General features: G+C 46.1%; 51 protein-coding genes (1 of these 51 only partly in view). 3 read left to right on the top strand and 48 right to left on the bottom strand.

Annotated elements, in window-relative coordinates:
- The 15 genes from Ga0451573_RS14285 to Ga0451573_RS14215 all read right to left on the bottom strand — a co-directional run.
- Positions 1-918 (bottom strand): delta-lactam-biosynthetic de-N-acetylase (locus Ga0451573_RS14285; RefSeq protein ID WP_231684808.1); only part of this gene is annotated, 918 nt, incomplete at its 3' end.
- Positions 919-1,019: 101 nt separating this feature from the next.
- On the bottom strand, positions 1,020-1,202 hold the full coding sequence (locus Ga0451573_RS14280; protein ID WP_231684807.1) for a hypothetical protein: 183 nt from the start codon (positions 1,200-1,202) through the stop codon (positions 1,020-1,022).
- A gap of 41 nt (positions 1,203-1,243) precedes the next feature.
- Positions 1,244-3,745: an RCC1 domain-containing protein gene (locus tag Ga0451573_RS14275; protein ID WP_231684806.1), complete on the bottom strand. Its 2,502-nt coding sequence runs from the start codon at positions 3,743-3,745 to the stop codon at positions 1,244-1,246.
- A gap of 146 nt (positions 3,746-3,891) precedes the next feature.
- Positions 3,892-6,081 (bottom strand): MASE3 domain-containing protein, encoded by a 2,190-nt coding sequence (locus Ga0451573_RS14270; RefSeq protein ID WP_231684805.1) that lies wholly within the window; start codon positions 6,079-6,081, stop codon positions 3,892-3,894.
- Positions 6,082-6,382: 301 nt separating this feature from the next.
- Positions 6,383-7,204, bottom strand: coding sequence for an S-adenosylmethionine decarboxylase (locus Ga0451573_RS14265; RefSeq protein WP_231684804.1), 822 nt, complete (start codon positions 7,202-7,204; stop codon positions 6,383-6,385).
- A 75-nt stretch (positions 7,205-7,279) separates the two neighbouring features.
- Complete coding sequence (sigK, locus tag Ga0451573_RS14260; protein WP_231684803.1) at positions 7,280-7,984, bottom strand: RNA polymerase sporulation sigma factor SigK; 705 nt, start codon at positions 7,982-7,984, stop codon at positions 7,280-7,282.
- Positions 7,985-8,095: 111 nt separating this feature from the next.
- Positions 8,096-8,374, bottom strand: a complete 279-nt coding sequence (locus tag Ga0451573_RS14255; RefSeq protein ID WP_231684802.1) for a hypothetical protein — start codon at positions 8,372-8,374, stop codon at positions 8,096-8,098.
- A 70-nt stretch (positions 8,375-8,444) separates the two neighbouring features.
- On the bottom strand, positions 8,445-8,678 hold the full coding sequence (locus Ga0451573_RS14250; RefSeq protein ID WP_231684801.1) for a hypothetical protein: 234 nt from the start codon (positions 8,676-8,678) through the stop codon (positions 8,445-8,447).
- A gap of 47 nt (positions 8,679-8,725) precedes the next feature.
- Positions 8,726-9,127 carry an ArsR/SmtB family transcription factor gene (locus Ga0451573_RS14245; RefSeq protein WP_231684800.1) on the bottom strand — a complete coding sequence of 134 codons (402 nt, stop codon included), beginning with the start codon at positions 9,125-9,127 and terminating at the stop codon, positions 8,726-8,728.
- A gap of 167 nt (positions 9,128-9,294) precedes the next feature.
- Entirely contained in the window at positions 9,295-9,462 is a 168-nt protein-coding gene (locus Ga0451573_RS14240) for a hypothetical protein (protein WP_231684799.1), read from the bottom strand.
- 104 nt (positions 9,463-9,566) lie between these two features.
- Positions 9,567-10,616: a uroporphyrinogen decarboxylase family protein gene (locus Ga0451573_RS14235; RefSeq protein WP_231684798.1), complete on the bottom strand. Its 1,050-nt coding sequence runs from the start codon at positions 10,614-10,616 to the stop codon at positions 9,567-9,569.
- A 280-nt stretch (positions 10,617-10,896) separates the two neighbouring features.
- Positions 10,897-12,126, bottom strand: coding sequence for a thioredoxin-disulfide reductase (gene trxB / locus Ga0451573_RS14230; RefSeq protein WP_337661191.1), 1,230 nt, complete (start codon positions 12,124-12,126; stop codon positions 10,897-10,899).
- A gap of 31 nt (positions 12,127-12,157) precedes the next feature.
- The gene (locus Ga0451573_RS14225) at positions 12,158-12,829 is read right to left on the bottom strand and encodes a cobalamin B12-binding domain-containing protein (protein WP_231684796.1); all 672 of its coding nucleotides are present in this window, start codon (positions 12,827-12,829) and stop codon (positions 12,158-12,160) included.
- 347 nt (positions 12,830-13,176) lie between these two features.
- Positions 13,177-14,127: an SLAC1 anion channel family protein gene (locus Ga0451573_RS14220; protein ID WP_231684795.1), complete on the bottom strand. Its 951-nt coding sequence runs from the start codon at positions 14,125-14,127 to the stop codon at positions 13,177-13,179.
- A gap of 145 nt (positions 14,128-14,272) precedes the next feature.
- Complete coding sequence (locus Ga0451573_RS14215) at positions 14,273-15,166, bottom strand: DMT family transporter (protein WP_231684794.1); 894 nt, start codon at positions 15,164-15,166, stop codon at positions 14,273-14,275.
- A gap of 252 nt (positions 15,167-15,418) precedes the next feature.
- Here Ga0451573_RS14215 and Ga0451573_RS19865 point away from each other — a divergent pair, with 252 nt between their 5' ends.
- Complete coding sequence (locus tag Ga0451573_RS19865) at positions 15,419-15,553, top strand: hypothetical protein (protein ID WP_269438293.1); 135 nt, start codon at positions 15,419-15,421, stop codon at positions 15,551-15,553.
- Here the strand turns inward: Ga0451573_RS19865 and Ga0451573_RS14210 are convergent.
- Positions 15,550-15,933, bottom strand: coding sequence for a hypothetical protein (locus Ga0451573_RS14210; protein ID WP_231684793.1), 384 nt, complete (start codon positions 15,931-15,933; stop codon positions 15,550-15,552). The genes Ga0451573_RS19865 and Ga0451573_RS14210 overlap by 4 nt on opposite strands.
- 145 nt (positions 15,934-16,078) lie before the next feature.
- On the opposite strand from Ga0451573_RS14210, the gene Ga0451573_RS14205 reads away from it, so the two are divergent.
- Positions 16,079-17,221 (top strand): S1C family serine protease, encoded by a 1,143-nt coding sequence (locus tag Ga0451573_RS14205; RefSeq protein WP_231684792.1) that lies wholly within the window; start codon positions 16,079-16,081, stop codon positions 17,219-17,221.
- An 8-nt stretch (positions 17,222-17,229) separates the two neighbouring features.
- Here the strand turns inward: Ga0451573_RS14205 and Ga0451573_RS14200 are convergent, their stop codons facing one another.
- The 12 genes from Ga0451573_RS14200 to Ga0451573_RS14145 form a co-directional block, all read right to left on the bottom strand.
- A complete protein-coding gene (locus tag Ga0451573_RS14200) occupies positions 17,230-18,108 on the bottom strand; it encodes a helix-turn-helix domain-containing protein (protein WP_231684791.1) in 879 nt (292 codons plus the stop codon).
- Positions 18,109-18,189: 81 nt separating this feature from the next.
- Complete coding sequence (locus Ga0451573_RS14195; RefSeq protein WP_231684790.1) at positions 18,190-19,833, bottom strand: peptidoglycan D,D-transpeptidase FtsI family protein; 1,644 nt, start codon at positions 19,831-19,833, stop codon at positions 18,190-18,192.
- A 161-nt stretch (positions 19,834-19,994) separates the two neighbouring features.
- Positions 19,995-20,201, bottom strand: a complete 207-nt coding sequence (locus Ga0451573_RS14190) for a DUF4911 domain-containing protein (RefSeq protein ID WP_231684789.1) — start codon at positions 20,199-20,201, stop codon at positions 19,995-19,997.
- Positions 20,202-20,232: 31 nt separating this feature from the next.
- Positions 20,233-21,465: a peptidase U32 family protein gene (locus Ga0451573_RS14185; protein ID WP_231684788.1), complete on the bottom strand. Its 1,233-nt coding sequence runs from the start codon at positions 21,463-21,465 to the stop codon at positions 20,233-20,235.
- A 12-nt stretch (positions 21,466-21,477) separates the two neighbouring features.
- The gene (locus Ga0451573_RS14180) at positions 21,478-22,128 is read right to left on the bottom strand and encodes an O-methyltransferase (RefSeq protein ID WP_231684787.1); all 651 of its coding nucleotides are present in this window, start codon (positions 22,126-22,128) and stop codon (positions 21,478-21,480) included.
- Positions 22,128-23,189 carry an endolytic transglycosylase MltG gene (gene mltG, locus Ga0451573_RS14175; RefSeq protein ID WP_231684786.1) on the bottom strand — a complete coding sequence of 354 codons (1,062 nt, stop codon included), beginning with the start codon at positions 23,187-23,189 and terminating at the stop codon, positions 22,128-22,130. Before mltG ends, Ga0451573_RS14180 begins: the two co-directional genes overlap by 1 nt.
- An 85-nt stretch (positions 23,190-23,274) precedes the next feature.
- Entirely contained in the window at positions 23,275-24,018 is a 744-nt protein-coding gene (locus tag Ga0451573_RS14170) for a hypothetical protein (RefSeq protein WP_231684785.1), read from the bottom strand.
- 140 nt (positions 24,019-24,158) lie between these two features.
- A complete protein-coding gene (locus tag Ga0451573_RS14165) occupies positions 24,159-25,748 on the bottom strand; it encodes a VanW family protein (protein ID WP_231684784.1) in 1,590 nt (529 codons plus the stop codon).
- A 118-nt stretch (positions 25,749-25,866) separates the two neighbouring features.
- The gene (locus Ga0451573_RS14160; RefSeq protein WP_231684783.1) at positions 25,867-26,139 is read right to left on the bottom strand and encodes a DUF1292 domain-containing protein; all 273 of its coding nucleotides are present in this window, start codon (positions 26,137-26,139) and stop codon (positions 25,867-25,869) included.
- A gap of 82 nt (positions 26,140-26,221) precedes the next feature.
- The gene (gene ruvX / locus Ga0451573_RS14155; RefSeq protein ID WP_231684782.1) at positions 26,222-26,656 is read right to left on the bottom strand and encodes a Holliday junction resolvase RuvX; all 435 of its coding nucleotides are present in this window, start codon (positions 26,654-26,656) and stop codon (positions 26,222-26,224) included.
- 68 nt (positions 26,657-26,724) lie between these two features.
- Entirely contained in the window at positions 26,725-27,672 is a 948-nt protein-coding gene (locus tag Ga0451573_RS14150) for an aldo/keto reductase (RefSeq protein ID WP_231684781.1), read from the bottom strand.
- A 70-nt stretch (positions 27,673-27,742) separates the two neighbouring features.
- Positions 27,743-27,997 carry an IreB family regulatory phosphoprotein gene (locus tag Ga0451573_RS14145; RefSeq protein ID WP_269438291.1) on the bottom strand — a complete coding sequence of 85 codons (255 nt, stop codon included), beginning with the start codon at positions 27,995-27,997 and terminating at the stop codon, positions 27,743-27,745.
- A 332-nt stretch (positions 27,998-28,329) separates the two neighbouring features.
- Between Ga0451573_RS14145 and Ga0451573_RS14140 the strand changes: the two genes are divergently transcribed.
- Positions 28,330-28,719, top strand: coding sequence for a hypothetical protein (locus Ga0451573_RS14140; RefSeq protein ID WP_231684780.1), 390 nt, complete (start codon positions 28,330-28,332; stop codon positions 28,717-28,719).
- Between the two features lie 65 nt (positions 28,720-28,784).
- On the opposite strand, the gene alaS is transcribed toward Ga0451573_RS14140, so the two are convergent.
- The 20 genes from alaS to nifS all read right to left on the bottom strand — a co-directional run.
- The gene (gene alaS / locus Ga0451573_RS14135; protein WP_231684779.1) at positions 28,785-31,433 is read right to left on the bottom strand and encodes an alanine--tRNA ligase; all 2,649 of its coding nucleotides are present in this window, start codon (positions 31,431-31,433) and stop codon (positions 28,785-28,787) included.
- A 156-nt stretch (positions 31,434-31,589) separates the two neighbouring features.
- Positions 31,590-32,639 (bottom strand): AI-2E family transporter, encoded by a 1,050-nt coding sequence (locus Ga0451573_RS14130; RefSeq protein WP_231684778.1) that lies wholly within the window; start codon positions 32,637-32,639, stop codon positions 31,590-31,592.
- 3 nt (positions 32,640-32,642) lie between these two features.
- On the bottom strand, positions 32,643-32,828 hold the full coding sequence (locus tag Ga0451573_RS14125) for a hypothetical protein (protein ID WP_231684777.1): 186 nt from the start codon (positions 32,826-32,828) through the stop codon (positions 32,643-32,645).
- A gap of 23 nt (positions 32,829-32,851) precedes the next feature.
- On the bottom strand, positions 32,852-33,019 hold the full coding sequence (locus Ga0451573_RS14120; protein ID WP_492207356.1) for a YrzR-like zinc ribbon domain: 168 nt from the start codon (positions 33,017-33,019) through the stop codon (positions 32,852-32,854).
- 15 nt (positions 33,020-33,034) lie between these two features.
- Entirely contained in the window at positions 33,035-33,526 is a 492-nt protein-coding gene (locus Ga0451573_RS14115; RefSeq protein ID WP_231684776.1) for a PRC-barrel domain-containing protein, read from the bottom strand.
- A gap of 192 nt (positions 33,527-33,718) precedes the next feature.
- The gene (locus Ga0451573_RS14110) at positions 33,719-34,720 is read right to left on the bottom strand and encodes a putative manganese transporter (protein WP_231684775.1); all 1,002 of its coding nucleotides are present in this window, start codon (positions 34,718-34,720) and stop codon (positions 33,719-33,721) included.
- A 67-nt stretch (positions 34,721-34,787) separates the two neighbouring features.
- Entirely contained in the window at positions 34,788-35,210 is a 423-nt protein-coding gene (locus Ga0451573_RS14105; protein WP_231684774.1) for a Fur family transcriptional regulator, read from the bottom strand.
- Positions 35,211-35,368: 158 nt separating this feature from the next.
- Positions 35,369-37,003, bottom strand: a complete 1,635-nt coding sequence (locus Ga0451573_RS14100; RefSeq protein WP_231684773.1) for a methylamine methyltransferase corrinoid protein reductive activase — start codon at positions 37,001-37,003, stop codon at positions 35,369-35,371.
- A gap of 47 nt (positions 37,004-37,050) precedes the next feature.
- Positions 37,051-37,968, bottom strand: a complete 918-nt coding sequence (locus tag Ga0451573_RS14095) for a CobW family GTP-binding protein (RefSeq protein ID WP_231684772.1) — start codon at positions 37,966-37,968, stop codon at positions 37,051-37,053.
- 145 nt (positions 37,969-38,113) lie between these two features.
- Positions 38,114-38,863 (bottom strand): cobalamin B12-binding domain-containing protein, encoded by a 750-nt coding sequence (locus Ga0451573_RS14090; protein WP_231684771.1) that lies wholly within the window; start codon positions 38,861-38,863, stop codon positions 38,114-38,116.
- A 40-nt stretch (positions 38,864-38,903) separates the two neighbouring features.
- Complete coding sequence (locus Ga0451573_RS14085; protein ID WP_231684770.1) at positions 38,904-40,277, bottom strand: methyltransferase MtaB domain-containing protein; 1,374 nt, start codon at positions 40,275-40,277, stop codon at positions 38,904-38,906.
- Between the two features lie 438 nt (positions 40,278-40,715).
- Entirely contained in the window at positions 40,716-41,468 is a 753-nt protein-coding gene (locus Ga0451573_RS14080) for a cobalamin-dependent protein (RefSeq protein ID WP_231684769.1), read from the bottom strand.
- Between the two features lie 30 nt (positions 41,469-41,498).
- Positions 41,499-43,475, bottom strand: a complete 1,977-nt coding sequence (locus Ga0451573_RS14075; protein ID WP_231684768.1) for a sigma-54-dependent Fis family transcriptional regulator — start codon at positions 43,473-43,475, stop codon at positions 41,499-41,501.
- A 180-nt stretch (positions 43,476-43,655) separates the two neighbouring features.
- Complete coding sequence (locus Ga0451573_RS14070; RefSeq protein ID WP_231684767.1) at positions 43,656-44,336, bottom strand: corrinoid protein; 681 nt, start codon at positions 44,334-44,336, stop codon at positions 43,656-43,658.
- A 45-nt stretch (positions 44,337-44,381) separates the two neighbouring features.
- Positions 44,382-45,044: a corrinoid protein gene (locus Ga0451573_RS14065; protein ID WP_231684766.1), complete on the bottom strand. Its 663-nt coding sequence runs from the start codon at positions 45,042-45,044 to the stop codon at positions 44,382-44,384.
- A gap of 22 nt (positions 45,045-45,066) precedes the next feature.
- On the bottom strand, positions 45,067-46,086 hold the full coding sequence (locus tag Ga0451573_RS14060; protein ID WP_231684765.1) for an MtaA/CmuA family methyltransferase: 1,020 nt from the start codon (positions 46,084-46,086) through the stop codon (positions 45,067-45,069).
- A gap of 503 nt (positions 46,087-46,589) precedes the next feature.
- Complete coding sequence (locus Ga0451573_RS14055) at positions 46,590-47,546, bottom strand: zinc ribbon domain-containing protein (protein ID WP_231684764.1); 957 nt, start codon at positions 47,544-47,546, stop codon at positions 46,590-46,592.
- Between the two features lie 96 nt (positions 47,547-47,642).
- Positions 47,643-48,737 carry a tRNA 2-thiouridine(34) synthase MnmA gene (gene mnmA / locus Ga0451573_RS14050; protein WP_231684763.1) on the bottom strand — a complete coding sequence of 365 codons (1,095 nt, stop codon included), beginning with the start codon at positions 48,735-48,737 and terminating at the stop codon, positions 47,643-47,645.
- 92 nt (positions 48,738-48,829) lie between these two features.
- On the bottom strand, positions 48,830-49,207 hold the full coding sequence (gene nifU / locus Ga0451573_RS14045; RefSeq protein ID WP_231684762.1) for a Fe-S cluster assembly scaffold protein NifU: 378 nt from the start codon (positions 49,205-49,207) through the stop codon (positions 48,830-48,832).
- Positions 49,197-49,931 carry the 3' portion of a cysteine desulfurase NifS gene (gene nifS / locus Ga0451573_RS14040; protein WP_331459427.1) on the bottom strand. It continues 474 nt past the right edge of the window, so 735 of the gene's 1,209 nt are visible here — the last part of the coding sequence; the start codon falls outside the window, past its right edge; the stop codon is at positions 49,197-49,199. The genes nifU and nifS overlap by 11 nt, the downstream gene beginning before the upstream one ends.

Genomic DNA, 49,931 nt, shown 5'->3' with positions numbered 1-49,931 from the left:
GTCAAGTGCATCCCTATTGGACTCCGATACTGCGTGCAGCAAGATTAGGGCCCCATTATGCACATTGTCCATCACACTTTGATATGAGATTTCTTTTCCTGGTTGATTATTCACATCCCAGTCCCTGAAAGCCACACTCCAAAATATTGTTTGGTAACCTAACTGCCTGCTGACCCTCAAAGTCCGGGAATTGAACTCTCCTTTGGGAGGCCTGAGGTAAGACATGGATTTTCCGGTAAGTGCCCTGAACTTATTACTTACTGTTTCAATTTCCTGCTTGATTTCTGTATTGGAAATTGCCGGCATACTTGGATGGTTTTCGGTATGATTCCCAACTATATGTCCCTCAGCAACCATTCTCTTTACCAGTTCAGGCTCCTTGTCAATATATTTTCCTGTTACAAAAAACGCTGCCTGTACATCGTTTTCCTTTAAAATATCCAGGATGTCAGCAGTATACCCATTTTCATAGCCTTCATCAAAGGTAAGATATACCCTCTTTTGGGATACGTTTCCGACATAATAACCCCTGTTTTCAAGTTCCCTGATAAAATAGGGGTCAGTCTCCGGCTGCCGGTGGTCCATGTTCTTTTTATACCACCAGCTATAAGTCTTGCCAAGGGGTTCGTCATCAATTATCCCGCCAGGGGGGTCCCCGGGTTCCTCCGGTTCCGTCGGCTTCTGGTCATTCCGGTCGTCACCACCGGATTCCTTTGGAGTTCCTTCGCTTTCACTGCCTGAAGGCTTGTCCTTTGGGGCGCTGTCCTTTTGAGCAGTGTCCTCTGGAGCAGTGTCCTCTTGTGCAAATCCAAGTCCTTTGATAATACCCGAAGCCCGAAAATCACCATAAAAAACAAAGGAAATAACAAGAACAGCCATCAATAATGTAGTGATGATGCCAAATACCTTTTTCTGCAACTGCTTCATCTCCCTTTAGACAACCATAAATATATACTCACACCATTCACTTACATTTTTGATGTTTTCCCTACTTCTCCTCTTGTTAATTTCCGGCAGGCTTACTTGAAATTGTTGATCATCATAATTCCCATTATCACCCCAATAATAACTATCGTCCCCAATGAAAGAAAGGTAATCATCCGAACTGTTTCCACCCGGTTGTCCCCCTGTTTTTCGCCGTAAATGAGTATTCCCGCAAAACCCGCAATAAACAGAGCCATCAACAAAATTGCACCTATCATGACAAACCTCCTTCTTATTACTACTCGCCAAACTCAGCTGCTCACTGGAATCTTACATATACCATGGTCCGTATCAGCATAGCCGCCGCTTCGGCACGGGTTGCATGGAAATCAGGATTAAACTCCCCGCTCAGACTGCCTTTGATTATCTGCGCCTGGGCAGCTGCGGAAACAGCAGACCGTGCCCAACTGCTTACAGAGTCCCGGTCAGTAAAAGATAGGATTTCATCATCTGAATCACCGGATACCGCAGGATAGCCGGCAAATTGAATGGCCCGGGAAACCATTACGGCCATTTCCTCTCGGGTTATTTCCTGATACGGCCGGAATGTCCCGTCCTGATAACCTTGTATCAAACCTGCGGCAGCAGCGCTGTTTACCGCTCCGGTAAACCACTGACCGGAAACATCGCTGAATTCCCCTTCTCGGGCAATTTCTGAAACTCCCAGAGCGCGAACCAGAAGTGCGGCAAATTCGGCACGGGTAACCTTGCCTCCGGGATCAAAGTTCCGACTGTCTTTTCCGGTTACAATGAGCCGGGAAGCCAGTCTTTCAATGTCTCCCCTGGCCCAGTGACCCCTAATGTCGGTATAGGTTCTTTGACCTGTGACCACAGTATACCAACCATTGGCCCGGTGTTTGATAACCACACCCGGGTTATCCCCATCGGCCCCAAAAACCGCCGGAACGGGGTAAAATACTTTAGCTGCGGTATTATAGCAGACGGCCCCGGAAATGCTTGGATTAACACTGTATCCCATCTTCAGAAAATGTTCGATATAGCTGTCAAAAATGTTGAGCTCCAGTCTCTGCCCATTGTCAGCCACCACCCCTGTCCGGAATTCCACAGGAACAGCTGTCATCGCAAACCCCTGCCGGGTTATCTCCGCCCTTATTTGTGCTGCTATTGCTTCCCCGGCGGCGCTGATAGTTACAGCAATTCGGAAAGCTTCCGGAGGCGCCCCCAGCTTGTCTGATAAGTCACCAACATTCACCACTGACACAGGCAGGTCATAAGAACCGGCCGGAACAACTACCCGCAAAACGGCCGCAGGTTTACTTTGGCGCAAAGCGGCGATAACATCTGCGGGAATTTCCGTGGTAATACTCTGGCTGGTACTGTGCACCTGAATTACATAAACATTTACTGCCGGGTCCGTAAGGGATAAAAACTCATTGAGAGTGGCGCTGTCAACCTTAATCAGTCCTGACCCTCCTGAGGAATCAACAAAACTGATAGCAGCTGCCCTCTCCGCCTGTTCCGGGACAGGGATTACAGTGCTGCCGCCCTCATATTGGGGGCTGTCATCAATCTCTTCAGGGAATTCATCAATTTCAGTACCGGTATCATTTTGTCCGGTATCCTCCACAACTCCCCCAGCTGAAATTGAAGTCATTTTTTGGGGTGAACTTACTACTGCTGACCCATCATTTTGCCGGCCTGGCTGTGTCAGTCCCCACTGCCAAAAGCTGCCGTCGCTCTGAAGGGCTATAGTATGGTTCTGTCCACCGGCAACCGATATTATCCCTGATAAGCCGGGTATTTTAACAGGAACAGAGCTGCTGCCTGTGGTACTGTTCCCCAATTGTCCCTGGGTGTTGGCTCCCCAGCACCAGACATCGCCTTCCCCCGTTAGGGCCATAGAATAGGCGTACCCGGCATTTATTTCCGATACCCCGCTTAAACCGGAAACCCTGACCGGCAAAGCGCTGTTTGCCATTGTTCCATCACCAAGCTGACCGGTACTGTTAGCCCCCCAGGACCAGACTGTACCGTCACTCTTTAGGGCAACTGCATGATGTTCGCCTGATGCCAGTGAAGTTACCCCTGACAGCCCGCTAACCATCACCGGGACCGGACTGTCTGCCGTCGTGCCGTCTCCGAGCTGTCCCATCCGGTTGCTGCCCCAGGTCCAGACAGTGCCATCCGACTTTAAGGCAGCCGTATGATAAGCCCCTCCGGCAACATCCACGATTCCTGCAAGGCCCTCAACCATTACCGGTACCAGACTGTTAGTAGTTGTCCCGTCCCCTAGCTGACCGCATTCGTTACTGCCCCAGGCCCAAACAGTACCGTCGTTTTTCAGGGCAATTGTATGACTTCCGCCCCGCGAAATGACTCTTACACCGGTCAGGTTCATCACCTTTACAGGTACCGGGCTGTTGTTTGTCGTTCCGTTTCCCAACTGGCCGTACATGTTGCTGCCCCAGGCCCAGACTGTGCCGTCATTCTTAATAGCTGCCGCGTGATAATAACCTGCAGTCAGTGCAGTTGCCCCGCTTAGGCCCTTAACCATGACAGGTTCCGCACTGTCGGTTGTCGTTCCGTTTCCCAGCTGGCCGTACATGTTGCTGCCCCAGGCCCAGACTGTGCCGTCATTTTTCAGGACAACGGTATGGTTATAACCGGCAGCAATCCGCGCAATTCCTGAGTTTGCCACAGAATATGGAATACCCGGAGAAAAACAGGAAAGCAGCAGCAGCATGATTGTAAGTACTGCAGCAAAACCGCGTCTGACTCTGGATGACTCATTTTTTCCCATATAGGCGCCTCTCCCTTTTCCTGATAAGTATAAGCTGAGATGCTCATACCCGGTTTATCCATAATTCGACAAACTGCCGGTGTTCCCTTCTTATTTTTATCAAAAGGTGACCGCTATTTGGCGTTTAAAATAAAAAAAAAGCAGGGTCAAGCCTGCCTTTTGTCAACACCGTCAATACAGGGCAAAATGATACTGAATGTTGCCCCCCTGCCTTTTTCAGCCTCAATGTCAATTCTCCCGCCATGCTGTTTGATAATTTGCAAACATACGCTTAAACCCAACCCCGTTCCGGCATCTTTTGTTGTATAAAAGGGCGTGCCTACCCGGGAAATTTCATTTGGAGCCATTCCCTTACCATTATCACTAAGTATAATTACCATCTCACCTTTTAATTGATCGTATCTGGTGCTCAACAACACCACAGGTTCAGCGGTATCTGCAGTTGCATCAATAGCGTTTTTAACCATATTTAAGATAACCTGTTTCAATTGGTCCTCATCAGCCAGGACCGGCATGTCTGACTGGCAAATGTCCTTTTTAAATGCAATGTTTTTAATAAACAACTGGCTTTCGATGATGAGACACAATGAAGCAATTATACTATTAACAGACGCCGCTTTCAGCACCGGCGGACGTGGTTTGGCAAAAGTGAGAAAATCGCTGACCACCTGATTGACGCCATTGGCCTCAGTCTCAATTATGTTCACATAGCTTTTTAACCGTTCATCCATTGTCTGGGCTTTAATGATTTGACTGAAACCCTTAATTGCAGTCAGGGGATTCTTGATTTCGTGGACTATGCCTGCAGCCATCTGCCCAAGCACAGCCAGTTTCTCCTGATGCTGCAGTCTCTGCTGCTCAGCCTTTATCTTGGTTACATCAACCCCCATACATACATACCCGATTAATTCTGTTTCAACATTATATACAGGTGAAAAATCAAAGACAATTTCCTTCTTTTGGCCCAAAGAGGTGACCAAGGTGATCTCAAATGCTTTCCCCAGCCTGTCTTCCAGCGAATCTTCAGACGGCGTGTTTCTCCAACTGCATCCCACTAAGGCGGCGGCTTCCGTTAGTGTCATTCCCAGAATATCTTCTTCCGACACTTGGCTTATTCCCAAGAATGCTTTATTACAGCGGATAATCTTTTTGTTTTTGTCAATCAGCAAAACCAAATTGGTCACTGAGTCCAAAACCGTCTGGGTTTGCAGCTGTATACTTTCCAGTTCCTGTTCCTTCTTGATATCGGTTACCAACAGCATATAACTTTCATCTCCCAGAGCCAACTGGGAGACTCTTAAGTTAATCTCCGCTCCCTGCCTGTTTTTTGTCTTAACCATTCTGCTTTTTGCTTTATCCCGCTGTTCCGGGTTTCCATCCCGGACCGGCATTAATAAAGGGTTATCAGCAGAAAACCCATTGACAAATGACTCCTTTAACTCTTCCGACTGTTTAACTTCATCAGAATGGTATCCAAATAGTTCCCGGGCCTTGATATTAGCAAAGGTAATGCAGTCGTCCGAGTCAAAGGTCAACAATCCCAGTGGAAGGCCGTTGAGGATTTTTGACATGTAAGTATTGGCTGTTTCCATTTTTTTGTAGGGATAAGTTACCGCACTTACCACTATACCCTTAAATAAATAATAAAAATAGAAGGTTTTAGTAACATGCCCAAACACACGGAGAAATCCCAGCTTATCACTACAGAAAGCCAGTGACAGGTCTGACAGAATGACAATAATCAAGGCCAGACAAATATACTTATATGTCAGAACATCTTTTACAGAGGGTCTTTTCTTCAGTAATACCAAGGTCAGCAGTGAAACAGTAATCAATGCCAGGTTAAAACAGAACTTTGTAAAAGTAGCGCCCTGCCCATTAACATATAGTACCGGCATTATTGATGGCAAATGCCGTGTCACAGACGACAATAAAAATGATGCCATCAATGCCAACCCCAGGCCAAGCCACTTGTTAAACCTGATTTTGCAGGGCACCAATATAACCGCAAAGATGATAACAGCCTGAACTGCCCTTGAAACAAGCCAGTACCTTGTCCCCAGGTCTGCATAATTTTTTGGCTGCATCCCCAGTTCCGGGGTATAGATAAGATGCATTATTTCCAAAACAGTGACCACCAGAAAACCTAAGCCCATTATATTGAGGGTTGCTGAGTTTCTCTCATAGGTATACCACATAGCGCAAAATAAGGCTGATGAGACTAGCACACATGATATTTCCACAGTAGCATGGCAAATTGCGCGATTAGCCTGCCAAAACCCTGACCAAAGCACAATAGTAAGTATTAGTGAAACGCCCACTGTAATTCCACTCATAAGCAAGATTCTCTTAACTTCGGGCTCACAATTGTCTTTTAGCGGCACTGACTTTATAAACACTATGTAGTAACCCTGCCTTTTTATCCAGAAAACTAATTAGATTACATTATATCATTCGTATTATTGTAAATCGTCAATTTTTTGTCGATTATAAGCCTCATTCCGTGTTGAATCTTGTCACATTGGTAAACATGAGTTAGACTGCGCCCATGCTTGGGCGCACCAAAAAGAGTGACTCTGATTTTTATCAAATGTCACTCCGTATTGCGCGAATGCCTTCAGTTGGCTTTTCAAATTATTATTGGGCCGATTGGCGCCGGTAAACATTTCTCACCCAGGACCCCGCATCCCAAGCCTGAGGAGCAGCAACCTTCTTGAACTGATGATACTTACTGCCTCGTGAAATAAGTGTTTCATTAACAACATTACTATGAAAAACCTGCTTTAGCTTTCCAATTACTTCTTCATAATCAAAGAACCGGCAGGAAAAAAGATCCAGATATGCCCTTCCCGTCTTCTCAAAATAATGAAGACTGATATGGCTCTCTGCAATCATAGTCATTATTGAGGTAACAGGTTCGCCCTCCACAAAATTCCGGGTCACATATGGGCGCATGATTGGAGTCATCCCAATTTCGAAGGGAAGGGTATCAAAGACACTAAACAACTGATCCATGGTTTTGGGCCCATTATAGTCCTCGAAATCAAGAAAAAGATGTGGTCCGAAATCCAATTCCTCGTTAACTTCAATAGTCTCAGGGTAACTCTCAGTTCTCTCCCTCTCCAGCAGATAAGAAGACGTTCTCTCAGCAGGAAAGGTTTCCCTGATTATCCGTTCCAGTTTCTCAGCATCAAATGGTTCAACAGAAACCATATCCACATAATAGGCTTCACGGAAGGAAAATGTGTGGATAGTAAAGTGACCCCCTGCCAGAAAAACAAAAGCGCTGATCCCGCAGTCTTCCGGAATAACACCATTATAGTAAGGCAGGATGAAGGGAGGCATAGCGGTTTTCAATCCCAGTTTTACGGGCATTTCCTCCAGGAACTCATGAACCAGGGTAATGTCATCAAGCCGGGAACGATATCCGTTAAAAGCATCCATCACAAAATGGTTCATTTCTCATCACCTTACCTTCATCTTCTAGTGAACCATATCATATTATATTACGTTGTTTCGTTTTGTCAACCTTTTCTAATACCCTTCAGCCTTAAATTCTTTTGTCAGCTTGTTCAAAGCCCTTTTCTCTATTCTGCTTACATAAGACCTGGAAATACCCAGTTTCCGGGCGATTTCCTTCTGCGTCTTCTTGATGCCGTTAAACAGTCCGAACCGCAGCTGCAGTACATTTTTTTCTCTCTTGTTCAGCCGCAATACCTTTTCAATCAATCTCTGCTGTTCAAAGTTACTTTCAACAAGGTCTGTCACAACTTCCGCGTCAGTGCCCAGTACATCAATCAGACTAATTTCATTGCCTTCCTTGTCAACTCCTATGGAATCATAGAGTGAGACCTCAACGCGGTTTTTCTTAATGGCTCTCAAATGCATTAGGATTTCATTTTCAATACACCGCGCAGCATAAGTTGCCAGACGGGTTCCCTTGCCCTTGTCGTAGGTGTTTATGGCCTTAATCAGGCCTATGGTACCGATGGATATCAGGTCATCATTGTCCTCCCCTGTGCTGTCAAACTTTTTGACGATATGTGCCACCAGACGCAGGTTACGCTCTGTCAGGACATTCCGCGCATGCTCATCACCCTCTGCCAACAGGTCAAGATACTTTGACTCCTCTTCCTCACTTAAGGGCTGTGGAAAAGTGTTGTTGGTGATGTAGGAGACCAGTAACAACAACCCTTTAATAAACGAAAAAGCGGCTAGCACCGCAAGTTCCGGTACCATTTAATAACCCCACCCCCGATTCATTTTTTAAGTCATCACTTTAAATTATATGCTGGAAAAGGTGAGGTGGTGCCAGTACCCGGAAAACAATATCTGGTAATACAAACTGCCTTAACTTGTTTCTTTTTGCTCAATTCGATTCATAAAGAAGACTGCACTTTCTTCACTGATTCCCAATTTTTTGGCAATCGCACCCGAATCAAGTTTATTATCCTTTTTGATTAAAGATAGTATTTCCTTTTCAACTTCCTGTGCCCAGTCTTCAAATAGCGCCCTAACCTCGGGAGTAGCATTGCTGCCAATTTCTGCAGCTTTAGCTGCGGGAGATGCCATCTGTTGGAACCCCATCCCAAAGTTCTGCCGGCGCATTTCCCCCATCATTCTCATCATCTTACTACCCTCCTTTGCACAGAATGTCATTGAATACTTTTCTGTTTTTCCAAAACAGTCTCAATTAGCCTCAGCCACCACTGCTTTTCCCATTTGATTCAGCATTACTTTCAACTTTTGAAGCTTCCGCAAACATTTTCCGGCATACTTCCATTGGGTCTGAACCTGCGCTCATCATTTCCTGCATCATCGCCATTCCCTGTTCCCTCATTGCCATTCCCTTTTTCATCATTGCCGGACCGCCGCCCATAGGTCCACACATTGGTCCCATCTTCCCCATCATTTCTGACATTTTACCCATCATATCAAATCCCTCCTTAATTATTTTTATGATAACTTGATTTCGCTTTGTCAAGATTTTTTATTAAACCACAGGGGAAATGGCCAGACAAAACCAGGTTCTATTTCACCTGTGTTTTTATAAACGTATTCCCCACAAGCAGAAAGAAGGTCTATTAATTCAGGGTTCCCCAGACTGTAATAGATAAAAGCTCCAAGTCGCTTTGTCTCAACAATGTCTGACTCACGCAAAATTTTCAAATGAAAAGACACCAGTGTTTGTGAAAGGTCTGTTTCGTTGATAATCTCCGATACTGAACGTTCTTCTTTCCCTATCACCCAAATTATTTTTAATCTGTTGGCATCACCAATTGTCTTCATGAATTTGGCAAGCATCTTTAGCATGTCACTTTCTGCCTGTATCATAAGAATCACCTCAAGTATCAGCGAATTGAAATATTTATGTGCTTTCATATGAATATCCACCCATATGTGTGTTTACTGATATATTATATCTTTTGTATCGTTTTGTCAATATGTACCACCTAAATATATTTATATATTTAGGCAACAGCCTTTTAACCCAAAAGCCCGGACCGTTTGACCCAACAGTCCGAGCTTTTGTTAAACAGTAAAAGTTATTACTCTTTTAGATAGAGATTGTTATAACCGGTTAATTTTTTGATGTTATTCATCAGGGTTTCTTCATCAATCTGGCTTTTATCAAACTTAACAACTGTTTGTTGATTTGCCAGAGTGGTTTCATAACTCTTAACTCCGGCGGACCCCTCCAGGGCCGCATCGACCATGGCCGCTCAAGACGTTCAGGTCATACTGGGAATCTTTATAACGACTTTTTTAATCTCATTGTCCATACCTGCACCCCTTTTCTTAAATTATCTGATGCCCTATTCTAAGTTAATGGGTGCTGCCCGTATTTTCTGGCAGCATTCATCATGGCAGTAATATTTTCCGGAGGTGTTCCCACCGGAACCTCACAGCCGGATGCCAATACAAAGCCGCATGGGTTTTTACCAGCCTTGTCCATAACTTCTTTAACCTCGGCGTCTACACTTTCAGGGGTACCCATGAACAGTGTTTTACCAGGAGTAACATTTCCCATAACTCCTACTCTGTCACCCACACGCTGTGATACTTCACCAATATCTACCCTGTCAACACTTAGAACTGTCGGTTCGGTTCGCATCCAGGATTCCAGGATAGGCATACAGTCACCACAGATATGGTCTAACACGGGTAAACCTTTAGATTTAATGAATTCATGAATTTCTTTAAAGTAGGGTTCAATATATTCAGTAAACATTTTCAGACTAAGGATGCTGCCTGTACCCACCGGTTCACAAAGGACCGGAACACCACCCCGTTTTATTACCTCCTCCAAAAACACGATGGTGACATCAGTAGACCATCTTACAAGTTGGTGCACCAAATCCTTGTTTTTGTAACAGTCCCTAACAAGAGTCTCAGTACCTCTCAAGCAAGCTGCAGTTGTGAAAGGTCCGGCAAATAAAGTGCCTACAAATACTTCGCTGCCAACTTCAGAAACACAATATTCCGTTGCTACCAGGTAATTATTAAGCCTTCCATCCTTTGTCGGGTCTAATGGCCGCAGTTTTTTCACATCATCTACAGACTTTATTAAAGGGTCTTCAACATAAGCCGGAGCGTTGTCGGGGTAACACAATTTTGTTCCGGCGGCTTCAGCGGTCGTTGCTGTAGCATCAAGAAGGCATATCATGTCATATCCGTACTTCCTGTAAGTGGCTACATTGGCCTTGCCAAACTTCTCACCATCGAGAGTCATTTCTTTAACCGTATACCCGGCTGCGGTACAGCAGCCATTCAAGATTACCGGAACGCAAGGCACACGGTCAATTGGTTTGCCCTGCAGTAATGAACCAATTCTTTCCTTAGGAGTCATTCTGTCTTCTGGAATTTTCATAATTACCCTCCTTTTTGGTTTATCCCCGTAATATTTAATCATTGTTGCTTTAATGTCGGCTTACGCCACCGGAAAACAATCTTTTCCCGCTCTAGTAACTATATCTACTAACTTTTCAACGGTTACCTTTTCCGGGTCATGCCAGATAGTAGCAAATTGCATGTCAACTTCTGCGTTATCAACACCTTCTGCCCCTAACAGGGCCAGCTTGATAATAGGTATTCAGTTGCCGGTATTGGCAATAATCTGGAGTTTGGTCATTTTTATCTCTGCAGCCATACTACTCCTCCTTTCTGTTTTCGGTTATGTACCTTTCAGCGGAAATGGCAGCGATTGCTCCGTCTCCAACTGCCGTGGATACCTGTCTGAGGGGCGTAACCCTTATATCTCCTGCAGCATAAATACCGGGAACCGAAGTTTGCATTTTATCATTAACTATCACGTGCCCATGCTCGTCCAAAGCAACAATATCCTTCAAAAAGGAGGTGTGAGGCCGAGAGCCTATTGCAATAAACAGACCATCCACCTCAAGTCGGGAGGTGTCTCCTGTTTCTAAATTCTGCACCTTAACCCCTTCAAGGAAGTTGCTGCCAACCAAGCCTTGGATAATGTGACTGAGTAAAAAGCTGATCTTTTCGTTTTGAAAGGCTGTCTCCTGGAGTATTTTAGCTGCGCGCAGCTCATTGCGCCTGTGGATTAAATAAACCTGAGAAGCAAACTTGGACAAATAAAGGGCTTCCTCAACTGCGGTATCCCCTCCGCCAACAACGGCAACTCTTTTACCAATAAAGTAATTGGCATCACAGACTGCACAGTAAGATACCCCTTGACCCCTGAGTTCCGTTTCCCTGGGAATACCCAGTTCAGCAGTCTTGAGTCCGGTGGCTAGAATTACAGCCTTGGCTGAATAGATTTCATCACCGGCACGAACTTCTTTGTCCGATCCGGTTAACTGTATTTGGTTAACCCTTTTGAATGTTTGTATTTCCAGCCCGAACCTTCTGGCCTGCCCTTCCATATTTTTAATTAGCTCCCCGCTGCCAGCACCCACAAATCCCGGATAATTTTCGATGTTGTCAGTGGTCATAACCTGTCCGCCAAGACCGGCCCCGTCTAACAATACGGTTTTGAGTCTGGCCCGGGCACAATAGATTCCCGCAGTTAATCCGGCAGGTCCGCCGCCGATAATAACCACATCATAGCCTGCATGCCTGACCACATCTTTTTTTATTTGTTTGGTTTCGCCAACGATTTCCTGAATGTACTTGGTGAACTTGTCCTGATCCAGCCATATACCCATAGCCACAAGTTGACCATTGACGAAAATATTTGAAGATGTCGTAACATTAAATGCTCTGCCCTCATCCGAATCAGTCAGATATTCTTCGAGGAAGATTAGTTCACCAAATTTCTCTTTGATTTTTTTGGCAGCTTCCAGCGCCATTTCACACGGTCTTCAGTTGGGATCTCCGCTGTGAACTACGGCAAGCCTAACTTCTGATGTTGACATTCTGTTCACCTCTGACCATACTTATTGTGCGTTAGCTTTTTTTCATATCTTTTAAAGAAGCCACCATTTGCAGCGCTTCTTTCAACGCGTTGTTGGCATCTTTAGCAAAACCGTCAGCTCCCCATTTATCGGCAAGGTCTTCGGAGACTGGAGCGCCACCTATCATAATCTTACAGTTAGGGTTTTTCTCCTTAATTCTGGCTATGACGTCTTTCATCCCTACCATAGTTGTAGTCATCATGGCAGAAAGACAAACCAGTTCGGAATCGGTCTCCAATTGTTCTGCAACAAATTTTTCCAGTGGAACATCCCGACCAAGGTCATGAACATCAAACCCGGCCACATCAAACATCATCTTAACAATGTTTTTGCCAATGTCATGAACATCGCCCTGCACAACCCCCATTACAACTGTACCTTTGAGACCCATATCCTTTTTCGCAATATGGGGTCTCAGAATCTCCAGTCCGGCGTACAAGGCATCGGCACACATTAATATCTCGGGCACAAAATACTCCTGCTCTTCGTACAGCCTCCCAACTTCGTTCATTCCTTCAACAAGACCTTCAAATACTGCTGTATAAGCATCAATGCCTTCATCAACTGCATTCCGGGCGGCTTCTCTTACCGCATCCTCGTCATAATCTATAACCCCCTGTTTCAAAACCGCAAACAACTCTTTTTCTCTTTCTGGAGATGCCATTAATAATTCCCCCTCTAAATAATTAATTTAGCAACCAAGGAATTGCATCTAAACTTATTAATCACCTCCGTTATTAATAAACTCCCTTATATAATAAGAGCGCTGCGAAAGATATTCATTGCTCTTTTAGCAATCCTCGAATTCTATCACAGCGCTTTCAAATTACTTTCCACGTCTTGCCATTAATTCATATAACTATTACCATTAGTCTATACATATAGTAGCATTTCAACTTGTCATTCTCAAAATAGTATTCTCTGAATGATCGTTTCAAGTGGTCTAACGGACTTCTGGAACCGTCAAGAATATAATTTGGCGGCGAACGGTTTCACGATGATTTGCTGTCTTTACATATCACGAACACAGACTTTATTTTGTTTAAATGCAGATAATGTTCTGAATAATACCGTAAAAACTACTATGGAAGTTAACGCCAATAAACCTGTAGCTACCCAGCCGAACATCTGCACTTTAAGCATTTTGTATGCCAGGGTACTGGCAATAGTAACTGCACACAAAGGAAATGTATAGGCCCACCAGGATACAAAGAAATTTATCTTTACGAAGTTTCTGGCCATCGATAAGAGCAAAATTACAAAAAACCAGGCAACATAAAGTAATACACGGGCAAAGCTGTCAATTTGACCTGTTAATTTGGTATAAGAAATAAAAGCTACCGCAGGTGGTGCAATTAAAATAAACAAAGTAGGCAGTATTTGTTGAGGCAGCTGCTCATTAAAAATGATTCTGTAGAAGATTACAGTAAATAAAATAATCCAAAAGAATAAACCAAGGCTGAAGAAGAACCAGCATATTTCGTGATGAGCGAAATTTACCCCCGCTATTGGAACTATCAGGTTACCCACCACCGGTATAAACCATGCAGGATTAGATTGAACTAATTCGTATTTATGGTTAATCCATCGGGAAATGATAACAATAGTAAATAATATATGTACTGTGGCCCCAACTAACCAAAGATAATGAGCTGCAGTTTGTTGATAATCCATCGTTCCGATGCTCAATAACAGGAGGCTTATCGAAAAGGCTGGGAAGAAGTTGGCTTTAACAGGGTGGTTAAATTCATTTACCACATCGGGAAAATATTTAACCAATTTCAAAAGGTAGGCACCTGTAACAACAATGAATACAACATAAGCTAACAACAGCAGAGGAAAACCTATGCCGAGCCTTAAATGAAAAACCTCTTCATAGCGTTGGTAAGCAATCGATAAGCCACAAAGTCCCATTACGCTGGCAAACAATCCAACTGGAAAATACCGCATTCCTTTTTCCACTATTTTACCTCCTTTGTTAATGCTTATATATGAGTTTATGTTTATATGAGTCTTTTTTTATATCATATATGGTTAAAGTTATTTTGTCAACAAAAAAGAAGGAGCATTAGCGCTCCCTCCCAAATATTTTGATGTTTCTCCCATCTCAGCCATCCCACTGAATCATAAGTACGGCTGCCAGGATCAGAACACCCCCGGCAAGCTGGATCGGCAGCAGGTTTTCACCAAAGATGACATAAGCTACCACTACTGTTACTACCGGCTCAAAGGTGCTGATAATAGAAGCTTTCGAAGGCCCGACCAGCTTCATCCCCTTAAAGAGAGTCAGAATTGCCACAACTGTTGAAACAAGGGACAGTCCTAAGATGGATATCCAGCCTCTTAAACCGATATCCAGTTCAACCTGACCTGTGGTCCAACCGATAATATTAAATACCAGCGCTGCTGCAGTTATAATATATACTGATACTATCAGGGGGTTATTTTGTGATAAAACACGGTTTCCCACAATCAGATAAACAGAATAGACAACCGCCGCTCCCAGTCCAAACAGGACACCGGCCATATTCAGGTTTTCCAGCGACAGTCCCACAACCAATACCAATCCGCTCAAGCTGACAAATAACGATACCATCTTCCTCCAGGTGAACTTCTCATCACCCAATCCGGCTGATATCAAAGTAACAATAACCGGGTACAGGTATAAAAGTATTCCTGCCATTGATGCCGAGGTAAGCCTGACCGCATTAAAGAAGAACGTTGACTGCAGCCCATAGGCAACAGCACCAATGCCGGCCAGATATAATACCTGTTTTCTGCCAATCCGGTAATTTTCTTTGCGCCACAGCACTATCAGCCACATAACCGCTGCGGCAGTGGCGAAGCGAAGGCTGAGGAGGGTTAATATATTTAAATTAACAGCATAAGCATACTTTACAAATATCGCCATCAAGCCAAAACTGGCGGCAGAAACAATAACGAGACCTGTCCCCAGCAGGCTTTGTTTTGATACGCCTTCTTCAATGTCATTGCTTTCCATTTATCACACTTCTCCTAATCAACCATTTAAAAGGGCAACTCCAAAAGCCCTCTAAAAAAAGCAACCCCTGCGGGCTGCTCAACATTGTACCTGTTTTTCCGCATAATCTCCAATAACCGGGAATTTATAGTACTTGAACGCAAACTCTTACCAGTATTTACTACTATATTATCATATACTTTATTAATTAGATATAACTATTTTCATTAAGTGGGCAGCATAATAGTATCAAGTTCAAAAGGGGGTGAACTAATGCGAAACATAGATGACAGATACGATATTGGAACCTGGGCCTTCCTCGGAACAGGTTGGTGGGTTTCACACCTCGCAGCGATGGTGGCAGTGGGATATGTAGGATACTACCTCAGAAAAATGGTCCGGGATTAATCCCCGGACCCTCCTGCCCTGCCTCCGGCAGTACCAAGTTTTTCGGTCAGCAATCCCCCCCGCCGGGGGTTAAAAACAAATCTTTTCCCATCTCGGGAGATAATTTCCCGGCCTTTAACCGTTATGGCGTCAATTTCAGACTTCTCGTGCCTGAAAAGGGTTTTCACGGTAATCTCCAAATCGTTAAGATACACAGCGGTGACCGTTCTCCGGACATACTTTATCAGGGCCAGTGATATAGCGGTTACGGGGATGAAAAGCGCTGCCCCAATCCAGTACCTGCTTTCAAGGACAGCCCTGGCAAGTAAATTGGCATGAAAAACTATGGTAAATACATAAACGGTAATCCGCAGATAAGGTTTGTGATGGTATATGCGCAATCTGGGACACCTTCCCTCTGATTTTTCAACATCTAAATATAATGTTCCCCCCGCAGTAAATAGAATTTCACAATTTGTTCACATTTTTGCCATTGATTAATCTAAATCCTCTTTTATAATTAACCTTAAAAGGAGAGTGATAGATTTGATTAAGTTAAGAGAACGTTTCTCACTACTAAGTGTGATCATCCTTGGCTTTCTTATGGGAGCTATGTTTATGGCCGGTGGATTTGCTGCCTACAAGTTCTATTTCCCCCCGGCGGTGGTGGCAGAGGATGGTAATAGAGCGGAACCTGTAAAAATCGGGCCGGCAGACATTTCACAAACCGTTAAAAATGCCAGCCCTGCAGTTGTGAATATCGAGTCATTTGCTGCCCAGTCATCACAAAGGAATCCATATATGAATGACCCGTTATTCAGGGAATTTTTCGGCAGGAATTTTGACTACGAACCATATCCGGACATATCAACGGGAATCGGAACCGGTTTTATCTTTGACAAGAGTGGCCTTATCATTACAAATGAACACGTAATCCATGGGGCTTCTAAAATTGAAGTTACCATCTCCGGATTTGAGAAGCCTTTAAGTGCAGAAGTGATCGGCTCTGACGAGGAACTGGACCTGGCTGTGCTCAAGGTATCTGTTAACAAGGAATTGCCTGTTTTGCAACTGGGTGATTCCAATAAAACCGAAGTCGGAAGCTGGGTAATCGCTATCGGGAACCCCTATGGTCTTGACCATACCGTTACTGTCGGAGTTATCAGCGCTAAAGGACGCCCGGTACAAATATCTGACCGCATGTTCAAAGACCTCTTGCAGACAGATGCCGCCATCAATCCCGGCAACAGCGGAGGTCCCCTTCTCAATACAGCCGGCCAGGTAATCGGAATTAATACCGCAGTTAACGCCTCTGCCCAAGGGATTGGATTTGCTATTCCAGTAGCTACAGTTAACGAAGTTCTTGATGAACTGGTAAATAAAGGTAAGGTTGTCAAGCCCTATATCGGTGTCTATCTCCAGCCTATGGATAAAGAACTGGCCGACTATTTCGGCTCCGCTGATACCGATGGAGCCATTGTCGCCTACGTGGTTCCCGACAGCCCTGCAGAAAAGGCCGGAATGCGCAAAGGAGACATCATCATTGAAATAGATAAGAAAAAGGTGAAAACACCTGATGATGTCACAAATAACTTAAAAAGCGCTAAAATCGGAGCTAATGTTGTTGTTCAGGTATTCAGGGAAGGACATACACAGTTTGTAACTATAAAAGTCGGAGAAAAGCCCTAATTATCAGTCTATATTCTCTTGCGGTATTGTGAAGGGGTCATTCCTGTTTTCCTTTTGAAAGCCGTAATAAAATGGCTCAGGCTGTTGAAACCGGTCATGTAGCAGACCTGGGTAATGGAATGGCCTCCCGCACTAAGCAATTGCGATGCCTTGTCAATTTTTATGTCCAGCAGATATTCAAAGGGGGTTTTTCCGGTTTCCGCCTTAAATACCCTTATAAAATGATAAGGACTGAGATTTGCCACCTTGGCCAGGTCACTTAACGACAGACCATCATCATAGGATTCCATCAAAAACTCCACAGCCCTTTTAATGTTTTTTTTCTCATAATAATTCTTTTCCCTCACAGGGAAAGAAACACTATTCTGGACCCTTCGGAGCAAATTAACGACAATCTGTACCGCCAGGCTGTCCAGGATTAATTCATAACCCTGCTGCTTATTATTGGCCTCAGAGAAAAACAGCCTAAATAATTCATTAAACCCGGTAACAGGCACTTTAGCCTTAGTGCTGAAAAAAACATCTTCTTTGCCGCTTATGGAACGAGACACTTTCCGAATTAAGGCGCGGTCTATCATCACAGCTGAAAAAAAACAGTTATTGATAGGTCTTGCAGGCCCATGGGCTTGATATGGATTAATTGAATACAAAAAATTCTTTTCAGGGATAAACTCCTGTTTTTCAAGTCTTATGTGTGACATCTCATAAGGCAGCAAAAATTCATAAGACTCATGAGTATGGCTCCCTTCGGGAAGGCTGATGCCGTTTTTAACCAGAGAAATTCCTATCCCATGGGCAACCATTAAATCAGTATCCTGAACCAGGCGCTCGGGTGGAAAATCCGGCGGACCCTCACCAAAGACGAGCCTTCTTGCGTAATCATCCATAATTTCCCCCAAATTTATTGTTATTTTTAAACAATTTGTTTACCTCTATTAATATTAACCCATATCGTACCAGATTAGCAACTATTTCTCCAACTGCAAAATTTCCTGCATTATCTCCCGGAAGAGCGGGGCCGCTGTCTGGCCGCCGCTTTCGCCATCTTTTACTAATACAGTAACCACAAAACGAGGGCTATTTAATGGAGCATAGCCGCTGAACCAGGCATCAATCCGCCCATTTCCCGATTGAGCGGAACCGGTTTTTCCCGCACTCCCCCAATTCTCAACCCATGCCTCTTTACCTGTGCCTTCCCGGGTTACCCTCTCCAGCATCTGCTGCAGTATCTTTGCGGTATTCTCCGATACCGCCCGGCGCTTTTCTCCCGGTTCTATAACACGTTCCACCAGTCCCCCGTCATTAACGACCATTTTAACCAGCCGCGGCGGATTATATATCCCGCCTCCGGCAACCACATTCATCATGCCGGCTATCTGGACAACGCTGGCTTCAATCGGCCACTGACCAAGGCTGGCGTTAACAAGATTAAACTCCTGCCCAATCAGGTTCAACCTATCTTTTGTGTCTTCAGTGTGATAGCCGCCTATATCTGCAGAATCCAGCCCAAACAGCTCAGAGTATGAAACCAGCTTTTCGGCTCCCAGTTTAAGTCCCAGTCTTGCAAAAACCGGATTACATGAGTATGCGGCAGCCTGGGAAAAAGTGATCAAGCCATGTCCTTCTTCGCGGTAGCACTTCACAATATCGTCTTTTTCTCCAACACAAAGGTATGTCTCCTCCGGTTTCACCAGCCCTTCTTCCAGGACGGCGGCAGCAACCACCACCTTAAATACAGACCCCGGCTGATAGCGCAAAAGCGCGTGATTGAGGTATGACTCCGAATATCCTTCTTCCGGATTTCCATCTCCAAGATAATAGTCGGGCCTGCTGGCAAGAGCCAGAATATCTCCCGTACCTGCTTCCATAACGACAACTGCGCCTTCTCTGACACCTGCCCTCTCCATTGCCTGCTCAACTGCTTCCTGGATTTGGCGGTCAATAGTCAGCACAACATCTTTACGTTCATTATCAATAGTCTTTTCTTCAAGCCGCAGCCCCAGACCGCTGATAATCTTTCCCTTGGCATCAAGGAATACCCTTGCTGCAGACCGGGGAACGGCTCCTTTAAGTTCACTGTTATAGAGGGCTTCTATACCCATTTTCCCCTCCCAGCTTACCCTGGTTTCACCAATACCCAGGAAACCAAGAGTATGAGCTGCCAGGACGGGTTTCCTCTCACGAATCTTAGCCTTAGCCACGATAATTCCGGGCAATGAAAGGCTTTTCAGTTCATCAGCCTGCACAGAAGTCAGGTCCTGTTGAATCATCCTGGCTTTAGAGGTGAAGTACTCCATTATTTGTGAAACATCCATACCCAAAACATCGGCCAGCAATCGTGCTTCTCTGTCCCTGTCTTTCAAATTCCAAGGAAATACAATTACCCGGTCTGCCTCATGGCAGCTGACCATTGGTATCAGGTTACGGTCAAGGATTTGTCCCCTTGGCGGTATTTCCAGTGAAATCAGCTGTGTCTGCTGGGCCAGGGCTTGTTGGCTTAACAAGGTGCCTTCATGAATTTGTATATAAGCCAGGTGTGCTGCCAGGCTGCAGAAAATAATAACAAATACCCAAAATAAGAGAATGGTCCGTTTCCTGTTTCTGTTATACACACATTTCCCCTCCGGAGTACAGTAATCCAGCATTAATGCCGCTCCCTCTAGGATGAACTCAGTGAGGAAATTTCATACAGTTTCTTAAGAAGTTCTTAAGAATTATATCAGGCTTATCGTAAGATTTAATTGATATGATTACCTTAAAGAATACTTAAATCCTAGACATGTATACTTACCGGCCTGGGGAGGTTCCGCAGGATATCCATTACATCTTCATAAGTATCCGGGGTCACGTGGACAATAACCTCCCCTGTCCCCGGGTTTCCGGTACTGACAATAGCCAGCCCATCATACGCCTCAATTATACTATCCAGAAAAAATATGTCTTTTGGTTCCATTCTAATCTTAATCTGCAGCTTATCCACGGATATTGAATCCCCCCTCTTCAGCTCTGATTCAGCTCTGATTTCCGGCCTTTTCCCGGCGCAGCATATCCAGCGGTTTTACCGGATTAGCTACAGGCATGATAACTATCTGCTGCGGGTGTGGCGCACTGTCAATAGTGTTGCCCTCAGCATCAGCCAGCTGTTTCACCTTTTGATAAAACACGCCTGTTTCCGGACCTGTTATTTCCAGCATATCTCCGGTCTCAAACCTGTTGCGCTGTTCGATCACGGCTATTCCTTTTTCCGCCATATATTCCCTGACGATACCAACAAAATCGTAGTCTCTGCGGTACTTGGAGGTATCCGTATTTTCACCGCGCAGATTCTCCCGGCCAAAGAAAAACCCCGTGGTATACTCCCTGTGGCTGACCTTCCGAATCTCCTCCAGCCACCGGGGATCAAAGGTATAGGCCCCGGGGTCGGCAAAATATGTATCAATGGCCTTCCGGTAAGCTCCGACAACAGTAGCCACATAGTGAACGCTTTTCATCCGGCCCTCAATCTTGAAGCTGTTGACTCCTGCCTCTATCAACTCAGGGATATGCTCTATCATGCACAGGTCCATGGAATTAAACACATAAGACCCCAGGCTGTCTTCTTCAACCGGGAAATACTGCCCAGGCCTTTTTTCCTCTACCAGCGCATATTTCCACCTGCAGGGCTGGGCACATTCACCAAGATTGGCCGAACGCCCAGTCATCAAGCTGCTCAGCAGGCATCTGCCCGAATAGGATATGCACATCGCGCCATGTACAAAGGTTTCAAGTTCAATATTGACTCTTTCCTTTATTTCCATTATCTCCACCAGGGATAATTCCCTGGCCAGGACTATACGCTCAGCCCCATGATCCGCCCAGAACTTCACAGCTGCCCAGTTGGTGGTATTAGCCTGAGTACTGATATGTACCGGAAGGTTGGGAACCGCCTCCCTGGCAGCAGCAAATACCCCCGGGTCAGAGACCAGCACTGCATCAGCGCCCAGTTCCGCCAGCTCTGCCAGGTATCCCGGCAGATGCTCAAGATGGCGGTTATGGGCAAAAATATTAACGGTAACATAGACCTTGGCACCTTGGTCATGGGCATATTTAATTCCCCTGCCCATTTCCTCGGGGCTGAAGTTGCCGGCGGCAGCCCTCAGGCCAAATTCCCTGCCTCCGATATAAACCGCATCCGCCCCGTACCGGATCGCCATTACCAGTTTTTCCAGATCACCGGCAGGCGCCAGAAGCTCAGGTTTCCTCAACTTATTCACTCCTTATTTCTTCAGACTGACCGCGAGACCGTCCCCAAAAGGGATAATGGTCGTCTCCAGCCCTGGATGAGATGTAATCATCCTCAGGTAATCCCTGAGCCGGCGCACAGCCGTTTTCTGGCGGTGCCGCAGTTCCTCCTCAGGAACCACCACAGCTCCTTCAGCCAGCACATTATCAGAAACCAGGAGGCCTCCCGGTTTTAATCTCGGATACAGTTCCTCAAAAAACCAGCCGTACTGCCCCTTCGCCGCATCTATAAAGATAAAGTCATACTCATCCTTTAAATGAGGCACAATATCTACCGCATGTCCTTTAAGGAGGGTAATCTTATCCTCCAATCCGGCCTGACGAATATTTTCGACCGCCGCCGCCGCCCGCCGCTCATTAATCTCAATAGTAGTAATATGCCCCCCACGCGGGGCTGCCGCCCAAGCCAGCCAGATGGTGGAATACGCAATAGCGGTGCCGATTTCGAGAACTTCCCGGGCCTGACTCAGGTGAATCAGAGTGGTAAGAAACTGGGCAACCTCAGGAGGAATGATAGAAACATAGTTTTCCTCAGCATACCTCTCCATTTCCAGCATGTAATCCGGTCTCTCAGGCGCCAGTCCCCTGATATATTCTTCAATTTGCGGGTTTATTATACTGACCATTACAGCCCTCCAATATAACGGGCCTTGTTCCGGTTGTGTTCATTTAAGGTCCTGCTGAAGACATGTTGGCCATCCTCAGAAACAACAAAAAACATAAAATCCACATCAGCCGGATTGACCGCCGCCTTAAGGGAAGCGCTTCCCGGAGAAGCCACCGGCCCCGGCGGAAGACCTGCGTTTCTGTATGTGTTATAGGGTGAGTCAATCTCCAGATCCTTATTCAACAACCGCGCCTTCTGTTCGCCAAGCGCATACTGCACAGTTGCACAGGATTCCAGTCTCCAGCCCTTTTTCAGCCTGTTCAGAAAGACGGCCGAAACTTTAGGCCTTTCCTCATCTTTTTGAGCCTCACGTTCAATAATTGATGCCAATATAACCGCCTCATGAACCGTCAGACCGATATCAGCAGCTCCCGCCTCAAACTCAGGAGTGATTTCCCTGGCAAAACGGCCCAACATCATGGCGATGATTTCTCTTTCCGTTGTTTCCCTGGTAATCTTATAAGTATCAGGGAAAAGATATCCCTCCAGCCTGTCCGGTCCTTTGGGAATTCCCTGCAGGAAGTCATGGTCAAAATCCTCTGTTGCCGCGAGCTCCAGGAACTTGTCCCGGTCAATGATTTTCATCTCAGCCAGCCTGTCCGCAATTTGGGTAATATTGTAGCCCTCCGGAATAGTGAAGGATAATGTAACAGTCTCACCCTGAACCAGCCGGGCTACAATCTCCGGAACGTTCATCCCTGTGTTCAGGCTGAATTCTCCGGCCTTAAGACTGCTGTCCAGTCCGCGGTAAGCGGTATAAGCCCTGAAAGCGCCGCTGCTCCTGATTAATCCCTGTTCCTTGAGAATATTTGCTATACCCACGGTACTGGCACCCTGAGGGACAACCACAGTCTGTTCAGACACAATACCGGAGGCTGCAGGAGGCTGCAGCAGTTCATTAAATTGGTAATAAGCCAATAGTAGTCCTGCAGATAGCAGTAACCCCAATATTATCAGACCCATAATTATCTTGCGCCCCATGCCTGTCCCTTTCCTGACCGCAGGAATACCTGTTTCCAATATTGATCACTTCCTTCAGACAAGTCATATATTTCTACACTATTATACAACTTTCCTTAGGATGGGACAACAGGTCTCCCTTTAATCAAACTCTAAGGGCTGGATTTTTCCTTCCCTTTTCCTCATTTTCCAAAAGCCTGACAGGGTCAGCCAGTCTCTTCAATACCTCATCCAGGACCAGGTCCATATGGACCCCCTGGGTAGCAACTACGGGAATAATTGGTTTATACCGGTATATCCTCCTCAGTAGCTTTATCGTTGTGGTGGCGATATCCCGCGCTGTTTCATCTATTTTGGTGACCACCAGAATATCCGCCTCATCAAGCAGGGTATTTCCCTGTTCCATAATAATTTCCGTCTTAATCCCAGCCGGCACAATTGTTACCAGAATGTCCCCCAAGCGCCTCGTTTCCTCAGATTTGTACCCGTCATTTATACCTACTGCCTCAATTAAAATTACGTCCGGGATTGCGGACACCGTTGGAATATCCTTTTGGTACAGATGCCCTAAATCCAGCACCGACCTGACCTTGTTGAGCTCTTCCAGCGCCTTTTTGGCGTGCTGGATCAGTAAATTTCTTTCCTTTATCAGGTTAATAGCATTCCTAACCACCCTGTCTATGTCTGTAATTACGTCATGTCCCGATTCAGGGATGGCAACAGTCAGATAAGTGGCCTCAATGCCTTTTAGAAGATACGGCTTCTCATCCTGAACCCCCGAGCCGACAGCCAGGGGCTGGTAGTCTTTTGACTTTAGTCCCTTATATATCTCTCCCAGGATAGTTGACTTACCGGAATCATTCCGCCCCGCAAACACTATTTTCTTCATTTTTTCTCCCCTTTCAATTCTTTATTCCAACCAGACTAAACATCAGTAATATGTATATGCAAAGTATCTTTAATCTTGCCGCAAAAAAAATCTAACGTCAGATGGAGACTAATCCCCAGCTAACGTTAGAAGTCTTTTGATTATGGTCTTGGCGGTATCGTAACAGGCCTTTCGAAGGTGTCTTCAGCCTGTTCAGGAGAATCTTCCGGCGGATTTGTCTCTTCCGGCGGGCTTGTCTCTTCGGGTGGATTGTTCTCCGCCGGTGGAGTAATTCCTCCCGGAGCGGTTGTTTCTTCCGGGGGACCGGCTGGACCCGGAGGATTTGCATCTCCAGGAGGCCGTGTCCCGCCTCCTGAGGGGACACCCGTGCCCGGCGCCGCCTGCACCGGTTTTACCCCAACATTGACGACCTGGTCCAAAGGCTTATAGTAGCTGGAAGGCAGCTGTTTTGATTCCACCAGCGCCCCCCCCTCATATACCAGCATTTTTGAAACAACCCGGTAACCGTTTTGACCGTTACTAGCAACAGTCTGCTGCCCTTTCGGCAGAGTCGCGTCATTCTTATATACAATTTTGAAGGGGTATTCTTTAATTGTGCTATTTACAATCCTGATGTTCTTTTTCAGCGAACTATCCCCAAAAAGCTTCAAGGTTACCGTGTCCCTTGTCATTGATGCCTTAATGATTACGGCACATGGCAGGTTATTGGTAAACTTCAGGTCTTTAGCTCCAAAGGCAACTGCTGCATCCTGGCCCATCGGAACATAAGTGACAACCAGTGAGTGGTTATGCCTTTCGGTAACATTGATTCCGGCGCGGAGCAGGACATTATACAGCGTGGAGGAAACCTGGCAGACTCCCCCGCCAAGGCCGTCTATAAATTCATTATTCAGGATAATCTTGGCGTTTTTATAGCCCGCTTCCTGGCTTCTCGGTCCAACGACATCGTTAAATGAAAAAAACTCCCCCTGTTTAATCATTCTTCCGTTGAGAGCCATGGCAGCTACCCTGACATTTTCAGACCTATTGGTATTCTCAGCGTTAAAACGGGTGGTAAACTGAGCCAGCAGGCCGTTTATCCGTAGGTTTATTACCTCCTCAGTAGTCTCTGACGGATTAACTTCTACAAAGCTGACAGTTATCGCCGGCTCACGGTCATCCCGAAAAATAGGCGCTAACTGGCTGAAAGCTTCTTCAAAATCAATTTCGGTACCATTGACGCCTTCAACTATCTCAACAATCTCCTGTGGCGTTATGACCAGCCTGGCATCCTTGGGAGGCACTCTGACCTCCCTGGTGATATCATTAAGTATATTCCTGACCTTATCCGGCGAAAAATTGACTTCCAAAGGAATCTCCCTGCCGTTTTGCGCAACAGCCTTACGTTCCTGCCACTGCTGCAGGTAGCTTCCGGTCCGGCCCACCGCCCAGGCTGCCTGAACTATTTTATCTGTGTCAACCTGCAGCCCGGTGTCTGCTACCCTCATCCTGCCGCTGCCTCCACTAAAGCTCACATTTATATACATGTCCTGCAGTGAGCCGATATAATCTTCAAGCACCTGAGCCGCCTGATTTTGGGTCAGTTCTCCCAAATTGACCTCCTTAAGGGAGACTCCAGGAAAAATCCGGTCACTTCTCCCGGTCAGTTCAATAAATGAAATAAAGGAAACCACCACAGAAATTAACAGCGCCGCAATAATCAGGAGAACAATTTTTACATTTCTGGTCATAATCAACACCCCATATCTTGCCATAAATATTGTTTCTAAGATATAGATATATTAGACAATATTGTATTTAATTCCTCTGTGATTACTGCAGTAATAAAAAAAAAGAAGGAGAAGCAGTTTATGCTTCCTCCTCTTCAACCATTGATGCCCAGGTATCGGCGACCTTTTCCCATTCTTCATCATCTTCAATATCCACGAGAATTTCATTGCCTTCATCGTCTTTGTCAATTCTGAGAATTATGGCTTCGCCGCCCTCGTCATCGTCACTTTCTTCCACTGGCAGCAGAATCGCGTATTCAGAACCATCCAATTCAATAAGGTCAATAACTGAAAATTCGTGCTCATTTCCTTCTTCATCTGTCAGCATAAGAACTTCTGTTTCTTCAGACATTTAATCACCTCATCATTTAATTAAGTATATGTATTGTATATTACCAAACATTGGTTGTCAACAAAAACAACCTTTTCCTATTTTATCCGTTTTCCCCTTCATTATACTTAATATTCCTATCCATGTAACCCTGTAAAATCATAACCGCCGCCATTTTGTCAATCACCAGTTTTCTTTTGGACCTGCTCACATCAGCGCTTATCAACATTTTTTCCGCTGCCACGGTGGATAATCTTTCATCCCATAAGGCGACAGGAAGCTTAAAGCTCTCTTCCAGCAGTGATGCAAATTCCCGGACAACCTCGGACTGCGGTCCCATAGTGCCATTCATATTCCTGGGCAGCCCCACCACAATTCTGTCTACTTCCTTTTCAGCGATAATATCCCTCAAGCGGGCCAGATCCCTTTCTTCTCCCCTGCGCCTGATAACTTCAAATCCCTGCGCGGTAAACCCCAGTGGATCACTCAGAGCAACACCGATAGTTTTCGTCCCGACATCCAAACCCATTAATCTCAAGTCATTCCCACCCCCGCCAAATAATCGTAGTATTCCTCTGCAATATATTTTTTAAACCAAACATCCTACTAGATAATCTTAATACAAAACTCTTCACATACCGGACCACAATATCCACAGAGCCGGCAGCGGCCAGAATCTGCCACAGCCTTCCCGTTCTCAATCCGAATTGCTTCAGCAGTGCACCGTGCTGCACATTTGCCGCATCCCGTACACCATGATTCAATATGCAGCTTCCGGGGAACAGACCTCACCCGGTCCCTTATTGAATCAGGGACTTCCCTGCCGCTGAAAATCAGGACATTCATTTCGACTTCTTCCAGTGTCTTCATTCCCACCGCAATCGAATGCAGATCCTTATTGCCAAGGACGAAGTCAAACGCCTCCCGGGACTCTCCCAGCAGGTTACCTCCCCCTAAAGCTTTCATACTGTAGATACCCTTACCGCGGGAAACGGCTTCAGCAATAGCCTGCCCCATTTCATTGACATCACCGTCAGTGATCCCTACACCTCTGTAATTGTACAAAGGGTGGATCACATCAACTTCCGGTATCTCACAGGCAGCCCGGACTGCTGCAACCATATGTGTGGAGATGCCGGCTGCCCTAATGATGCCTTTCTGTTTGCATTCGAGAAGGTATTCATAGGCCTCCCAGTGACCCTTAATTGTCAATGCAGACTCCTGTTCATGCAGCAGGAAAATGTCTATCATATCCCGTCCGGTTTCTTGGCGAGCCTCTTCAACAGCGTCCTGCATCATTTTCCTGGTATAGGCATAGGACTTGGAAGTCAGGACCACTTCCCCGGAATAGCCCTGCAAAGCCTCTTTTATATATGGGTAAGTCCTATAGTACTGTGCCGTATCCAAAAAACTGACCCCGTTCTCCAATGCATGCCTGATGACTTGCGCCCCATTATCAACCGGAAGGTCAGCCTGAAGAGGACCCACTGTGAGAACTCCAAAACAAAGCCTTGACACCCTGATACCGGTTTGCCCAAGTTCCCTGTATTCCATAACATCACCACTGTAATAGTTCTATGAATCTCGGATTAGAAACAATAAGGAGGGCATTGGCTGCCCTCCATTACTTCTGCAGGTAATGCTTAACCAATTCTTCAATTACTTCATCCCGCTCCATTTTCCTGATCATACTCCGGGCATTATTGTGACTGGTTATGTATGCAGGGTCTCCCGACAACAGGTAACCTACAATCTGGTTGATAGGATTATAACCTTTTTCCTTCAAGGCATCATGCACTTTAAAAAGTATATCTCTGACTTCATCATAGTCATCAGCCTTAACCTTGAACATCATTGTCTCTTCAAAATTCCTGTTCATATCGGTTCCCTCCCTTGCACTTTGATAATAGTAGTATTCTCCAAATCTCCTTTTTTTCCTCTTGTCAGACAAAAAAATTGTTCCGTTATATATCTGGTATTAAAAGCTGAAGTATGGTAGAATTATGATAAATATATTATTTCCAATATGGTCAGGAAATGGCATGAATGTGAGGTAATTCTAAAGCATCGTTTTAGCACGGCGCCGGTTGTTACCAAATGCCGCCAACAGCATTCAGTGTCCCTTTGAAAATCTCATACTGAACCGGTATCCGTGAGTTGCCTTGGTATTGCCTCAAGAGGTTTTTTAAACCAATTGAAGGAGGGGTTACTATGGCACAGGGATATTGTAAGGACTTAGGTTATTTTTTTGGTCGTTTGGATTCTCCTGATGAACTGACTATTGCCTTCCTGGGACAAAACGATGATCTTGTATTTGGTTTGGCATCAATTCTTTCAGATATCGGCCCTGAAAACCTCCATGTTAAATGCAGTATGAGTCCTACCGGTTTCGTGGAAATAACGGTTTTTGATTGTCGCGACCCCGAGAACTTCAGTGACACACGAAAAAGGCCTATCGAACATGTATCTAGATTTATGCTGGATTTTCAAAATGATAAAAAGTTCGTTATTACAGTTGGTGACCTGAACTTAAACCTCCATTATGACATCCTGAGACTGGAAATTGACCATATTGACTGGATACCTGAATACCTGCAGTAACTAAAACAAGCGCTGTCACAGCGCTTGTTATTTTTTACTCTTGTTATTTTTTACTATAGAACCAGCTATTTGACCTGGGACTCAATAACCACATATGCCTTTTCCAGGGCCTCGGCTATCTTACCGGGGTCTTTGGCGCCGGCCTGAGCCATATCAGGCCGGCCTCCGCCGCCGCCTCCGGCTGTTTTGGCAACTTCCCGGATTATGTTTCCTGCATGTACACCTTTATCCAAAACATCTTTGGTGGCCATAGCCACCAAATTGACTTTACCGTCATTGATACTGCCAAGCACTACCACACCGGAGCCCAGTTTATCCTTCATCATGTCTCCCATATTCCTCAGGGCATCCATGTCAGGTGCATTCACCTTAGCTGCCAATGCTTTGATACCATTGATTTCCCTTACCTGGTCTATTATCTCCAGAGATTCATATTTGGCTATCTTGGCCTGCAGGGCCTCCAGTTCCTTTTCCTTTTCCCTTAGTTCCCTTACAATACCTTCAGCTCTTCTGGCAAGCTCATTTGGTGTTGTCTTCAGGGCAGCGCTGACCTCTTCAAGCAGCTGCTCCTTTTCCGTGATATATGTAATGATACCGTCCCCGGTAACAGCCTCAATCCTGCGCAGCCCGGAGCCGATTCCGCTTTCAGATAAGACCTTGAAGATCCCGGCTTCAGCGGTAACCTTCAGATGAGTACCACCACAAAGCTCCATGCTGTAATCACCCATCCTGACCACACGCACCCGGTCACCGTACTTTTCACCGAAAAGAGCAGTTGCGCCTGCTTTTTTAGCCTCTTCAATGCTGCTGACCTCAGTGGTAATTTTGAGATTGGACATAATCTTTTGGTTTACCCTGGCTTCAATTTTCTTTAACTCTTCAGCGGAAACCGGCTGAAAATGGGTGAAGTCAAATCTCAACCTGTCAGGCTCAACAAGTGAACCGGCCTGGTTAACATGTTCACCCAGGATCTCCTTCATAGCCTTATGCAGCAGATGGGTTACCGAATGGTTCCGGGCAATCCGCGTTCTTCGCTCTTCATCAATCCGGGCTTCAACAAAGTCACCAAAGGATAGGATTCCCTTTTCAATCACACCTAAATGAATATACAGACCATTAAAGGCTTTTTTGGTATCATAAATGCGGATCACAGTTCCTGCCTTGGTCAAATATCCGGTATCCCCCACCTGACCGCCGCTCTCACCGTAAAATGGCGTCTTATCCAGGATAACCTCTACTTTTTGGCCTTCTTCAGCCTGAGGAACAGCTTCCTTGTCCACAATCAGACCAACTACGTTGGCACGGAAGGCGGTCTGCTCATAACCGTTAAACTCGGTTATGCCCAGCTTTTTGGCAATATCTGCATACAGCTCCTGACCGGCCAGCATTGCGGTATCCTGACGGGCGGCCCTGGCTCTTTCACGCTGCTGCTGCATTGCTTTTTCAAATCCGGTGCGGTCCACTTCAAGTCCGTTTTCTTCGGCAATATCTTCCGTGAGATCAAGGGGAAAACCGTATGTATCATAAAGAACAAAGGCATCTTCCCCGCCAATCCGCAATTCCCCGGCGGATTTGACCCGGGATACCATCTCACCTACAATTTTGAGCCCATCATGGAGTGTTTCATGGAAACGCTCCTCCTCAAGCCGGATTATCTGGCTGACATATTCCTTCTTTTCCGCAATTTCCGGATAAGCCGCTCCCATCAAGGCAATTACTGTATCAACCAGTTCATGCAGAAACGTCTTTTCAATCCCGAGACTTTTGCCAAACCGCACTGCCCTCCTGAGAATCCGGCGCAGTACATAACCCCTGCCGTCATTACTGGGCTGCACACCATCAGAAATCAGGAAAGTACAAGCCCTGGCATGGTCCGCAATGACCCGGAAGGGAAATCCTTTTTCATCTCCGCTGTACTTCTGGCCGCACATTTTTTCCACTTCTGTGATAATATCTTTAAGCAGGTCGGTGTCATAGTTGGATGCAACGCCCTGAATCACTGAAGTTATCCGCTCCAGCCCCATTCCGGTATCAATGCTTGGTTTGGGCAGGGGAGTCATTTTACCGGTATGGTCACGGTTGTACTGCATAAAAACCAGGTTCCATATCTCCAGCCAGCGGTCACAGTCACATTTTCCAATATAACATTCCGGTTCCTGACAACGGAATTCCTCGCCACGGTCGTAGATTATCTCACTGCATGGACCGCACGGTCCCGTATCCCCCATGGACCAGAAATTGTCCTTTTCACCCAGGCGCACTATTTTCTCCGCCGGCACACCGGTAACCTCCTGCCAGAGTTGGAAGGCCTCATCGTCGTCGGTATAAATTGTAGGATAAAGCTTTTCTTCAGGCAGCCCCAGCGTCTCGGTGAGGAATTCCCAGGCATAGCTGATAGCATCACGTTTAAAGTAGTCCCCGAACGAAAAATTACCCAGCATCTCAAAAAAAGTGTGATGCCTGGCAGTGCGGCCTACAGTATCCAGGTCATTGTGCTTCCCGCCGGCCCGGACACACTTTTGGGAAGTTGTGGCTCTTTTATAAGGACGCTTGTCCAGACCAAGGAATACATCCTTAAACTGGTTCATCCCTGCATTGGTAAACAGCAGGGTCGGATCCTCATGAGGGACCAGCGACGAACTGGAAACAATCATATGCCCCTTGCTTTCATAATATTTCAGAAACTTTTCTCTGACTTCATTTCCGGTCAACATATTTACCTCCTGACTTAAAAGCCTTTCGCCCGAAGTGAACAACACTCCAGGGACGAAAGGCTGTCTTTCGCGGCACCACCCTGGTAAACAGTAAATGAATGGTAATTTACAAATTCGCTAAAATTATACCTAAAGCTGCTACTGTTGTCAAGGCATTTAACCGGTATCCTTCTCGTCTACCAGCTTTAGATAAACATAGCGCAGAATCACTTTCAGCGCCGCTGCAGCCGGTACTGCCAGAAGGATACCGGCGAAACCATAGATTTCGCCCCCTGCCAGGAGCGCAAAAATCACTACCAGCGGATGCAGCCCAAGGCTTTTTCCAAGAATTTTAGGTGAAATCACAGCATTCTCCAACTGCTGCACTATCAGGATAATTATAATGGCGTAAACCGCAGTCTTTTGAGAATCAAGCAGGGCCAGTGATACCGCCGGCACAGCAGTGATAAAAGGTCCCAAATACGGGACCAGTTCGGCTATCCCGGCAATCAGCCCGATGATGAAGGCAAATTCCACTCCCACCAGGTACATGCCTGCCCCAGTCAGCAGACCTACAATCAAGGATATTGTCACATGCCCTCTGAGAAAGCCGCTGATGATTTCATCCATGTCTCTGAAGACAGCCATGACATCACTGCGGTATCTGCGTGGAATGGTTAATATAAAGGAGTTTTTTATCTGTTCCGCATCCTTGAGCATATAAAACGCAAAAAATGGGGCAATAATCAGTCCCAGCAGGTAAGAAAACAACTTGACCAACGAATCTGCTGCTGCCCTGATAATACTTGTCAGCAAGGCTTCTCCCTGTTCAATTTGCTCGTCAATTACATCTCTGATCCCCTGTGGCAGCTTAAACCTGCTGTAGCTGCCTTCAATATCAGTAATAATTCCCCTGATTTCCGCAGTCAGCCTGGGAATAACCTTCCCCAGCCGGTTAAATTCCTCGACAATAAATGGAACACCAAAAACCATTACTGAGGTCACCACACAGAATACCACCATATATACCAGAAGTATTGCCAACCCTCTGGGGACTTTTTTGTTTTCAACATAGTGCACCAAGGGATTCAGGAGGTAGGCAATAAAAAAGGCCAGAATAAATGGAATAAAGATGATTTTAACCCTGTAAAGAAAGTACAAGCCGGCAATTGATACTGTTCCCAGAAACAATCGCCGGTACACTGTTTTGGTATTTGTCCTGTCCATTTTTTATTTCATCCAGTCATCAGCCATTTTTTTTGCCCCTTTGATAACCCTTCGCGCTCCTCTTTTGACCATCCTGGAGTCCTTTAACATAGGTCCTCTTTGCTTCTTATACTGGGGTGCCATAAACATTGTCAAAACTACTGCTGCAATACCGCCTGTAAGTAAACCGTTCCAAAATCCCTTGCGCATGTACTCACCCCCTTTATCGAATTCTAAATTTCTTCCTGAGCGCCCAAAACCATCAGGGTACCGTCTTCTGCTACTTCAAAGATATTAACTTCATTTCTTTTTAAACTATATTCCACACAGCAGTCCCAGCAGTAATACTGGTCCACCCCTACCCTTCCGGTAGCCTTGCTGCCACAGGCAGGACAGTTCATCATGTTTTCCCTCCTTTAAGTTATCCCGCTAATTTCAGAAGAAGCAATGATCCGGTCCGGACCAATGCTGACATCTGTATTAGGTATCGAAAACCGCCCCTTGAGCAGGTCTTCGATAATCCCGTCCGAAATCTCATAACCTGTTATCTCCCCGGTTTTTTCATCAAGAATCAGATCCCGAATTACCCCGATGCTCCTGCCATCCTCGTATTCAACGCGCAGGCCCCTGATATCTCTTTGTTCGCTCACTGTTTTCTTTAAAGCAGGGATAGATTTTATTGGTTTGATTACAGATTCATCAGCTATAATAAGGCTTTCATTTTCACGCCTGAAAACGTCCTCGTGAAGAAACCCCTTACAATTCCTAAGCCACCCGCCATTCTCGACAATGTAACCGACAACCCTGTTTTCGCTAAAATCATAAATCAGGTCTTTGACTTCTCCAAGCTGCTTCCCACTGTTTAAAGCAATCACCGGCAGGCTTATTATTTCCCTCCCTTTGAGCACATCTGTTACCTCCAAGTCCTGACTTCCCCGTGTCACCTGTGGTCTATAATAGTATGACCGAAAAATGCATAAATAATTCGAAACCCAATTCATGCAAAAAAAAGACGTTATCAGTCGCGGCATTTGCTCGCGCAGCCAATAACAATCACTTGTTGACCATTTAAATGAAAACCGCCTTTTTGAAAATAATGCCTATAAATTGATAATATGCAGAATCGTGCCTGCAGCCACACTAATCCCAAAAAGCAGCCCTGTGATAAGGAGGTTTTCCCTGAGGTTCCTGTTTTCCTTAAAAAGAACCAGTATCCCCAGACCGGCGCCTGACGAGAGTCCGGCAACCGCAGAACCGAAACTTATCCCCCCCTTGAGGAATACCTCAGTTACTGCCACAGATGCGGCACAATTGGGTATCAGCCCGATAAGGGCGACCAGAAAAGGCTGGAACGTACTGTTCCCCAATAAAAATTTCCCCAGGTTTTCTTCTCCCACCTGAAAGATAATGTAGTTTAGAAACAATGTCACCACAAAAATAAAGCCAAAAACCTTAATTGTGTGGACAACAGGGTGAATAATCCACTGCCTGATGTCATTCTTATCCGGGGTACAGCTATGTCCACAGCAGCCTATATGTTCATTCTTGGAATGCTGCATCAGGGCCTTACCCCATTCTCCAGCGTCCGGAATCTGGGTATCTTTATGGCTGTGCCCATGGGAGTAAGTCCCGTGTTCAGCGCCGCTGTGGTTCCCGTCTTCGCTGCCGGTCCGAGATGCACATGTTTCACGTTCAACGGCGGCTTTTCCTGACCTTGACAGTATAAGGTCAACAGAATATCCCGCAATTAAGGCGATACATACTTTGGCCGCCAGAAGAGGCAACAGCACTCCAATCTTTTCCGGCTGGGCCAGAATAATGGGGATTGCTTCGTCAGAGGTTGACAGGTAAACTGCCAGTAGAGTTCCCATGGTAATCAGCCTTTTGGAATAAAGGGCAGCAGAAATTACCGAAAACCCGCACTGGGGAACCACTCCGAAAACCGTACCAACTGCGGGGCCGGCTTTGCCCACATTCTGAACCTTTTGCCTTATTCTGCCTCCCATTCTTATTTCAAGGTATTCGATACCAATATATATTACCAGCAAAAAAGGTATCATAATGGCTGAATCAATTAAAGCATCAATAATAAGTTCCTTCATTTGGATAGCTCCCTCACTTTTCTGACAAACTGCCTAAACTCCATCTGGCATTAAAATATCAAAATACCTACTGCCTGCACTGCCTGCAGTAGCCGAAGACTTCAAACCGGTGGGTAGTTACCTTGAAATCTTCAGGGACCGTATTGTTAATATTAATACCTTCCAGCGGGCAGGCCCTAAGTTTCCAGGTACCCCCGCATTTCAAACATACCAGGTGATGGTGATGGTCCTGGGTGCGGTTAAGTTCATACCTGCTGCGGCCCTCCTGAAAATCCAGCCGGTTGACAATATGCAGGTCCTGTAACAGGCTTAGGTTACGATAAACCGTATCAAAACTCATACTGGGATATTTCTTCATCATCCGGTCATAGATTTCCCGGGCAGCCAGCGGGGTCTTGGCCCTGATCAGAATCTTTAACAGTTCTCTTCTCTGCAGGGTAAGTTTACATTTTTGGGTAGATAGCTGTTCAAGTATGCTCTCATATATCATAGCTCTACATCTCCCAAATCAGAATCTTTCTGATTTAAATTATACTACCGGAAACACTCCCTGTCAATTACCGGAAACATCCCCTATGAAAAGAAATTGGACCGTATTAAACCTTTAAATTAAAGGGAAACGGTCCTTTTGAGGAGGTTGTAAAATTTTTAGCAGCCTTTAGGACTGAAAGGAATCAAGGCGAACTCAAAGACCTTTTGCGGGCAGCTTATTTCACATCTCTTGCAGGCAGTGCCGTTGCACCTGTCAGGCCTGATCAATATTATCCCCTGCTGTTCCGACAATAGCTGCAGTGCTTTTTCAGGACACTTTGCCACACAGGCGCCGCACCCGGTACAGCCTTCAAACTGTATCTGGCACTGTTTTCCGACTATATCTATATAGGACACTCCGCGGTATCCCAAATCCGGGATGTCTCGTTCATAGAGCCTGATAATTTCAGGCTTTCCGTATGGTTCAATCAAACGCGGCAGCTTATACATCCTGCTGAATTTATGATACTGTTCCCAGGGCATGCCTTCACCCCAAAGGGATAATTCCAGCAGATACGCCCGTTCAAAGACCTGGGATTCCCCAAACATACAATGGTTAGCCCTGAGGGCCCGTGCCAGGTCCTGTAAATCCCAAAGTTTCTGCGGAGCCAGCACGATGTCCCGGGCCATGGCCAGTGAGGTATTGCCAACCTGATAGATTTTTTGGGCTCCCGGAGGCACCAGTCCAACCTGCAGGGCCTTACCCGCATTTACATAAGTTCCGGAAGCGCCGGCCATATAGGCGGTCTTAATGTCCTCCAGCTCTATCCCGGCCTCTGCTGCCAGGGTGATAAACCCAGCCCTGATTGCTCCTATTGCTTTACCGGCTTCGATAATGTCATGCTCATTAAAATCAACATCTCTTCCCAGATGTATTTTCTTCTGCGGTGTTTTGATTTGGGGAAGCCGAATAAGGTTTGCGGCCATGCCCTCATAAAGAATTGAAATGACACCGGTCCCCGTAATTCCGGCAACACCTACCGCTCCTTTTTCCAGAACGGTCCCTGCCGTTATATCCACCAGGTCTCCCGGTTCACTGAGCATATTCTCGTTCAGGACATAACACCTAAAGCCAACCTTTTCGGCTTCTATATCATGAACGGCTCCCGGGGCCGCCAGCATTCCGAATTCAATATGCTGTCCTTCCAAAGCCGGTCCGGCCGCGCAGGAACCCGTAATTATCCTATCTCCTATTTTAAGCGCCATTTCAGCATTTGTTCCATAATCGGTAACCAATGCAGTATCACTGTTTTCCAGCAGTCCTGATTGAACCATCATGGCCAGGGCGTCAGCCCCTATTTCGTGCTTTACTGCCGCGGGAATGTATACTTCCACACCGGATGGCAGCAACAGACCGGCAATATCGGAAGCTGCCAGCTTTTTAGCATCCCTGTTGGGCGGCACAATTCCCAACAGCTTCTTTTTGCGCTCACCCGCATATGCCAGGTCCCTAATTTCAATTCCTTCAAACAATGATAACTGTATGGGGTTTCCACATACAGCCACTCTTTTTATGTCTTCTGTTGGTATGCCCAGGGTACTGATAACCTGGTTAACTGTCTCAATTACCACACCATGGGCTGTTTCCAGTCCGGCTTCGATGGCAAAGTTCAGATGGTCCATGACATTTGCCCCTGGCAGAGGATGCCTAGCAGTAAGCACAGTTGCAATGATTTCTTTTCTTTCCAGATCAACGGCCTGTCCTCGGAAGCCGCTGGTTCCCAAATCAAGCGCGATACCTGTTTGAACCATATTACCACTCCCTATTTGGCAGTTTTACCTTATTTGTCTGTCAATTTTCAGAACTGGCATTTCCAAATCTCTTCCTTGAGCAAATCCTTCCGGAGGTCCGTACCAATTACTATAATCTTGCTGGACGCTAAACCCTTTTCCAGCTCCACTTCTGCAATTTCACGTGACGCCAGGTCCAAGCGCACCCATTCATCATCGGCAACCTGAAAAACACCTTTTACTCTGTCAACAAGCCCAAAAGTGTTGCGGTTTATTTCCGCGAACAGGTCTCTCAGCTTTGTCAGGTTAAAAATACCGCTGCCGGAGGTACTGAACTGCTCGTACTCCTTCAGGGGCATTTCCGGAAGAAGCTGGGTGAAGGGTTCTTCAGTAATTAAAGCTCCAGCCTGGGCTGAATCTCTTCCCATAACCCTCCCGTGGATAGTCAGCAAAATCCCCGCCGCTCTGTTTATTTCTCTGATAAAGCCTGTTATCCAGCTGATTTCACCGGCATCTACACGGTCACATTTGTTTATGATAATAGTGTGTGCAGCCTTAAGCTGATTTTCCACAAAAGCACGGTTTTGAGCAGCGATTTCCCGAAAATTGGCGGCATCTATCACCATCATAACCCGGATCTCTTCAATGTATTTTTCAAGACTCAGGCTGTTCAGAATGCCCAGTAAATTCTTTATGGTAGCAATACCGGTTGGTTCAATAAGCAGCCGGTCAGGAGCAAAGTTTTCGGCAATCTCCTTTACCTGGCTGCGCAGGTCGGCAGTCAGGGTACAGCAAATGCATCCATTGGGGAGTTCCACCACAGTAGCTCCATGTCCGCTGAGGATATCACCGTCAATGCCAATTTCCCCGAATTCGTTTACCAAAACCGCAGTTTTTTCCGAAAGGTCCTTCTGTTCCAGCAGATTTAACAAAAATGTCGTTTTACCTGATCCCAGCAGTCCATTAATTACGTCAATTTTCATCATCAGACTCCCCTCGTTGCCGTAGTTTGACTTATTGGAATACTGACCCGGGCCTGGATACACAAGCCCGGGTCAGCATCAGCCAGTAATCAGCCAGTAATCAATCATCGATCAGCCATTAATCAACCATCCATCCATCAACCTGTGATTAATTGTTCCATTTCTCTCTTAACTCGGTCCAACTCAAGCCATTTACAGCGTCATTGGCCATTCCGGGGGCCTCTGAAGCATCCTTGCCAAATACCCCCAGTTCATAACCGGTCACATATTCCAGCGATACCGCGCCGCCGCCGCAGACAAACGGTATGGGATTATTGTCTTTAACCAGGCGCTTGGAAATCCTTTCAAATGCAGTCATGGTGGTTGTCATCAGGGCTGTCCCGGTTACCATCACCGGTTTATGCTCCTTGATTGCCGCAACCACATCGTCAACAGGAACGTCTTTGCCCAGGTCCACAACATTATAGCCATTGGCCCTGAGGAGTGCATTCACAATTTTCTGTCCCAGGTCATGAATATCTCCTTCAGCAGTATGGGTAATTACAGTACCCTTCTTCTCCAGGGCCTTACCCAGTTTTTTCTCACAGATATCCAATCCTTTAAGCATGGCATCAGATGCCACAATAGCCTGAGGAAGGTAATATTCCCCCTCATCCCATAATCTACTGACTTCATTCATGCCTCTAATCAGACCATCATTGATAACTGTCATTGGATCTTTAGATGCCAATGCCTCATTCACGACAGCGGTGATGTTATCACTGTCCCCTTCCAGAACACATTCCAAAACCTTCTGCATTGCGGAGTCCTTGCTTGAAACCTTTGCCCCTTTGGCCTCTCCCGAGCCAATGAGGTCATATCTTGCAAAGATATTTGCATAACTTGCCACTGTTGCCATCTTTGTCCCTCCTTTAATTTATGACATTCTTCCCAACGGTTTACAGACCATAATTGGCCAGAGTAAAACCAGGAATAAGTTTCTTGTAAATGTCGGTACATTCACTGATGAAGTCTTCCTCTTTGTCAGGAAGGCTTTCCAGGGTACGCATGGCTGATTCCAGCGATTCTTTTTCAAATGCGGATATCTGCAGTTTACTGTCACCGAGCATCAGTTCGCCAGCCTTAACAGCAGCGGCACGTGCCCTGGCATAGTAGGAAGTATTATTGGCAACAATTGCCTTGCCAATCTGATATGCATTTTCCGGGCAAAGAATGAAACCATGGGTATCACGGTACTTATCCGAATGAATCATCATTTCCTGTAGATCCTTGGCCTTACCGAGTTCGATAGCGGTATTCATGAGGGCCACATCATAGCCGAGAATCTCAGCAAACACAGCCACCGTGGTCCCGCCAAACATATCATGGTATTCAACAGCCTCGTTACTCCACAGGTCACAGCATGCTCCAACCAGGTTGCCCAGGAGGTCGCTGTGGGCACAGGCACATGTCTTCCCTTCCATTGATATGGGATTTCCGGTAATGGACTTGATAATAACATCTTCATAACCGCAATCCTTACTTGGACCTTTGGCTCCCTGTTCGTAGGCAACCAGGGAACGTGCCGCCGCGATAGCCCTAGTCAGAGCGGCAAAGGTATGCGGAACAGACCGGTCCTGGTATCCTCCGGCCATAAACATGGCCACATTGGCCTGGGCGCAGTTGGTGTCACCACCGGGAGTAGCCCCGTACTTATTCGCAATGTCAACAACTTTCTGCCACATAAACTCCATATCCAGACTCCCGAGAACACCTATCCCAAAGAGGGTGCCCCGGATATCCTGCCGAACAATGGTATAGTCTGAGATCTCCTTGCCACCGACAGATTCGATAGAGAGGTTGTCTGCTCCACCTGCTGCGCTGGTTTCAAAAGTCTTTAACTGGTTTTCCAGGGCGACACTGCTTCTGATATCTTCCTCATCAGGCTTCCGGTAGTCTGCAATAGTTGCCCTGATAGCGCTCTTGAGCCCATACTTGCGGAAATAATCCTCTTGCAGGTGTTTGGTTGCAGCTGCAATTTCCCCGCCCCATTCCGGGTTTTTGGTCATTTGATAGACATGCTCCAGCTCAATCTGAATTCCCGGGATACCAATGCCCACACAACGATCAAGCACATCGGTAACCATTTTCTCATATTCCTTAACCAGGGTTTTCTTCGTGGACTCCGTGCCCGGTCTGGGATGCGGCACCAGCTCCGGATAAACGTAACCTCCACCGACTGTAAAATCACGGCCGTACTTCACAGGATTCTTTGCTGAGCCAAAAATCATTTCATCAGCGCTTGCATAAGCCATTTTGTCATATTTCGGCATTCTTGCTAACCTCCTTTTGTTAACTAAATTACTTGGGCGTTAAACAACCTGCTAAAAGAATACAAGGATAATAGGGTTACCTGATACACCTCCTCCCGGAACGGAGCATAACTGATCCGGTGAAAATTCCACCAGAAGCATCTATACATTACATAAAGCAATAACCATGCCAAAACCGGGAGTGCAGTAAAATATATTGTTTAGCAGGTACATCCCTTAATACGGCTCTGATTTCAATGATATGCGTCCATCCGGGGCTGTTCCCTGAAACATGTTCAATAACCGGTTATTGTTCCATTGCAGAACAACACTTTCCGTGTAACCTTGTCTATTCTCCAAAACGACCTTGTACAGGTTGGCCCGCTCCCCTTTTTTAGAAGTGTTACGAAATGAAACACTGTTACAACCGAAAGAACACTAAAAAAAAGGGAAGGTGCCTCAGCCGTTGTATTTTCGTCTGAGCCCTTCCCATGACATCCCGCGTTCCGCGTCCTCAGCCATTTTGGGTGCGAGAGAAGCATCCTTTCCATAAATACCGTAATCAAAGCTGGTGATAAAAGAGAGGGTCACTCCCCCTCCTCCGCCACAGGCAAAGGGAACACTCAATCCCTCTTCCTTCATCCTGTCAGATATCCTCTTAAAAGCTCCCATGGTTGTACTCAGGTGAGCCGTGCCACAGACAATATCAGGATTATTTTCCCTGACAGCTTCGACCACCTCAGACACCGAAACATCCTTGCCAAGGTCAATAACCTCAAAACCACTGGCCCGAAGTAAGGCATTAACAATCTTCTGCCCCAGATCATGAATATCTCCTTCGGCAGTGTGGGTAATAGCGAGCCCCCTTTTCCGCACCGGACTCCCCAGTCTTTCCTCACAGATTTTCAGTCCCAGGAGCATAGCATCAGAAGCCAGGAGGGTCTGCGGCAGATAATAAACCCCTTCATCCCATAAGATGCTGACTTCTTTAATCCCAGCGATCAGTCCATTGTAAATGACATCTACAGGGTCTTCTTCTTCCAGGGCTGACTTGACAACATTGACAACGTTGTCAAGATCGCCAAGGATCACACATTCAATCACCTTAGCCATGGTCTGATTTTCCCCGGCACTCCTCTTAATGGAATAATACGGACTCTCAGTAACCAAATCATAACGGACAAACACTTTTGAATAATCCCGGATAGGCATTATCTTTACCCCTTTCCAAAAAAACCGTCCTTAACCATGGCTTTTATCCTGGCGCAAATTATATCTGTCAATCTTTCTGTAAAGGGTGTTCCGACCAATTCCCAGAACTGCAGCAGCTTTAGAAATGTTCCAGTTGCTGGATTCCAGGGTGTTCATGATTACAGTGGCCTCAGCATTTTTCAGTTTATGTGTCTGGATACTTTTTGGGGAGGTATTTTTTTGTGATGAGTAAATTCTTGAAGGAAGATGATCTGGAATCAAAATACCTGATTCTACCATGTGCAGGGCCTGTTCGATGACATTTTCCAGTTCCCTGACATTTCCCGGCCAGTGATATTCGGTTAGGCAATTATAGAATTCAGGGGTAATTGTTGGTGGATTTTGACCAAGTCTGCAGCTTATCTTTTCCACAAAATACTGTGCAAGGTAAGGAATATCCTTGGGACGTTCCCGCAAACCCGGCAGTTGAAAGGTGATTACATTAAGCCGATAATAAAGGTCCAGCCGGAAGTTGCCTTTTTCTACCTCCCAGGCTAAATTCTTGTTGGTAGCAGCTATTACTCTTGTATTAATCGGTATTGCTTTCTGACCGCCTATTCTGGTAACCTGCCTCTCCTGTAATACCCTTAACAGGCTGGATTGAATATCAAGGGGCATATCACCTATTTCATCAAGAAAAATAGTGCCCCCGTTTGCCAGCTCAAATTTGCCCGGCCTGCCTCCCTTCCTGGCGCCCGTAAAAGCGCCGTCTTCATATCCGAATAATTCGCTTTCAACCAGTTCGCGCGGAATAGCGCCACAGTTAATCACAATAAAAGGGCCCCCGCTCCGGCCGCTGGCATTGTGCACTGCCTGGGCGAAAATCTCTTTCCCGGTGCCGCTCTCGCCCTGCAGCAGGATAGTTGATCCGCTCCGGGCAACCCTTTTGGCACGCTTTATCAGGGAATGCAGCTGCGGGTCATTGCCAATAATGTGATCAAAGGTCAGGGTGGCCTGCGCTCCCACCATTTTATGAACAAGCTTATGTACTGTATCCATTTCCCGCAGTGTGGCAATCATTCCGGTGATATTTCCTTCTTTATCCCTGATGACTCTGGCAGTAGAGGTAAAGCGTGTCCCCCCGGAAGGTGTGTCCAGGAAAAATTCCTTGTCTTCAAACTCTTTCCCATCGGTCATGGCATCCAGCAAAGGAAAGTCGGCTCCTAAAACGTCAGATACATGTTTGCTGAGACAGTCCTCCCGGGCCACCTGAAGGATTTTTGCCCCTAATGAATTCAACTGGGTAATTTGTCCATCAGCCTCAATGGCAATTAAGCCGTCACTCATTGTTTCTATGGCTGTCTTTACTTTGTTATAAGCTATCAGTAATTCATAAGACGCCTTCTGACTGACCAGTTGGTTTTCAATTGCCTCTACAGCTGCAACGACCATCCCCAGGGTATGTGGATGCACATTTTGATACATTCCAACAATGCATAAAACCCCCATCAATTCCCGTTCGGGACTGAAAATCGGGGCTGCCGAGCCTGTCAATTCATGGAGGGCTTTACAGTAATGCTCACTGGCAGTGATCTGTACCGGTTTTTTATCAATCAATGCCGTCCCTATTGAATTTGTCCCTGCAATAGCTTCACTCCAGTCACATCCTATATGATGGCACAAATGTTTAGTCCGGTATTGGATAACCGAGTCTTTTAAAACATCCAGAACCATTCCCTGGTCATCTGCCAGGCAGACCAGGGTGTCAGTCCCCTTGACAAAGTTGTACAAATGATTCATAAAAGGCATCGCGGCATCAATAAGCCTTTTCCTGCGTTTGATACGTTTTTCAATCTGTACCTGGCTCAAGAGGCGAAGGTCGCTCAAAGTTGCACAGGGATCAACCCTCATCCTTAGGCAACGATGCCACGAATTCGCTACCAGGGGCCTGATTACATAAGGTTCAATCTCAAAATTGTTTATAAATTTTTCCCAAGACCGGTAAATTCTATTGAGTTTACGGTCCACAGGTTCACCCACCTCATTTTTCGTCATTGAAAAAATGCTGTACCTGCCTTATCTAAAATAATAATCTTTACTCTAAATTAATTATAATACAAAACCAACCAAAATCAGTGTCGAATTAGCCTAGTACCATAAAATAAATTTGATATTAATTTTGAATTATTTTGTCGTTTACTGTCACATCTAATTGGCCTGTCGCTGCTTGTCCAGAGATTTTAATATAGATACCATATCAATTGCATATTTGATGGCATTATTAGCATTATCCGCATAACTGTCGGCGCCCCATTGATTTGCCAGATACCTATTAACAGGAGCGCCTCCTACCATCACCTTCACCCCAGGGCTCTTTTCTTTTATCCGGCTGATTATTTCACTCATACCATTCATAGTGGTTGTCATCATGGCTGAAAGGCACACTATTTCGGCATCGGTGCGCAACTGTTCATTTACAAACTTATCCAGGGGTACATCACAGCCCAGGTCAAGAACCTCAAAACCGGCAGCATCGAACATCATTTTGATGATATTTTTTCCAATATCATGAATATCTCCTGCAACCACCCCGATAACAACCTGCTTTCTTTCCACATTGTTTTCTCTTTTGATGTGGGGGCGCAGAACGTTCAGCCCGGCATACAAAGCATCAGAGCACATCAGCATTTCTGCTATAAAATACTCGCCTCTTTCATACAGCTCTCCCACTTCTTCGATCCCCGGCAGGAGACCCCGCATAATGCATTCATAAATATCAAGGCCATGGTTCAGTACATCCCGGGATGCGTTCACGACTATTTCTTCATCATAGTTTAAAACCCCTTGATGCAATTTTGCCCAGATTTTTCTACAAACATCACCAGCCATACAGCTCCCCCCCCTATATACCGTAAGGGTACAGTTTTCTGAAATCTATTCTGTTATCTGCATATCTCTCAGAGAAGCAACCATATTAATAGCATCCTTAAGGGCATTATTGGCATCCTTGGCATAGCCGTCAGCCCCCCATTGACCGGCGAGGTTTTCATTTACCGGCGCGCCGCCGATCATAATCTTGACATTGGGGTTTTTCTCCTTAAGTTTCCCGATGATCTCAGGCATTCCCACCATAGTTGTTGTCATCATGGCAGAGAGACAGACCAGGTCGGAGTTTGTATTCAATTGCTCCTCAATAAAAGTCTCCAGGGGAACATCGCGGCCCAGGTCATGTACTTCAAAGCCGGCTACGTCAAACATCATCTTGACAATATTTTTGCCGATGTCATGGACATCACCCTGAACAACACCCATGATAACCTGGCCTTTAATGCCGCCTTCTTTTTTCTTCATATGTGGTTTCAGAATATTTAAGCCGGCATACATGGCATCTGCCGCCAATAACATTTCGGGAACAAATATTTCTTCAAGTTCATATAAACGGCCGATTTCCTCAATCCCGGCAACCAAGCCGTCAAATATTGCCTCCTCGGCATCGATACCTTGCTCCAGGGCTTCATTGGCTGCTCCGATTACCATTTCATTGTCATATTCAATTACTCCATCCTTGAGCCTTGCCAAAATCTGTTCTTTACTCATTTGTATTCCTCCTTTTAATTTTTCAAGATATGCCTTTTACCGTGTCAACAATTGCAATCAGATTTTCGGTTTTGGTGGCCGGAGGTACCGCACAGCCAGGTGAGATCATGGCAAAACCCTTGGCAATGTTGTCCGCTGTTTCCGCCCTGACTCTGGCGACATCTCCCTGGAACAGGGTATTTACCGGATCAACAGCTCCGATAAGGGGAGTGGTAATGCCTTCTTCCTTAAATTTCTCCAGGGCTGCCGGGACATTGACTACAGGCTCTACACTGATGGCGGCACACCCGGTTTGGGCTATATCCACGATTATCCTGTCAAGCTTGCCGCAGATATGGATAATGACCGGTACATCCAGGGCTTCAACTTGTTTCTTTTCATAAGGCTGAGCCAGTTTGCGGTATATAGGGGGGCTGATCATGTCCAGTGATGCCATCATGTCTTCTACGGCGATGACGTCAGCGCCGGCATCTATCATGGCTTTTGCCAGCATCGTACCGGCCTGCTCTCCCATTTCAATGTAATGAATCAGGTTATCCGGCTTACGGTAGGCTTCCATCAGCATGGAGGTAATCTCCATGATTTGGCCCGCAATACTGAAGGGACCGATGATACCGCCCATGACTATTACCTTATCGCCAACAGTTTCCTTGAGGATTTTTATTCCTTCAAGCAGTTTGGGAATCCGGCCCCGCTTCAGAAAGTCATCAGGGAATTCAACAGTGTCACCAATCTTGTACGGGTGTAACTTTACACTGGGCAGGCCCGTTTTGCCGCCATCCTTCAGGGTAGCGCCGAAGGCTTCGGCCTCATGGGTCTGGCAGAACGGCAGCCTGACTGCATCAAAGCCCAGTATCGCATGCGCCCCGCCGGCCAGCCTGGCCATCATTTCACCGTCATACAGGGCATCAGGCCAAAAGCTGTTCAGTTTTTCCATCTGCTCATAGGTTGCATGCTGGCAGACACTGATTACAGGTAAACGGTCAACTTCATCTCCTTTTAATGCCGCCATAAAGCGTTCCCGGCTTGTCATCTCACTCATTTTCCAATCTCCTCCTTGTTTTGTCAGTACGCGTCCACGGCTTCCTCGCACCCATTCATCCGGAGTAATCGCTGCTGCCGGACAGATGTCCACACAACGCCTGCAATTATGGCATCACCCCCTGGTGTGGGATTTGCCGGAAGCAGTCAGCGGATTGTGGTCTGCTTATTTTATATGCAATTTCAGTGCCAATGCGGGTAAACATTAAGAAAATATTTTGCAACCCCCTATTTATATGCCTTGGCGTACTTTCCGGCAACTTGTACGGTTTTCCTCAGACAATAAATTGATCATTCTTTGAATCATAATTTGTTCCATGAAGGAACACTCTGTTGGTTTTTTTTATGACTTTTATCGAATTTAACCAGAAAAATTGTTATATACCGATACAACAATACCGTTTTTCGGTATGTTCCATTATGTAACAGTGTTCCATCACAGGGCTGCAGAAATGACACACTAAAGAAAAACCCCGTTCCACCTTACAGCGGAACGGGGCGCTATCACCCTGTGCTCTCTTCCTGTTCAATATATCTGTTATAGCTGCCCAGAATATAGTTTACGTGACTCCCCACTTCCTCAAGAGAAGTATAATCCCATACCGGGAACGAGACATGAAGGTAGGGCACTGTATCAGAACCGCAAAACATCTTGGCATCGTTGGTTCTGAGCAGCTCCAGGTCTTGGGAATTGACATAGCGGGTATCATAAATCGAAGGTAAAATACTGCTGCTTACATCAACACCTTCGGGTTTGTTTAGCACAACATGGAAATTAACCGGCTTGACCGGGGGTGTTACTGTATAAACACAGCCAAGGTAGATTGGCAGTTCGGCGACACAGGTGGCATGGGTACAGCGATATTTGCTTTGCACATTGATAAAATCAACCTTGCACAGGTGCATCTTAGGTTCCTGTTCACTATTTTCGCCTCGCGGAAAATAACTTGCCCGCTGACTTTCGAAGTACCTCCGGCCTCCGCCTTTATATGAATAAGCCCCACACTGCGGACACTGCTGCTGTGTGGGCCTGATTTCACTTCGGCATACAGGGCATTTCAGGGCCTGTTTTACTTCAGATAAGGCCACCGTCTTTTTCCCCGAAAGCGCTGTCACCGCCCTGTACTCAGGAATCAGCAGATAACGGAACCTCATTTCTTCGTCATCCCGGCAGTCGATAAAATTATATTCCCTGAAAATACCCGGTTGATTCATAGCTCTGGCATAACTCTTTAGAACCGCATAAACACGCCTTAAACCGGCCTCATCAAGGTCAGTGAACTTATACAACATAGCGCCCTTATCAGTGGAAATCTTCATTTCAGCTTTCATTTGCTCATTGCGGGCAACTTTTGCAGCCAGTTCCAATTGCTGGAGCCCCATGTAGCCAGGGTTAATTTCGCCGAAGGCTTTACTGGCAATAACGACCTTAAACATTTTTTCACCCCGGGCCAAGTTCATTGCTACCATCTCCCATACAGGTAATTTCCCTGTATTATACCCTGAGTTTATTGCCGGTACACATAATAACCAGTATTTCTTACATAATTAACCGGGTTACAGCTTTTCTTCTATGGTGCCGCCGCCCACCACCCAGTCTCCCAGATAATAAACAACTGCCTGTCCCGGAGTAATAGCCCTTTGCGGCTCACTAAATTTCAGCTTCATCCGGCCACTCTCCCGAGGAGTGATTACAGCTTCGGCAGGTTTTGCGCTGTACCTTATTTTCGCCTGCACAGCCAGTGGTGCGGTTATTTTGTCAAACAAAATCATGTTATTGTCACCGGACAGCAGTTCCGTACCGAAAACCTCATCATTTTTCCCCAAAATAACAGCATTTCTTGCGGGGTCAAGGGCGACAACATACATGGGTTCGCCAAAGGTTATTCCGAGTCCTTTCCGCTGCCCAACGGTATAATATGCCATCCCCTCGTGCTGCCCCAGGACTTTCCCCTGGGTATCCAGAAACGGACCCGGATTTATCTCTTCCCCGGCCTTTTCACGCAGGAACCTGTGGTAATTATTATCAGTGACAAAACAAATCTCCTGGCTCTCCGGTTTATGAGCAACCCCCAGCTTATAGTTTTCCGCCATCCGGCGCACCTCGTCCTTGGTATACTCTCCAAGGGGCATCTTGGTCCTTTCCAGTTGCTGCTGGTTCATATTATAAAGCGCATAGGTCTGGTCCTTGCGCTCGTCCCGTGCCTTGCAGATAGTGTAGCGACCATACTCCTCACTGAACGCAATCCGGGCATAGTGGCCTGTGGCTATATAGTCGGCGCCCAGGCCTATCGCCTTGTTTAAAAAAGCATCAAACTTTATGAACCTGTTACAGTTTATACAAGGGTTAGGTGTCCTTCCGGCCAGGTACTCACCGATAAAGGGTTCAATCACCTTAACCTCAAACAAATCCCTGAAGTTCATCACATAAAACGGCAGGTCGAGGATATCAGCCACCCTCCTGGCATCGTCAACAGCCGAAAGAGAACAGCAGCCTCCCTGATCCGCTTCTTTCTCCGGGTCATCAGAAGGCCAAATCTGCATCGTAACACCGATAACCTCATATCCTTCATCCCGCAGCAGTGCAGCTGTCAGTGAGCTGTCCACGCCTCCGCTCATGGCAACAACAATTTTTTTCTTTTTCTGATGCATATAATATCACCTCTTAACTCACCAATGGCGGATCTATCTGCCAAAGAAAACATAACGGGGCTGCCACCCCGTTAATGTACAATAACACACTATTATTTTGCCTCCAGCTTGTTTTTATAGTCCTCAATAGCCTTATGAAGGGCATCAGCTGCCAGGTTGGAACAGTGCATTTTTACGGGCGGCAGTCCTCCCAGGGCCTCAGCAACGGCCATATTAGTAACTTCAAGCGCTTCCTCAAGGGTTTTTCCCTTGACCAATTCAGTAACCATACTGCTTGTAGCTATTGCCGCCCCACAGCCAAAGGTCTTAAACTTGACATCTTCAATTATTCCGGCATCACTGACTTTAATAGAAATCCTCATTATATCTCCACAGGTTGGGTTGCCAACCTCCCCGACACCGGATGCATCCTCAACCTCTCCCACGTTCCTGGGGTTGGTGAAATGATCCATTACTTTATCATTGTACATTTGAACAGCACTCCTTACTTTGGTGATTGGCCTTCTCCCTCTCGGCATACAGTGGTGACATAGCCCTCAGTCTCTCTACTATTTCAGGCAAAACTTCAATAACATAATCTATTTCTGCTTCGGTATTATCTTTTCCAAGGGTCATCCGCAGTGACCCATGGGCTATTTCATGTGACAGTCCCAGCGCCAGCAGAACATGAGACGGGTCAAGGGATCCGGAAGTGCAGGCAGACCCGCTGGAGGCGGCAACGCCTTTCATGTCCAGACTTAGCAGCAGAGATTCCCCTTCAATATAGCGGAAGCTCAGGTTAACATTATTGGGCAGCCTTTCTGTAGGATGTCCATTAAGTTTGATATCTTTCACCCTGGCAGTAAGTTCCCTGATCAACTTATCCCGAAGCCGGGACTGGAAGGCTGCCTGTTCCTCCAGAGACGCAACGGCTTTTTCGATAGCCAGGCCAAAGCCTGCAATTCCCGGTACATTAAGGGTTCCCGGGCGGCGCTTTCTTTCCTGCGACCCTCCAAAAGAAATCGGCAGCATGCGGACTCCTTTTCTCATGTATAGGCAGCCGATTCCCTTGGGACCATAAAACTTGTGTGCCGAAATGGAAAGCAGGTCAATATTCAGTTCATTCACATCTACCGGTATCTTGCCAACAGACTGTACGGTGTCACTGTGGAAAAATACTCCCTTATCCCTGGCCAGGGCTCCAATTTCTCTGAT

This window comes from Phosphitispora fastidiosa (assembly GCF_019008365.1).
Taxonomy (GTDB): Bacteria; Bacillota; Thermincolia; order Thermincolales; family UBA2595; genus Phosphitispora; species Phosphitispora fastidiosa.
Note: the sequence above shows the minus strand (reverse complement) of the source record. Positions and strands in the feature narration are given on the sequence as shown.

Bases quoted from the DNA above. Each gene is read 5' to 3' on its own strand.
- Ga0451573_RS14105 (WP_231684774.1), bottom strand. From the start codon at position 35,210: ATGATATATGAGAGCATACTTGAACAGCTATCTACCCAAAAATGTAAA.
- Ga0451573_RS14225 (WP_231684796.1), bottom strand. From the start codon at position 12,829: ATGGCATCTCCAGAAAGAGAAAAAGAGTTGTTTGCGGTTTTGAAACAG.
- Ga0451573_RS14150 (WP_231684781.1), bottom strand. From the start codon at position 27,672: ATGGAATACAGGGAACTTGGGCAAACCGGTATCAGGGTGTCAAGGCTT.
- nifU (WP_231684762.1), bottom strand. From the start codon at position 49,207: ATGTACAATGATAAAGTAATGGATCATTTCACCAACCCCAGGAACGTG.
- Ga0451573_RS14215 (WP_231684794.1), bottom strand. From the start codon at position 15,166: ATGGAAAGCAATGACATTGAAGAAGGCGTATCAAAACAAAGCCTGCTG.
- Ga0451573_RS14070 (WP_231684767.1), bottom strand. From the start codon at position 44,336: ATGGCTGGTGATGTTTGTAGAAAAATCTGGGCAAAATTGCATCAAGGG.
- Ga0451573_RS14145 (WP_269438291.1), bottom strand. From the start codon at position 27,997: ATGAACAGGAATTTTGAAGAGACAATGATGTTCAAGGTTAAGGCTGAT.
- Ga0451573_RS14160 (WP_231684783.1), bottom strand. From the start codon at position 26,139: ATGTCTGAAGAAACAGAAGTTCTTATGCTGACAGATGAAGAAGGAAAT.
- Ga0451573_RS14110 (WP_231684775.1), bottom strand. From the start codon at position 34,720: ATGAAGGAACTTATTATTGATGCTTTAATTGATTCAGCCATTATGATA.
- Ga0451573_RS19865 (WP_269438293.1), top strand. From the start codon at position 15,419: ATGCGAAACATAGATGACAGATACGATATTGGAACCTGGGCCTTCCTC.
- Ga0451573_RS14255 (WP_231684802.1), bottom strand. From the start codon at position 8,374: ATGATGAGAATGATGGGGGAAATGCGCCGGCAGAACTTTGGGATGGGG.
- Ga0451573_RS14235 (WP_231684798.1), bottom strand. From the start codon at position 10,616: ATGAAAATTCCAGAAGACAGAATGACTCCTAAGGAAAGAATTGGTTCA.
- Ga0451573_RS14055 (WP_231684764.1), bottom strand. From the start codon at position 47,546: ATGAACTTGGCCCGGGGTGAAAAAATGTTTAAGGTCGTTATTGCCAGT.
- sigK (WP_231684803.1), bottom strand. From the start codon at position 7,984: ATGGTACCGGAACTTGCGGTGCTAGCCGCTTTTTCGTTTATTAAAGGG.
- mnmA (WP_231684763.1), bottom strand. From the start codon at position 48,737: ATGCATCAGAAAAAGAAAAAAATTGTTGTTGCCATGAGCGGAGGCGTG.
- alaS (WP_231684779.1), bottom strand. From the start codon at position 31,433: ATGTTGACCGGAAATGAAGTCAGAGAAAAGTTTCTGAAATATTATGAA.
- Ga0451573_RS14200 (WP_231684791.1), bottom strand. From the start codon at position 18,108: ATGGATGATTACGCAAGAAGGCTCGTCTTTGGTGAGGGTCCGCCGGAT.
- Ga0451573_RS14180 (WP_231684787.1), bottom strand. From the start codon at position 22,128: ATGGTCAGTATAATAAACCCGCAAATTGAAGAATATATCAGGGGACTG.
- Ga0451573_RS14270 (WP_231684805.1), bottom strand. From the start codon at position 6,081: ATGAGTGGAATTACAGTGGGCGTTTCACTAATACTTACTATTGTGCTT.
- Ga0451573_RS14065 (WP_231684766.1), bottom strand. From the start codon at position 45,044: ATGAGTAAAGAACAGATTTTGGCAAGGCTCAAGGATGGAGTAATTGAA.
- Ga0451573_RS14060 (WP_231684765.1), bottom strand. From the start codon at position 46,086: ATGAGTGAGATGACAAGCCGGGAACGCTTTATGGCGGCATTAAAAGGA.
- Ga0451573_RS14090 (WP_231684771.1), bottom strand. From the start codon at position 38,863: ATGGCAACAGTGGCAAGTTATGCAAATATCTTTGCAAGATATGACCTC.
- Ga0451573_RS14250 (WP_231684801.1), bottom strand. From the start codon at position 8,678: ATGATGGGTAAAATGTCAGAAATGATGGGGAAGATGGGACCAATGTGT.
- Ga0451573_RS14245 (WP_231684800.1), bottom strand. From the start codon at position 9,127: ATGAAAGCACATAAATATTTCAATTCGCTGATACTTGAGGTGATTCTT.
- Ga0451573_RS14280 (WP_231684807.1), bottom strand. From the start codon at position 1,202: ATGATAGGTGCAATTTTGTTGATGGCTCTGTTTATTGCGGGTTTTGCG.
- Ga0451573_RS14265 (WP_231684804.1), bottom strand. From the start codon at position 7,204: ATGAACCATTTTGTGATGGATGCTTTTAACGGATATCGTTCCCGGCTT.
- Ga0451573_RS14125 (WP_231684777.1), bottom strand. From the start codon at position 32,828: ATGCGCAAGGGATTTTGGAACGGTTTACTTACAGGCGGTATTGCAGCA.
- Ga0451573_RS14080 (WP_231684769.1), bottom strand. From the start codon at position 41,468: ATGCCTATCCGGGATTATTCAAAAGTGTTTGTCCGTTATGATTTGGTT.
- Ga0451573_RS14165 (WP_231684784.1), bottom strand. From the start codon at position 25,748: ATGACCAGAAATGTAAAAATTGTTCTCCTGATTATTGCGGCGCTGTTA.
- Ga0451573_RS14120 (WP_492207356.1), bottom strand. From the start codon at position 33,019: ATGAACTGTCCTGCCTGTGGCAGCAAGGCTACCGGAAGGGTAGGGGTG.
- Ga0451573_RS14100 (WP_231684773.1), bottom strand. From the start codon at position 37,003: ATGGTTCAAACAGGTATCGCGCTTGATTTGGGAACCAGCGGCTTCCGA.
- Ga0451573_RS14095 (WP_231684772.1), bottom strand. From the start codon at position 37,968: ATGATGAAAATTGACGTAATTAATGGACTGCTGGGATCAGGTAAAACG.
- Ga0451573_RS14275 (WP_231684806.1), bottom strand. From the start codon at position 3,745: ATGGGAAAAAATGAGTCATCCAGAGTCAGACGCGGTTTTGCTGCAGTA.
- Ga0451573_RS14170 (WP_231684785.1), bottom strand. From the start codon at position 24,018: ATGAAGAAAATAGTGTTTGCGGGGCGGAATGATTCCGGTAAGTCAACT.
- Ga0451573_RS14085 (WP_231684770.1), bottom strand. From the start codon at position 40,277: ATGCCGAAATATGACAAAATGGCTTATGCAAGCGCTGATGAAATGATT.
- Ga0451573_RS14130 (WP_231684778.1), bottom strand. From the start codon at position 32,639: ATGGACAGGACAAATACCAAAACAGTGTACCGGCGATTGTTTCTGGGA.
- Ga0451573_RS14140 (WP_231684780.1), top strand. From the start codon at position 28,330: ATGGCACAGGGATATTGTAAGGACTTAGGTTATTTTTTTGGTCGTTTG.
- Ga0451573_RS14240 (WP_231684799.1), bottom strand. From the start codon at position 9,462: ATGGTCGATGCGGCCCTGGAGGGGTCCGCCGGAGTTAAGAGTTATGAA.